Genomic DNA, 57,671 nt, shown 5'->3' with positions numbered 1-57,671 from the left:
TTTTAAAGCGCGTTTTAAATTACCGGTAATAGCGTAGGTAACAAATACACCGCCCGGCTTTAAAAACTTAACAGTATGGGCTATGGCCGCATCTTCCCACATTTCCGGCTGTTTTCCAACAGCAAAAGCATCAAAATAAATAATGTTGTATTTCTGGGCTGATTGAAAATCGTCGAGTTTGCAATGAGCAATTTGTAACCGGCAGTTAGACTCTAAAATAATCTCGCCGGCTAATGCTTGCGGATATAGTTCAATAAATTGTTGCCATACTTCGGGCGATGTGTACTGATTATAACCAGTCTGGCCAATCATTTCATCGCTAAGCGGGTAAGCTTCAATCCCGGTATAATCCAGGCTGATGTTTTTTTCGATGCAGTAATCAGCGGTCAGCAAAAAATTTAATCCAGTACCAAAACCAACTTCCAGAATTGAAACTGGCGACAAGGGATTTTCGCTTGTATCCAGGAAATATTGCAACCCCGAATTCAAAAAAACATGCCTGCTTTCCTGCAATGCCCCATGTGTTGAGTGGTAGTTTTCACCAACCTGCGGGTTATAAATGGTGTTTGAACCATCAGCAGTAGGCACAATTTTTAGTTCATGGTTCATGGTTGATAGTTCATAGTAAAAAGGTTTTTTAGTAAATGAAACGGGCGCCGCTATGAACGATGAACTATCAACTATGCGCCGAAGCTTCTATCCCCATCACCGCTTCGCCTAAATCATATACGGGTACATTGGTCACCTGGCCGCCAACAATGCTCACCGCTGCTGCCGAACGGTATCCTGCGGCACAATGTACCACTATAGGTTTATCTGTCGGTATTTCACTTATCCGTTCACGTAACTCGGGCAACGGAATGGTTATGGCGCTTTTAAATATCAAACCTTCGCTGGTTTCGTTGTTGTTACGTACATCAATTATAGTAAAATCTTCAGTGTGGTGCACAAAGTCGTTTAAATCCAAATCGGGTACTATTTCAAAACCGTTTACAGGTTCTAATAGTGCCGCCTTAATATTTTTCTCGTAGCCTATTTTAGCAGCTTTCGCTATCATTTTATCCAGCTCTGCGTCATCAGCACCAATCAGATAAAACTGCTCATCCGGGCCAATTATCGAGCCAAGCCAGGTTTCAAACTTCTCGCCATCCTGCAGGTTTATGGAGCCTTTTACATGTCCGTTTCTAAAGTCGATTTTGGGGCGGGTATCAACAACCAAAATATCTTGTTCCAATTCCGCATCGTTAGCCACTTTCTGAACAGCGTCGACGCCTGCTTTAAAGCCGGGTGCGCCCTTTTTGTTTAGCATTACGTCTCCGCCAAAGTATTTTGGTACAAAAGGCTGATCAGTGGTAAGTATCTTAACAAACTGCAGTTCGTCCATCAGTTGCAGCGCATAGTTTTCGCGTAATTCGCGGCCAATGGTGCTTTGCAAATCAGGGCTCATGTTTTTCCCGCATAATGAGCCGGGGCCATGCGCAGGGTACACTATTACGCTGTGCGGCAGCTTCATCAGCTTGTCGCGGGTTGAATGGTACATTTGCCGGGCCAACTCTTCTTTTTTTGCGGTGATGTTGCCCACGCTTTCACGCAAATCCGGGCGACCAACATCGCCTACAAAAAGCGTATCTCCCGTAAAAAGTGCGGTTTCTTTTCCGTCCTCATCCTCAATCAAAATACAAATTGAATCGGGGGAGTGGCCGGGTGTATTTATAGCCTGAAGTTTAATGTCATTTAGCTGTATTACGTCGCCATCATCAAATGTCTCATGCGGGTATTCCGCGCCGGTGAGTTTGCTGGTGTAAATTACAGCGCCGGTAGTTTCGTGAATCTCAAGGTGCGAGCTCACAAAATCGGCATGAGGGTGGGTTTCAATAACGCCCACAATGTCGGCGCTGTGCTGTGACGCAAAATCATAATAAGGCTGCGGATCGCGCGCAGGGTCAACCACAATCATTTTGCCGGTCCTGATCAAGGCATAGGAGCCATGCGCAAGCCCCTTATCGTAAAACTGCTGGATTATCATTTGGCTGCAAAGATAATGTTATTTCGGATTTCGGAATTTCCATTTCGGATTTGTGGTAGTATGATGACGGTAGGTTAATTATTTCGAAATTTGTCTAAATCATAATTAACATGGTTAATGGATTCCATACGTGCAATGGGGTTCGGATTAGTAAATCAACGCAGTCATCTAAAATCAACGGCTCAAATTTCTTCTCTTTTCACCAGCAAAAACTCATCGCCATCCAGCGGCAAATATCCGTATTCATAACAAAAGTTATAAGTTTTACCATTTTGAGTATGGTAGCTACGCGTATGGTATTCAAAATCAAACCCTTTCGACAGCAATTTTTTCCGGGTGGTTTTTGTTTTACCGTCGGGGTTAAGTTCCTGTAATATCCGCCGGTTTCGCTTCAGAATATTATTGACGTTGCGCACCAAATTATAGCTACTGCTGTTAAGCTGGTTATTGTAATTATTGCGGCACAGGTCGTTACAGAACTTTTTGTCGGCCCGGCCGTGCAGGGGAGTGCCGCAGTCGAGGCATAGTTTTTCTTCATTCATTGGCCTAAAGATATAAATAATATTATCCGTTTGCAAACGGTTGCAAATGGATACTGTCGACTATAAACGGTTATTAACCGGCTAAAATTTTTAGTAACCCCAACCTTTGTGGTGTCAATTAAAAACAAATTAAAATTTAAAAACATGAATTCATTAAGAAACAGCGTACGCCTGGTAGGTCACCTGGGTACCGACCCCGAAGTAAAAACATTTGACACCAGCAAGCAACTTGCAAAATTTCCGCTCGCAACAAACGAAACTTATAAAAACGACAAAGGCGAGCGAATTACAGAAACCCAATGGCACAACCTCGTGGCATGGGGTAGCCAGGCAAAATTTATTGGCGATCACCTTAAAAAAGGTGATGAAGTTGCCATAGAAGGAAAGCTTACTAACCGCAGCTGGGTTGACAAAGACGGCAACAAACGCTATATGACAGAGATAATAATAAATGATTTTATAAAGCTTAAAGGATAGCCTGAAAAACATAACAATATGAAAAAGTATATTTTGATTGTCCTGATGGCTTCATGCACGTTTGCTGCCAGGGCACAGAAACTCGACAAACTGAGAATTGATAAAATTACAGGTGATACAACGCTGCTAACCAAAGAGCAGGTTTTGGCAAACCCGTTCACCATTCCCGGTCATTACCTGGCCGGGAATATTATGAAAGGGAAAGACTACTGCGTGCTCAGCTTGCATCTTAAGGATGGTATGGACATACAATATTCGGTATTAAGCGGTGATAAAGCTATCGTGAAATTTGCCGACGGTAAGCTGTTGGAACTAAAAGCAATTGGTGACACCTATTCATCCCTTATCTCTTATGCCAACCCTGCTGTTGCCGAAAGCTCTTTGGCGTTCGATTTAACAGACAATGACATTGCAGAGTTAAAAAACCGGAAAATTGCGGTTATCAGAATTAATACCTCACTAGGTCCGTTTGATTATGACATTAAAGATGGCAAAAGCGAGGTAATAAAAAAACAGCTGGAATTGATAATGAAAAGATAGAATTGAAAAGGGGGCCTCCGGGAGCCCCCTTTTAATAATCTTATACACTTAATCAAACCAATCAACTTATTTCAACCCAATCAACTAATCACTATATTTGTTATGTACTTAGAAGCAAAAGAAACAGCCCGGCTTTATAAACTGCTAAGCGATAAATTAGGCAGCGACACAACCGAGGCGATGTTTAAATACATTGATAACAAAACCGAACGTTCTGTGGAAGCAACAATTAAAACATTAGCTACGAAGGAAGACATTGCCAATGTACGTAAGGAGGCCAGTGAAAACAAAGCCGAAACTATTAAGTGGATGTTTATTTTTTGGATGGGCCAGGCCGCCGCAACATTAGCAATAATTGCCTTATACGCAAAGAAATAGCTAGCGCTAATTTCACTTTCACTCCCCCTTTAAATAAACCGTTTTCTCAACAATGGTATGAATTACTTCATCCAGTTCTTTCGCGGTGGCGTCAATATGATTAATAATTTCTTTGTTCATCGGGTTGTCCAATGTATTCCGGTCGAATAAATTTACCAGGCCAAGTATAGTTGCTACCGGCCGTCGTATTTCATGCGAGCTGATTGATGCAATTTCCTGCAGCCGCTTGGTTTGGTCCTTTACATGATCCTGGTTTCGTTTATTTTCAATTAAAACCCTAAGAATGTTGGTGGTACGTTCAATCATGCGAAGTTCGTCGCCTTTTGGCTCGCGTTTTTGGTTGTAATAAACTGCAAATGTGGCCAGCACCTGCGCGCTGTTTGAACTAATGACAGGGGTCGACCAACAGGCCCTTAACTGGTGGGGGAGTGCAAACTGCTTGTAATCGGCCCAAAGCGGGTCAGTCTCAATATCGCTTACGATCACCTGGCTGCGGTGGTAAGCCGCAGTACCGCACGAGCCGGCTCTCGGCCCAATCGCCGACCCATCAATGGCCATACAGTATTCAGCGGGCAGATGGGGGGCGGCTAGATGGTAAACTTTTCCATGCGCCTCGTCAATTTCCAGAACAGAGCAGATCATGTCAGGATATATTTCCTCAATCCCTTTGAGTAATTCCGCAACAGTTTGTGAGAGTGTATACGATGACGAGGCATTTAACTCAAGCACATTTTTTTCGAGGGCCAAAATCAGCCGTTGCGTTTTTATAGCCGTAATATCTCTTATAAATACTGCTATTTCGCCTTTATAAGGATAAATATTTACCCTTAACCACCTCTTCAATTGTTCATTAAAATATTGCAACTGACTTGACATACTGCCGTTAAATGCGGTCTCAAATTCGGCCAGTACCGTATCGGTTAACCCAAGGTTGTTTATCTGACTAAAATTTAAGTCAACCAGTTGTTCTGCTTTTAAATTTGTAATAGCCTGGAAAGCAGGGTTGAACGATATTACCCGCCATTTGCTATCGATAATAAAAAAACCTTCGTTGAAGCTTTGAATAATATGCTGGATATTGCCTGCAACGTCATCATCGCCTGCACTTATAAAATTAGTGGTTAAATTTACGCCGGTAGCGTAAATGAGGTTATCATCTGCATTAAGAAAAATCGACCATCTGATATTGTAGTATCGCCCGTTTTTTGCTTTAATACGGCTTTCGTGCCCGGTAACATTATTCTCAACTGATAGGTTTCGTAGCAAATCGTCCTGTCTCTTTAGGTCGGCAGGATGAAAAAAATCGATCGCTTTGCTGTCTTTTAACTCGTCTTCGGTATAACCCAGGATCCGTCTGAAAGCCACATTTGCTTGTATAAAAGCGCCGTCCCTGTTCAGCAGGCAGAAAAAATCGGTTGATTGCTCAAAAAGAAATATGAGATTTGAACCCATTTCCTATAAGGATAAGGTAAGCATATATGGTAAAATTAACGATATTTTACCGGAAATACCAAATAATACAATGAATAGTGAGTTGGTAATATTTAATATTTACCACCTTTGGGTGATAAGCCATGAAATAGCGGATTTATCCATCGCTACAAATGACTAATGATGGTGCAGCGAAATGGCCAATGAAAAACTATGGAGTTGTCACTGCTACCGGCAATACCTTCCCGTTAAAAAAACGGTGCGCAGTAACGGCAAAATCAGCAACGTATTTACCCATTTCGAACGCCATAACAGGCGATTGGTAGCCAGGAAAGGCCTGCTCCAGCATTTCAGTTTGTGCCGAGCCCAGTGCAAGACAGTTAACCTTAATTTCCTGTTCGGCCAATTCCAGCGCCAGGCACTCGGTTAGCGAATGCAGCGCCGCCTTACTTGCAGAATAGGCAGCCATGCCGGGGAACTTGACGCTACCCTGGAAACCACCCATGCTGCCGATATTAACAATATGCGCGCCTTTGGGCATAAGGCCAAGCAGCTCTTGTATAATACGCACATGGCCTATGAAATTGCTTTGCAACATCTCAACAAAATCAGTCTCCAGCAGTTGGGTAAATGGTTTATTGATAAGTACGCCGGCATTGTTTATCAACACATCAACGCGGTTGTCAAAATTGGAGCTGATAAATTGCTGAAGCCCGGCATAATCGTCGTGCACAATATCAAAAGCCAGTGCAAATATCTCAGCATCGGGGTTAAGGCCGTGGGCAATCTCGAGCAAGCGTTCCAGCTTATCCTGCGAACGGGATAAGGCTATTACTTTATGTTTGCCCGATAATATCAATTCAAGTACGGCCTCGAAGCCTACGCCGCTGCTGGCGCCTGTTACAATAACGTTCATAGATGGATGAGTTGTTGGTAGCAATTTTACAAACAAATTCTTTAAACCACCAACTTTTGCTCAACCGGATGTTTGATCAGGTAAAACCCGTCCTTTATCAGCTTTTTAAATTCAGGTTGAGTATTCGCTTTGTTTTCTAAAAAAGTCCTTATTTCATCGGCAAGATTTAGTTCCACTCCCTCGTGGTCAAGTATTTCCAGTATCTCTAACGCACAAAGCCAGTCGTCCTGGTGGTGCTTTTGCAGCATCATCCATACATTTCCCAAAAAGCCAAAGTCGCCGCCGGTTTGCCTGCGGTTGCGTACCTGCTGGTAAAGTTTGTGCAGTTCTTTTGTGTTTTGGTCGTAAACGGTATGATGGGTAGCTGTATTTGACTTATACGCAATTTCTAAAAACTCCGCTTTATCAGCGGCACCGCAAAAAACAGAGACAATTTTATCGCCGACGGCCATATCATAAACACCCCATTCCGGCTTAAACATTTCTCCACCATCCTTATCCGTAACTGTGCAGTTCTCAAACGCAATAAGCTGCGTTTTTCCGTTCGAGGCGTGTATTTTCATTACATAGCCGGTAAGGGTAATACCGCTTTCAAAGTTTAATTCGGCGATTTTGCCTTTTTCGATACCGAAATAATTAAGCTCTTCAACACCTAAATCTTCCAGTGGGAGGGCATGACCTTTCAGTTTTCCTACCGGCGAGCTGAAACCATCTTTATGATAATCTTTGCCGTGGCCCTTCAACTGTTTATTGTCGACTGCCAAGGCCGATGGCCCCGTAGTTTTTATAAATACCGGTAAACCTTTATGTTGCGTAAACCCGGTAAATGTCCCTGAAACCTGCAGGCCTGAACTGTAAACTGCGGTGCATGTGTTTTTACTGTCGATTGCCTTTTGCAGCCCGTATATTCCACCCCTACGGAACGACATGGTGTTGGCAAAAGTTTCCAGCACATCGATCAGGTTTTGAAACGTTGGGGTAACAAACAACTGCGGTTGCGTTGTGGTAATATCATAGCTGTAATTCACCGCATCAATAGTGTATGGTATCTTTTTGATACCGCAATCCATACAGCTTGAACTTTCGCCGATTGATGAAAGCAACCCCGCGCCGTAAATTTTAGGATTTTCAAGCGTACCGATCAGGCCGTATTCAACCGTCCACCAGTGCAGGCGGCTCAATAATGCCATTTCTGACGGTTCGCCCATGTTTTCCTGGCGATAGGTAAGCAACTCTTCGGCTTTTTTTATTTCAGCAGCATCGGCATCGGGCATTTCTTTCAAAATCGATAAAGCCCTTATCGCTTCGTACAATTCAAAATCCTGTGCCGAAAACATAGCTTTTGCACCTATCGACCCAAAGTAACTAAGGTATTCATGATAGTCCTTGTCAGCAATTATAGGCGCATGCCCCGCAGACTCGTGAATAATATCGGGAGCAGGTGTATACTCAATATGGTTTAACTGGCGTATATCGGCAGCAATAACCAAAACCCGGTAGGCCTGGTATTCCATAAAAGCCGCAGGGGGTATAAAGCCATCAACAGTAACAGCGCCCCAGCCAATTTTACCCAACGCATCGTTCATCTCCTGCAGGCTTGGTATTTTTTCTATCGTTAAGCCTGCTTTTTCAAGCCCGGGGATGTAGGGGTAGTAAGCAACATCTTTAAGGTAGCTATAGTTTTGCCGCATTACGTAACGCCAAACCGCGTGGTCGATAGGGGTGTAGTGCTCGTAGTGCTGGTCAACAATAAATTGCTTTAAATGTGCAGGTAAAGCAGCCACCTGCGGGTTATTGAAATTATTAAAACCGGCCATTATTTGGTATATTTTAGAAAACCCAAAATTAGGAAATTAGTTTAACCGGCAAATTTAATTTGGTGTAGATAAATAATAAAATTACAGAATTATTGAGATGTTCTAGGCTGTGTTTAAAGTCTATTTATTCTATAGAGTAGACAAATTTGCAAATTAAATTCTGCTTAGTGTGGATTATACAATATCGTTTTCTAAGTTATTTTTTGCCGGTAAATCCGCTTGTAAACGGCTGGGTTTAATCATATAATAAAGACCTGAAAGAGCAACAAAAACCGAGATTAGATAAAACGATGTCGCTATCAAAACGCCGATATCTGCATTTATCGGGAAAACCTTAGAAAGTGCGGTAAAAAAGGCCTCACGGGCGCCTGCGCCACCTGCTGTAGGGATCAGAATAGCAAAGCCTGACAGTAAAAACGACAATAGGTAGGGCGGAAACGTGCCTTTGAAACCTGCGTGGTAAAAGTCGGGCTGGCTTAATATTATGCAAAGTACTGTGCCTAGTTGCAGCAATTGCAACACCAGCGCCTTTGCGTGGGCCTGGAAAAAATAACGGGTGTAATCCTTGAAAAATTTATGTATAACAAAGTAATAGATCAGCGATCCGCCTGCAAATATTCCCGCCGCCATCCAGGTGTATGCAGCAAGCTGGGGTATAAAAAATGAAAGGGTAACGGCCAATAATCCAATTATCCAAAGTCCGCTCAGCCTGTCGAACATCACCGCCCAAAATAGCCTTTTAACCGGTACCTTGTAAGTTTTGTTGATGAGGTACATTTTATAGCCGTCGCCGCCAATGCCGCCCGGCAGTAATATGTTATAAAACATGCCCAAAAAGTACAGCCGTAAATTGTATTTCGGGTTTAGATTTAACCCAATCGACCTGAAAAAGCTCAGTAGCCTCCATGCCGAAACTATCATAGAAAGAAAGAAGCAAATAATAGCAATGACGTACATCCACCAATATTGAGGGTGTAACAACCTGTATTTTACCGCGTTAAAATCGACTTTATTAAAAACCCAAATAAGCAATACGGTGGTAATGCCAATTTTTAATAACAGTTTGGCAATGTTCCATATTTTTTGCTTTAGTGTTTTGGGCTTTAATTCTTCGGTAGCTTCTTCTGCCGCGTCTTCAATATTTGTCATGCAGCGCAAAGATAAGTAAAACGTATTAAGGCAGGCGTTTCGGGCATGTTATTTCGGAACAAGTTTAGGTGCGATCCTGGTAAGTACTCCGGGCAGAAACCTGTTTAACCATAGCCCAACCCGTTCGCCGCTTAATTTGCCGATATACGCTTCAAAGGCCCCTTTTTTAATGGCTTTCATAATTTGCCTGGCAGCACGATCGGCTGGCAGGCCATTTTCTATATTTTCGGATGGTTTACCTAAACCATAAGGTTTGTTGGTGACAGCAAATAAGGAAATATTGGTGCGGATGTAGCCCGGCGTAAGTATAGTTACTTTAATATTATCGGCCGCTATTTCGGCCCGCAGGCAATCGAAAAAGCCGTGCAGGGCGTGTTTGGCAGCAGCATAGGCCGACCGCATAGGCGTCCCTATCTTACCCATAACACTACTGGTAACCACAAAGTGCCCGGTTTTTCGTTCCAAAAAATGAGGTAGCAGGGCTTTGGTTAGCACAACATAGCTAAAGTAATCAAGTTCCATTAGCTTACGATGCACTTGGATATCGGTATCAATAACCAATGAGCGTTGGGTAACGCCGCCGTTATGTACCATAATGTCTATCACCCCAAAGCACTTAATCGCCAATAGTACGGCAGCATCTAACGAGTTTGTGTCGGAAAGATCTAACGGAAGTATAAAAACGTTTTCTTGCGAACTGCAGCCCTGTTTTACCCGCTCCAGTTCATTAATTCTTCTGCTTGACAATATTAGTTTTGCGCCACAGCCCGACATGGCATAAGCAAGCGCTTCGCCAATTCCTGACGAAGCGCCTGTAATCCATACAACTTTATTGTTAAAGTGATTGTTCAAAAATACTGTTGCCAGTTATGCTTTCTTATCGTTTTTCTCCAGCAGTTCCAATATCCTGTCAAGCTTATCAACCTCAATCGAATTCAGCTTTTTAAGTAGTTCCTCTATTTCTATTTTAGCCTCGCAATTGGTCCTGTAATCTGCGTCGGCCTGGGCGCGGTCGCGTTCGCTTTGGCGGTTTTGTGCCATCATGATGATCGGGGCTGCATAGGCTGCCTGGGTCGAGAAAACCAGATTAAGCAAAATAAAAGGGTAAACATCCCATTTATAGGCAAAGCCTACAATGTTTAGCACCATCCAGGCCAGTACAATGAGGGTTTGGATAATAATGAATCGCCACGAGCCCATGCCGTTTGCAACCGAGTCGGCCAGGCGCTGGCCAAATTCTAATGAGTCCTGGTGCATTTGGTGCCAGGTTTTGTTGTGTTCCATAAGGGGTTTAAATTAAATTTCTTTTTGATAAATATATGGAATGGAGAGCCAAGAACCAAGAGACAAGAATCAAGAAAAAATAGAACTGCCGGAAAATTACCAATTGGAGCAGCTTCTATTTCAGGTTACTGACTTTCTTCTTCTCTCTTGGCTCTTGATTCTTGGCTCTTGGTTCTGAAAAAAACGTATTTCATTTTTTTGATAAACTTTTATAGTTTAGGTTTGGGGATATTTAACTGCTGCAAAGAAACCTACGCGTTGCCTTTATAGCCCACTTTGTTGTTTTAAAAACGAGATAATTACAGCCCGGTATGCAAGAAGACATGATCCTGGAAACCATATCGGTTACCAAAAACTATTTTGGCGATAAATCTTCAGGAGTTAATAACGTAACCATATTCATCCCCAAAGGAAAAGTTACTGCCATTGTAGGCGAAAGCGGCAGTGGCAAAACTACATTGCTGAACTTACTATATGGTTTGTTGCAGCCAGACAGCGGCGAGGTTTTTTTTAAAGAAGAACGTATTTTAAAACGCGAAGAAAAACTGCAGCCCGCTCATGAGGCCATGCGCCTTGTTACGCAAAATAACCAGGACATGGATCTGGAAGCCACCGTTTGGGAAAGCGTGCGCTCCGGCCTGCGGATTGGCGAAATTGGGCTTGATACCGAGGAAAAGAAAATAACCGACTCGCTTAACATGCTTGATATTTTGCCGCTTAAAGACCAGCCATTCGGTAAACTAAGCGGCGGCGAAAAACAGCGGGTAACCATTGCCAAAGCCCTGATAAGCAAGCCTGAGGTTATTTTGCTTGATGAGCCATTTAACCAGGTTGACGCCACTTACCGCGAAGGCCTGCAGCACGACATCCGCTACATTGTAAAGGAGTGGGGGGTAACCGTTGTACTCGTAAGTCATGACCCTGCCGAAATACTCTCGATGGCTGATGAGCTGATAGTGTTGAAGGATGGTGAAATTGTTGAAAATGGCAGCCCCGAGGAACTTTATAATACACCTAAGTTACTATACACCGCCCAGATACTTGCCAGCAGCAGTCAGCTCACATCCGACGAGGCCAAAAGCTGTGGCATAAAAAGTAAGCGCGGCACAGTGGTTATTTACGCTGAGCACGTAAAAATCACCAAAGGCTTCGGCAGTAAATGGACGGTTAAGCAAATACTGTTCAAAGGATTTTTTGAAGAGTTGATAATTGAGCGGGAAGGCATAGTACTAAGGGCAAACAACTACCACAAAGGTAAGTACAGCATCGGCAGCAAACTCAGCATCAGTATTGAAGACTATTTTGAATTCGGAAAATGGGAAACACCGGCAAGGTCGTTGCCGAAAGATATTTAAGCTTTTGTGTGAGTAAGCTGATTAGGTGAGTGCTTAAGCGTTCCATTTTTCACAGCGGAACACCCGGAACGCTATGGAACGTGTTGTTTATCAATGGTTTGGTATTTTTTAAAAATTGACGTTTAATCTTCTGAATGTCTATGGTCACAAGACCAATAACAGCAGATAACCAACAAGGCCAGCTTCGTATCCCTATTTAGCAATCCGCAACCGCAGCTTCTTTCGGACTTTCGAACTTTCGGACTTCATTCTTTTCTTTCCTGTATTTCGCCAGGTTGATTAGCAAAACACTGCCTAATATTACAAAGAGCCCCACCAATTGCATCAATGATACATTTTCGTGTATAAACACAACACCCAATATTACTGCTATTACCGGATTAACATAGGCGTAAGTGCTTACCTGCGTTGCCGGCCTCACTTGCAACAGCCAAACGTACGCGCTATAGGCAGCTATCGAACCAAAAAATACCAGGTAGGTAACCGCCAGCCAACTGCTGGTATGTATACTGTCAAGATTTAAATTGTTAAACTCACCATGAATAACACTCACAGGCACATACACAAAACCGGCGGCCAGCATTTGCCACGCGGCGCTTACCGAACCCGAGCCCGATGTTGGCCTGTGCTTTGAGAATAACGACCCACCCGACCATGATATCGACCCGAACAGCAGCAACAGCATCCATGGCAGCTTTGATGCGCCGCCACCCGAAAACATAACACCAAGCTGTTCGCTGAACAACAGTATTACCCCAACAAAACCTATAATTAACCCTATTATGGTTGCTTTATTTTTTAGATTGATGCCCCAGTTTGGCTTATCCAGCAATACAAACCATATCGGTGCTGATGATACCATTATGGCCACCATGGCGCTTGGCAGGGTTTGCTCGGCCCATATGACGATGCCGTTGCCAATAAACAGCAGCAAGATACCGGTTATGGCTGCGTTTATAATATCACGTTTTACAAAAATCTTTTCGCCCTTTGCCACGCACCAGCCCATCATTAAAGCCCCGGCAATAATAAAGCGGATGGCACCCAGCATAAACGGTGGGAGGCCACCCTGCTCAGCAATCCTGATAAAAAAGTAGGTGGAGCCCCATACAACGTAAACTATTGCAAAGGCTGTAATTACCAATAGGGGAGAAGCTGATTTTTGTGAGGCTGAAGGCATGATTTATTTATTTTTCGGGTATTACCAATTGTTGTTGTTCTTTAACCGTCTCGAGCACTATGGTGGTGCGGGTACTTAAAAGGTTAGGTATTTTGCCGAACTCGTTACGCATCAGGTGCATCAGCGAGGCGGAATCATAAGTGCGCACTTTTACCAGGTAACAATCGTCGCCAGCAATGTGGTGCACTTCCTGTACTTCGGGTATTTTGGCCAGTTGTTTGGCTGTATCGTTGCAACCGGGCCCATCGGCAGCTTTCATAAAAATAAAAGCCAGCATTTTTTGCTGCAGCGCTTCGGGGTTTATGCGGGCCGTATACTGGCGGATGACATTTTTCTGTTCCAGTTTTTTAACGCGCTCCAATATCCCAGATGGCGCCATGCCCAGCTCTCGTGCCAGGTCGGCGTTGCTGATGCGGGCATTGTCCTGCATTAACCGTAAAATATGCAGGTCTGTTTTATCCAGTATGATTTCTGTTTCGCTAATCATACTGTAATATTACGGTTATTTTGAATTTAATTCATAATAGTATTTTAAAAAATGAATTTAATTCGACAAATGTAGATATTGAGTGTTTGAACTTCTTTTTTACTACCTGTCCGTTGCATTCTTGGCCTTGTGACCATAGGTATTCGGGGGATTAATTTCGAAGTGTAAATCTGTGACAGGATTATAGTACAATTTTGCGTTCCTGTTCACAGTGAAACATAAGGAACAGGGTGGAACAGTAAATTGGCCCAGTGGTTCGCTAAAAAGCCTTTTTTCTGCATCATTAACGCGGTTTTTTATAATTTTACATGTCAAAAAATGAGAAAAGTGCTGACAAATTAGTGTCAGCACCTTTCGTAGAATAAACAATTTTCGTCGTTTTGGGCGTTTGTCATCACAGATGTTCGAAAGGTTCATTTTATCTTAATCACCTTATCCCTCTTCTCCGCAGGCTTATGCTCCTCCGGTTTCGGAATATGCTTCACAATAAACACCAGCGCTCCCGCTAATACTTTCAGCGCTTTAAAAGAAAAATGCACAAATGGCTTCATAACCCGCCAGGTGTCGTGCATTGTGTCCATTGTAGTAACCGGTTTTTCTTTGGGTTGATTGCCTATTCGCTTTGAGTTTTGATTTGCCATAGTACTTTTGTGTAGATAGATATAGGTAATCCTAAACCGTGCCAGTTTTGTCAGTCTTTACTGCCAAAATAAAACCGGGCAAATTCAGTAATTACTAAGATACTCAAGTGCCGCCGCAATCTTGTTTAGCTTTACCCGTTAAGGATGATAACCAAAATCAACTCTAACCTTACAAACAATCAATAAATGAAGCATTACTTTGTTTTTATTATCCTATCAATTAATTGCCTTTATACGTATGGTCAGACCGTTGAAATATACGGGAAGATTCAACATCCGTCGGCAAAATACATTTTCTTTCAAAAGAACGGCCGAAATTACATTACCGGAAAAACAGATGACAAATACACAGCCGAGGTTGACAAATATGGGGTTTTTCATGCTGTCCTGCAGACATCAAGCATCGACGAATGGGCAGTGCGCTACGGCGAAGATATTGCATTAATAGACCTTCAACCCGGAGATAAGATTTCAATTGTTTTTAATCAATTTGATTACTTTTCTGGTTATGAGGTGAAGGGTGGTATTGCAAATGATATCTATTTCGAGCGGGAATTGTCAGGCGACAGCACTTACCACAATAAATACACTTCTAAATTCAATGCCGCGGTCAACCAAATTGAAGACCTGCAAGCTAACCTTAGTGAACGGCTCAAAAAGGGACAGTATAAACTGGCTTTCCTCGAGAATTACAATCTTAAACATCCAATGAGCAATAGTTTTAATAACTGGCTAAAAAAGCAATTCACTTATGAACCCTATGAAAGGCTTTGCGTAGGTACCCTGATGCAAAATAAGATCGCCGCCAGCGATACCCTATTTGATCTGTTGAAGAGTGTAAATATTAATGATGACAATGCTGCTAAATGCTCTGTAAACTACAATGATTTTGTGCAATATTTTTGTATGCTAAAAACTAGTGGCAGTGTAAACAGGTATCGATCAACTGATATTTTTAATTTTGGCGTTAAAAACTTGGAGGGTCCAACACGGGATGTCTTATTGACCCGACAGCTTTTAAACATTATTGGAATTGATTCTATCTACAATAGTTTATATCCGCAGTTTATTGGCGCGGTTAGCTCGCCCCAACTCAGAACGCTGGTGAATAGTAAACGGAGCAGCTATCTGAAATTTGTTGCTGAAAGCCAGCATAGCATTGATAAAATAGAGAACTATACCGATTTAAATAAAATCTTCAAAGCGTATTCGGGTAAGGTGATTTATGTTGATTTTTGGGCGAGCTGGTGTGGACCCTGCAGATCTGAAATGCCAAACTCCAAAGTATTACAGCAACAACTTAAAAATAAAGATGTGGTTTTTTTGTATCTCGGTTTTAATGACGATAAAGCTAATTGGATGGCGGCCCGAAAACAATTAAATATTACCGGCGAAAATTATTTTTTAAACAAAACGCTTGCAGAGGAGGCGGAAAAGGCGTTCAATATATCGGGTATACCGCATTATGCAATAATTGACAAAAAAGGCCAAATAATTGATAAAAATGCGGCAAGACCGGGAGACAAAGAAACGTTAACAGATATTTTGAAATTGTTATAAGTTAATTTTTGCATCGGGGCCATTCGTCAAGCAGCAAAAATTCGCAATCTTTCCCTAGCTTTATCCATATTTAATTTTATGTTACGTATGTGCATCAGAATAGTCGCGGCGCTGCTATTAACCGTAGCGTTTTCTCTATCTAAGACATCAGCCCAAAACACTGCCCCCGTTGTTAAAACCAACCACGGCTATATTAAGGGCCTCACAGAAAATGGCATAGCCGTATTCAAGGGCGTACCCTATGCTGCACCACCCGAAGGAGCCCTCCGCCTTATGCCCCCTGCCGCGCACGCCGATTGGGATGACACCCTCGCCACGCAGCAGTTTGGCGCCATTGCCACGCAGCCCGGCAGTAAAAATGTACAAGGCAGCGAAGATTGTTTATCGCTGAATATCTACACTCCCAAAACAGACAATAAAAAACGCGCTGTGCTGGTGTGGGTTCACGGCGGCAGCATGACAGCCGGTGCCGGTAAAGGCGAAGACGGCCATGCCTTTGCCGATAAAGACGATATTGTTACCGTAACCATTAATTACCGGCTTGGCGCCCTGGGCTTTTTATACCTGGGCGATTTGGATAAACGATATGCACAATCGGGCAATTGCGGTTTGCTGGATTGCATTGCGGCGCTGACTTGGATAAAACACAATATTACGGCCTTTGGCGGCGACCCAAACCGGGTTACCCTTATGGGCGAATCCGCCGGGGCCAAGCTGCTTAGCGCGGTGATGGTGGCACCAAAATCGAAAGGCCTTTTCCAGCAATACATTGCGGAAAGCGGCTCGGTTCAATGTGTAAGGGATATTAATACTGCGAAAAATGAGCGTCTCAAAATCTTACGCCAGTTGGGCCTGGGCAAAAACGACGGCCTTAAATTGCTTGCCCTGCCTGCCGATTCTATAATAAAGGCACAGGCTATAGTTTGCGCTGGTATTGGCGGCAACTCGTTCTTCGGCCCGGTTTATGATGGGGTGACGATTACCACTGATGGTCATAAGTATGCAGGTAGTACGGCCATGCCGCGTATTAAGGGAATAATCGGCACAAATAAATATGAAGCTGCCGCATTTATAAATGGTAATGAAAAGCTGAAAAATCCTGATACTGCAATTCTAAAATCGCTTTTTGGCGATAACTACAAGCTGGTATACAAAAATTATCAGTACGAATCAAAATTTGCCCGGCCGTATGATGCCGCAGTTACGGTGCTAACGCAGTATATGTACCAGATGCACAGTTATCGTTTTGCCCATTGGCTCGCACTAAACGGCAGGCCGGTATGGATGTACCGTTTTGATTATGATAACGGCCAGAAATATGGCGCCAGGCACGGCGAGGAATTGCAATATGTGTGGAGCGACCCTAAACTACAGCAGGCAGCAAAAGAACGGCAGCAACTGGCCGCAAACATGCACGCTGCCTGGGTCGCCTTTATCAAAACCGGCGACCCCAACACACCGTTATTACCAGTCTGGCCAAATTATAACGCCACTACCTACCACGTAATGGTATTTGACAAGGTGACGAAGGTGGTTGACTTAAGATATGTTTATGATGACCGGGATTTTCCGTCGCAAGTGTTTTTGTTGAAGTAAGAATTTTTTAACAAATCATCAAACATTGTCATTGCGAGCGAGGAACGAGCGTGGCAACCGCGAACTTTACAGAGCGGTTTTGCAAAGTTCGCGATTGCTTCGTTCCTCCGCAATAACAAAATAGCTAAGCCTTCTTCAAAGTTAAAACCGTTATCTCCGGCCATATCCCCAACCTGCCCGAAAATGCCAAAAAGCCGAAGCCCCTGTTAACGTATAGATAGCGGTTTTTTTCGTTGGCCAGGCCTGCCCAGTCAAGGTAGCGGTACTGCACAGGGCTCCATCTAAAGCCAGCCGTTTCAACACCAAATTGTGCCCCGTGTGTGTGCCCTGCTAAGGTTAGGTGTACGGTTGTTGGGTGGTTTCTTACTTTCTTTTCCCAATGCGTTGGGTCGTGCGATAGGAGGACTTTAAACGAGTCATTGTTAACCCCTTGCAGTGCTTTATCCAAATCGCCTTTTTGTATAAAACCGAAGCCCCAGTTTTCAACGCCAATGAGTGATATTTTTTGACCATTTTTCTCTATCTCAACATTTTCATTCAGCAATAAACGGTAACCTAAAGCTTTATGATGCTGTTTCAATTTATCAAGATTGGCTGCCTTTTCAGCTTCGCTGCCCCATTCAATATAATCGCCATAGTCATGATTTCCCAATATTGAAAATTGCCCGTAAGGGGCCTTAATTTCGCCGAACCTGCCGAGGTAAGGTTCAATTTCCCAGGCAGCGTTATTTACCAAATCGCCGGTGAAAACAAACAGGTCGCTTTTTTGTGCTTTGGCCAAATCGATTCCGCGTTGTACTGCTGCCGTGTTGTCAAAACTGCCTGAATGGATATCGGATAACTGTGTAATAGTAAAGCCGTCAAAAGCCTCAGGCAAATCATTAAAATAAAGTGTTTGGCGGTGTACTCTGTAATCATATTTACCTTTAACCATACCATACAGCAAGCCCGTAAACGGAAATGCAGCAACAAGTACAGCGGCCTCGCTTATAAACTTCCGCCGCGAAGGGAAGAAAGGTTTGTCTGCCTTACTTTTTGGATTGATAAAGTGGCCTATAATTCCGTAAAATAGACGTCCTATATCACCCAAAAACAATATCAGCACAAAAAAGACTTTGGTTATAAAAGATATAATGAATAGACTTAGTATCCATTCATGAAAAGGCGTCATCCCTTTTGCAGTGGTAAAACTGCCCAAAATAGCTAAAAATGAAATTGATATGCCGATTGATATTACGAGGTATCCAAAAGTAACCAACCTGCGAAATCTTATTGCTTTCCAATCTTTGGTAAGGGTCTGAAGACCGTTAAAAACGTACCAGTCAAGCAATAAGCTTATTGCCGCAATAATTAAAAATATGTCGAAAAAGTTACGCCTGTGCACAATGATTTTTTAAAAGCCGCAAGATATTAAAGTTAAGGTAATTGCGGCGTAAAAGTTTTGCGCCATGGTGGATTTGGGCCGGTGGTAAATTAACTTTTGCTTTAATTTTTTAAAAAGCATATTTTGGCTTTAGGTTTCCATCTTACTATGCTTATTTGTTGGTGTGCGGTTGACGAAATTTATATGGCGAATGGGTTGTTTTAAGCGGCTGACTATAGCTATTTTGTTGATATCGTTTTTTTTGAAGACCGATTTGGCATTTGGACGGCTTCCGGTTATTACGTCCTCTTTTGCCATCACCTCAACCTATGTAAATAATATTAATTCAACAGCACTGGTAAGCTTTAGCGATAGCGCTGCTGCACCTTCAATTACCATCAGCGGCCCGGCTTCGGTTTGCGCAGGCACACTTGCCACTTTCAATGCAACTCCCTTAAACAGCACAGCGCCATCTTACCAATGGCAGGTGAACGGTGTTAATGCCGGTACTGATAATGCAACGTTCAGCACCTCATCGTTAAATAATAACGACGTTGTTACCTGTATACTGACAGATAACAGCGGCACACCGCCGGTTACGTCAAATGCAATTACAGTAAAAATTAACCCACCGCTGGTACCAACGATAAGCATAGCAACAGGCAAGGCAACCCAATGTGCAGGCGCACCGGTAAGCTTTTCGGCAACGGCAGGCAATGCCGGTACTAACCCCAATTACAAGTGGACGGTGAATGACGTTGACGCAGGCTCTAACAGTGCAACCCTAACGCTTGCAAGCATTTTACCGACTGATGTGGTGAAGTGCGTGGTAACAAGCGATAGCCCTTGCCCAGCGAGCACCGAATCAAATACAATTACGAACATCAATACTATTGATAACTTAACCCCCTCGTTAAGCATACAATCTTCTGTTACCAGTCCGGTTTGTAATGGCACACCGATTAAATTTACTGCGTCGCCAGTCAACGAAGGCGCCAATCCAACCTATCAATGGCAGGTAAACGGCGCAAACCAGGGCACAAATACCCCGGATTTTACCATCAGCAATTTTGCCAATGGCGACGTAGTGAGGTGTATGCTTACAAATAATAATTCGCCTTGTTTAACAAGTCCAACGGCCCTTTCAAACGCCATTACAATTAGTGTAATCCCGCCTTCAACGCTTGTTCCGTCTGTCACAATTATTCCTGATTTGTACGAGGAATGTACAGGTGTTTCATTAACTTTCAAGGCAGTTGCAACTGACGCAGGCGATAATCCAACCTATCAGTGGAAAATAAACGGGCAAAACGTGGGTATAAATGCCGGCATATTTAACAGTTCTTCATTTAAAACCGGCGATAAAATTTCGTGCACAGTAACAAGCAGCGCCTTATGTTCGCTGGCTACTGCGACCTCAAATGAAGCGGCAATAACGATACATCCGCTAATAAACAACTCGGTAACCATCAGGTCTTCGGCAGTTAACAATACCAGTTCGCCAAACCAAACGGTTGTGTTTACAGCCCAGGCTTCTTACAATACAAATATTGCTTATCAATGGCAGGTTAACAATATAAACGCAGGTACAAACAGTCCCGAATTTACTGCTGATAACCTGGTTAACGGCGATGTTATTACCTGTTTGGTAACAACTACGGGCCAATGTATAGCAACACAGGTTGTTACATCGAACGCAATTACCATGATCATTGACGTGCCCATAGTTGTTGTTAATACATTTACGCCAAATGGCGACGGCATAAACGACACCTGGGATATCCCCATGTTACGGACCTATCCAAATTGCCGGGTAAGCGTATTTAGCCGTTACGGTAACAGCGTTTATAATTCGGTAGGATATGCAAAACCTTGGGACGGCACATACAAACAAAAACAGGTGCCCACCGGGACCTATTATTACATCATCGACCTTAAAAATGGGAGAGATAAAGTATCAGGTTCGGTAACTGTTATAAGATGATAACGATATACTATCGACTATTAATGAGGATGATTGATATCGGAAAGTAACCGACTTTGATAGCGCGGTCTATTTCCAGTCGACTACATTGTTGATATTTTACGTTAGCAGTTTTGAATTGTAATAAAAATCATATATTCAAAACCTATACTTGTTATCAAATTACCGTAACAAATCACACTTTAATTACATGGCTTTCGGACTTTCCCCTAAATACATAACTGAGCTTCCGGCAGGTGAGCTTTCGGGCAATCATTTCCTGGTGCTTTTATTAGAGGCTGCGAAACAGCTTAATTGGAATATCGGGCACACCAGCGAATATGGATTTGTGGCCTATACAAAATTCTCCATGAGCTCCTGGGCCGAGGAAGTGACAGTAAATATTGAAGGTGACCATGCAGCGCTTAAAAGTGAATGCACCGGGAACCAAATGATGGACTGGGGGAAAAACAAAAGAAATATTGAAAGCCTTGAAGCTGCCTTTGCAGAATTGAGGACCCAATTGACCGACGAATCTCTCGACCAGAAATACGACGAATTAAAACAAAGTCTTGCTTTGGAAGAAGCAGAATCTGCAGGCGCTCCCCCAACCGCTACCAAGGGAAAATTAACCAGTGTGCTTTCTGTTTTTTGGCCCACTCAGGGATATTTTGTAACTCCGATAATTATCAATTTAAATATCGCAGTGTTTGCGCTGATGGTAATATCCGGTGTCAATTTTATGTTGCCTGATACGGAGAGTCTACTGCAGTGGGGTGCAAATCTGCGTTCGTTAACTTTGCAGGGTGAATACTGGCGGCTGCTTACCTGTTGTTTTTTACATATCGGTATTTTGCACTTGTTGTTCAATATGTACGCGCTGGTGTATATAGGTTTGCTGCTGGAGCCCTATCTGGGTAAGTTGCGGTTTGCGGCGGCCTATTTGCTGACCGGCATTGCGGCCAGCACCGTTAGCTTATGGATGCACGAACAAACAGTAAGTGCAGGCGCATCAGGGGCGATATTTGGCATGTACGGCGTTTTCGTGGCATTGCTTACAACCAACATTATCGATAAATCGGTGCGAAAGGCAATGATGTCGAGCATACTTGTTTTCGTTGTATATAACCTTGCAAATGGGGTAAAGGCAGGCATAGATAATGCAGCCCATATAGGTGGCCTGGTAAGCGGTTTTGCAATTGGATATTTATTTTATCCAAGCCTTAAAAACCCAGACAGAACGGATCTAAAGTTCGGCTCTGTGGCGGGGGTAGCGTTGGCCGTACTTGTTGGCAGCTTTATGGTATGCACCAGGGTGCCAAACACCATGGCGAAATACGAAGCTAAAATGAGAGCTTTTGTGTCGATGGAAAATATGGCGCTCGAAGTTTACCATATGCCTAAAACCACGTCAAGAGATTCATTAAAGATGGAAATTAAAGACAGGGGGCTTTATTACTGGAACGAAATGATAAAAATGCTGGATGATCTGGACCGGCAGGAACTTCCGGACGAACTGCATGCCCGTAACAGATCGCTGATATACTATTGTGAACTCCGGATAAAGAGCTATAATTTTATCTACAAAGCGGTTGACGAAGATACCGATAAATACAAGGATAGTATCCAAGCCTATAATGAGAAGATTCAAAACGTAATTAATGGATTAAAAGGGAAGTGACGCGGTTAACCCTTATCGTGTCGCCACCCAAACATTATCCTCCTTATGCGAATCCGGGTCATATATCCCGCCTAAAATCAGCTTACTAACTTTACGTTTTGCTGTAAAGTTTACGAAAAACGTTTTTTCGCCGTTTGCCCAGCATTTTACGCTTTGATGAATGTGTTGCGTTGTGCCGTCGGCGAAATTTATAGTAAGGTCAATCGGGACAGGTTTACTGCCTTTCCTGGTTATTGTTACTGAGTATTGATTTTGGTTGTCGCTTACTTTGGTAATAGCCAAATCGGGTATGCCGCCATCAATAAACCAGCTTTTCCAAAACCAGTTTAGGTTTTGGCCCGCACCGGCATTCATGCTGTTAAAAAAATCAAATGGCATTGGATGTTTGCCGTGCCACAGGCGTATGTAATTATGCAGGGCTTTGGTAAACAACGCGTCGCCAAGCATGTCTTTTACATACAAATAACCCAGGCCCGGTTTTGGGTACGAGCCGGTAAAGCCGCTGATGCCGCTTAGCTGCGTAGTAAGGGAAATAACGGGCTGATCGTTTTCGGTGCCTGCGCTTTGTGCATAAGCCTCAACACCAAAAGTATCGGCCACTTTTGGATCAATTAGAGGGCTTATAGTCCACTCTCCCATGGTTGCCCAACCTTCGTCCATCCAACCGTATTTTGTTTCGTTGGTGCCCATATAAAACGGGAACATCGTATGAAAAATCTCGTGTGTAGTTAGTTCGATGCCGTCTTCGGCTGTTTGCGTTGGGTTATCATTTACCATCATTGGGTATTCCATCTGGTCAAGCCCATCAAACACCGTTTCATGAGGGTAGGGGTATGGCCATTTGGGGAAAGTGTAACTCATGCCCTCAACAGTTTTCCGGGCGTAGTTTATCACCTCAAAATAGTCTTTATGTGCCGGGTTAAACACCGCATCCACCCGCGTACGGCGGCCGGTTTTTGGATCGACAATGAGGCTGCTGGCCTTCCAGATATAATGATTGCTGATGGCAAAGGCCATGTCGGTTACGCTGTCGGCCTCAAACTGCCAGGTATTGGTTGCATTTTTTGTGGTGATCTGCTCGCTAAGTTCGGCTTCGGTGATTACATCGGTTACCTTATCGCTTTTACCGGCATCATCAATGCGCTGTGCAATTTTTGGCACGTAAACGTCGCCCGCATTTTTCAGATTGCCGGTGCTCCAAACTTTATAGTCGCCGGGTACGGTAACCGAAAGGTTAAAATGGCAAAAATCGTTATAAAACTCTTCGCTGCCGCGGTAAGGGTTCAGGTTCCAGCCGTCAATGTCATCATAAACGGCAATCCGCGGGAAAAAGTAAGCAATAAAAAATGCCCCGGAGTCGACCTGCCCGGTACGGATGTGCGATGTTTTGTTGAGCGTGTAGGAATAAGCAATGTCGAGGTGTATTTTGCGCCCGGGAAGTATTGCAGCGGTTTTTAAATTCATGTTGGTGCCCAGTATCCTCCACCTGGACGCGTCCTGATCATTCTTGTCGATAGCAAGTTTTTTGATCTCCACACCATCGGTCAAATCGGCTGCGGAAACCGGCATATTGCGGATAGCATCTTTTTTATAAATGTTGGGGTACAGCTTTAGCGTAAGTTCGTTTAAGGTGTCGGGGCTATTGTTTGTATAATCAACAGATACCGTTCCCTCCAAATTACGATTGGCAGGGTTGAAGTTAACCGCTATGGTATAATCAGCTGTGTTTTGCCAATAATTTTTGCCTGGCGCACCTCCTGTAGTCCGTGTTCCTTTGGCATAGGTCGCCTGTAAATTTACCGGTACGGGCAGTGAGGGTTGGGCAAAGCAGTCAACGCTTCCCAGTAAAATTACCGGGATCAGCAGCTTGTAAAATGAGGCCATCAGTTAAAGCTTATTTATTTTCAATAATTTATCGTCAAAAGTACAAAAGCAAACGATGTTGTTTTATCACCCTTAAGAGGTGATTCGAACACCAATGTGTGCCAGAGGCGTATGCAATACGCCCAACAATTAAAAATAATTCCGTGTTCCGTGCTCAAAAATTCCGAAATCGAAATTCCGAAATCAAAATTACCACCCTCCTTTAAAGCCCTCTTTCAGCGCTGCCTCGTAATTCTCCAAATCAAACGAATACAAATAGGGGGCCTTATGGGCACCGCCTTTACGCGGTTTCTCCGAGCGCTTTAATATCCCAAATCCCAGCATTCGCCGTTGAAAATTCCGGCGGTCCAGTTTTTTATCCAGAATGGTTTCATAAAGCTTCTGCAATTCGGGCATCGTAAATTCCTTTTGCATCAGGTTATAACCTATCGGCTGGTAATTTAACTGCAGCCGCAGGGTATCCAACGCAGTTTTTAATATCAGTGCGTGGTCGAGTTTCAGTTCGGGCAGGTCATTTAAGTCGCACCAACTGCATGTGGCTGCAAATTGGTCGGGCGAGGGGTTAACATCGCAAAAATCAACCAATGCATAGTAGCCGATGGTCAAAAAACGGTTGGTAAACCAGTTGTCTTTAGGCGGCAGCATGTCCTTATACATGTCAAAATGTTGCTTTGAACGCTGTGGGTCACCAAAAACATGAAACTGTTGTAAAAATATTTCATCAAGTCGGGTGCGCTCCTTTAATATACGGTTGGCCGATAATTCTATCGGTTCATCCTTAAGCACAAAGCCGCCCGGCAAGTACCAGCCGCCTTCGTTTTTAACCGTTAGCAGCAAAACCTTCAGCAGCCCTTCGTGAAAACCGAACACCACGCAATCGATTGAAATATGGGGCAGATAGCTCTCCCGTGCGGTTTTACAATATTCTTCAAGTTCTTCTTTGGTCAACATTTTCGCTATTCTACAAAAATACTTTGATTATTTAAATTATAATATTACTCTTGTGTCAAAAATACACTATCGGCGTATAGTGACAAACCAATTATTACTGTTTTAAAATACTGCTTAAGCTTCGGGACTAATCTAAAAATATTTGCCGCGGTTTAAGTAAATCAATAATAACCTTTTATAATCCGCAAAGATGAATAAATATTCTTCGTTTAAAACTGCATGTGCAGCAATTGCGCTTTTTGTTTCGGCTGCGCCAATTAATAAGGCCGTGGCACAAAACAAAGACGGCAATGCCGGCTCTGTAACCATTGGCATGGAGCCCTTTGTTACCAAACTGATGAGCAAGATGACGGTCGACGAGAAAATCGGTCAGCTTAATTTGGTAGTTACTGGTAACGTGGCGACGGGTACAACCATGAGCAAAGGCATTGAAGACAAATTGAAGCGCGGCGAGATTGGCGGAATATTTGGAGTTTGGGGTACCGAAAATATTTTAAAGTACCAGGATGTTGCTGTGAAAAATTCGCGCCTGCACATACCTTTAATATTTGGGCTGGATGTTATACATGGGCACCGCACCATTTTTCCGATACCTTTAGGTGTATCAGCAACCTGGGACATGGGCCTGATAGAGCAATCAGCCCGTACTGCCGCTAAGGAAGCAACGGCCGAGGGATTAAATTGGGTGTTTTCACCAATGGTTGATATTGCCCGCGACCCGCGCTGGGGCCGCATTTCGGAAGGTTCGGGGGAGGATCCGTGGTATGGCTCGCAGGTTGCCAAAGCAATGGTGCGTGGCTACCAGGGTAAAAGCATGACAGATGCTGACGCTGTGATGGCCTGCGTTAAGCACTTTGCATTATATGGCGGCGCAGAAGCCGGCCGCGAATACAATACTGTTGACATGAGCCTTATAAAAATGTACCAGGATTACCTGCCGCCATATAAAGCTGCTGTTGATGCCGGTGCAGGCAGTTTCATGAGTTCGTTTAATACTATAAACGGCATGCCTGCCACCGTTAACAAATGGTTGCTTACCGATTTGCTGCGCAAGCAATGGGGATTTAAAGGCTTTGTGGTGTCGGATTATACTGCGCTTAACGAAGTTACTAACCACGGCCTTGGCGATTTACAAACTGTATCGGCGCTGGCTGTTAAAGCCGGCCTTGATATGGATATGGTGGGCGAGGGCTTTCTAACCACATTGAAAAAATCATTAAAAGAAGGAAAAATAACCCAGCAGGAAATTGATCTGGCCTGCCGCCGCGTATTAGAAGCCAAATACAAACTAGGACTTTTCAGCAACCCACATAAATCAATAAACGCCGACCGCGAAAAACAAGATGTATTTAATGATGATACCCGCATGTTCGCCCGGAAAATAGCTGAGCATTCGTTTGTGTTACTGAAAAACCAGGGCGAAACACTGCCGCTGAAAAAATCGGGCACAATTGCGTTGGTTGGCCCGCTGGCCGATAACCACTCGGAGATGCTGGGCACCTGGGTAATAGCCGGCGATCCCAACAAATCGGTAAGTGTTGCCGAGGGGATAAAGAATTTAGTTGGCGACAACGTAAAAGTGTTATATGCAAAAGGTTCGAATATTACGGATGACTCGCTTTTAAGTATCCGTGCATTTGCATTAACCGGCCCTGAGCAAAAAGACAAACGCACACCGCAGGAAATGATTGATGAGGCCGTTGAAGCTGCAAAAAAAGCCGATGTAGTTGTTGCAGTGGTTGGCGAGTCGGCAAATATGTCGGGCGAATCGTCAAGCCGGGCTGATATTGATATTCCGGAAAGTCAGAAGGATCTGCTAAAGGCATTATCAAAAACCGGCAAGCCATTGGTTATTGTATTATTTAATGGCCGGCCTTTAACCTTAACCTGGGAAGATAAACATGCTGCCGCGATACTTGACGCGTGGGCGCCAGGTACTGAAGCTGGTAACGCAATTGCCGATGTGCTTTTCGGCAACTATAACCCCGGTGGCAAAATTACCGCAACATTTCCGCGCAGCGTAGGGCAAATACCTATTTATTACGCACACAAAAACACAGGCCGGCCGTTTGACGGTACAGGAGGTGCTAAATTTAAATCGGACTACCTTGATATTTCGAACGATCCACTGTATCCATTTGGCTATGGCTTAAGCTATACAACGTTTAGCTACAGTAGCGTGCAGCTTGACAAAACCGACCCGGTTGGGAATACTACCGTTAAAGCTACGGTTACCGTAACCAACACCGGTAAATACGCCGGCGAAGAAGTTGTACAACTTTATATAGCCGATCCGGTGGCCAGTATTAGCCGCTCGGTTAAGGAATTAAAAAATTTTAAAAAGGTGTTTTTACAGCCCGGCGAGAGCAAAGTTGTATCATTCAATATCACCACTGCCGACCTGAAATTTTATAATGAAAAATTAACATATGATTGGGAACCGGGGAAATTTATTGTCCAGATTGGTACCAATTCGGGCAATGTGCAATCGGCCTCGGTAAATTGGTCAAAAAGGTAGAAAAAAGTTAAAATTTCATCAGATTTGAGAAGCGCCCGGCACCAACAGCCGGGCGCTTTTTTTACTTTTATCAGGCTTTTTGTTAACGAATTGTTATCCCGGGGTGAGGAGCAAAAAGGTCAAAAAAACGCTTAAATAACTGTTAAAATGACGGTTTTAACAAAAAATGATGAAATTTTAACATTAATGCGATGTTAAAATAAGGTTATAAATACCGGGGTTTTATTATCAAAAAAAAGGCTTCAATACTGTTTTAAGCGATCGACAGGGCTTAAATTGTATTATATTCAAATAATTGTTCTGTATAACATAAATGTTACATTTTGATTTTATTAATTATAGTGGCATTTTTTTAATGAATTTATAACAAAATGGCTTTTTAATGGTGTTTGTATAGTATTTATAGGGTTAAAAATAATTAATTTATAATTCTTATAATGTCACTTGTGTAAACAGTACACACTATTTACATTAGTGTAATGCCAATGTGATTTTTTGCACCATCAAAGAATTATACGAAACCTGATATTATTATAACATTTATTAAGCAACGATGCAGGCAGTTTTTCGCATGCATCGGGAAAATTGAGTAACAATAAGTTTTCATATTTATTAAGTACGATACATGATAAAATTTTTACATTTTTTTCTTTTCGGCCATATAAATAAAGCCGGCCCCTTCCGTAAGGGCCAAGTCAATTTTGCTTTTATCACTGTTTCCAAACGTGTTTTATCTCACAACACTATATATACCGAACAACAATCTTAAAATCAAATAAATTAATCAACTAAATCTCAATCTCATGTTTAAAAGTTTACTCCTAAAGGGAAGAACATTATGCCTGCTGTTATGCTGCATGATTTCTTCATTGGTAGTTACAGCGCAAACAAAACACTCGGGTAAAGTTATCGGCAGCGATGACAAACTCCCGGTGGTTGGTGCATCCGTAAGGATTAAAGGCACCAACACAGGCGCTGTTACTGATGTTAATGGCGAGTTCACGCTCTCATTAGCGCCAGGTAATGTACTTGTTGTAAGTTACCTTACCTACAAATCAAAAGAAGTTACTGTTCGGGGCGACCAGTATCTTACAATTTCATTAGAGCCTGCAAACACTACCCTTAACGAGGTAATTGTTACAGGTTACCAAAGCCAGCGTAAAAAGGACATCTCGGGTGCGGTTGCATCTGTTGACGTATCCGCGGCCAAGGTTATTCCAACCTCTAACTCAGAATCGTTACTGCAAGGACAAGCAGCAGGTGTTACAGTGGTTCAATCGGGAGCTCCCGGCGCCAGTGGTAACGTGCTGATCCGTGGTATCGGTAACTTTGGCAACACTAACCCGTTGTATGTTATTGACGGAGTGCAAAGGACAGGTATGGGCGACTTAAATCCTAACGATATCGAATCAATTTCGGTGTTAAAGGATGCGGGTTCTGCAGCTATTTACGGCGTTGCCGGTGGTAACGGTGTTGTGGTAATTACTACCAAAAAAGGTAAGCAAGGCAAAACCAGGCTTACTTATGATGCGTTTTACGGTAACCAGATTGCATTAGGCGGTAACCCTTTCAACGTGTTAAGCGCTGATAACTTCGAAGCGTTGTTACGCCAGATTCAGCCAGACAACCTTTTAATTAAGGACAACGGCGGTCATTTTTTCGATTACGGCTACCAGGCAGGTTCAAACGTGCCAAATTCGCCTAAAGGACAGGCAAATGAAGGTAACCCGGCTATTGACCCGGCTAAATATGTATTGGATCCTAACAACCCTAACAATGATTACCTGATACAAAAATTTGTAAAGGGTGCTGGTACTGATTGGTTCCACGCATTATTTAAAAATGCACCCCAACAATCGCACACCGTGTCATTGAGCGGCGCAAACGAAAAAAACAATTATTATTTCTCCTTAGGTTATCTTAACCAACAGGGTACATTAATTGATACCTACTATAAAAGGTACCAGGCCCGTGTTAATACTAACTTCTCAGTAAGCAACAACGTTCGTATAGGCGAAACGATGAGCGTTTATTTTGAAGAAAGTCCACAAGGCGGTGGTGGTATCCCCGGTGGTAACCAAAGTGAAGGTAACGCGATATCTTTCAGCTATCGCATGATGCCTCAGATCCCTGTATATGACATCAAAGGCAACTTTGGTGGTACTTATGATGGTTTAACCCAGTTGGGTAACGCTATCAACCCGGTAGCAAGCCAGGCGCAAAACGGTTTGGATTTAAGCCGCGGCTGGAATATCGTAGGTTCGGCTTATGGCGAAGTGGATTTCCTGAAGCATTTCACAGTTAAAACGCAAATAGGTACAAGTATCTACAACTACTACTACAACAATACAATTGTTAATCCTTACTACGGTGGTGAAAGCCATAACTCGCCAAACGGTTACCAGGCCGGCGCAGGTTACGGCAGCCGTTACAACTGGACTAACACTATTCAGTACAGCCAGGTGTTTGGCAAACACAGTGTTAAGGCATTTGGTGGCTTCGAAGCAAGGGATATTTTTAACCAGGATATAAATGCCAGTGTTAACAATTTATTTTCACTTGACCCTGCTTACGTAAGTATCGGTAACGGTTCTGCATCTACAATCCTTGCAGGTGCTGGCCCTGGTCAGGAAGTATCAGTATTATCTTTATTTGGCCGTTTAGATTATATCTATAACGACAGGTACATATTGGCTGCCACTATCCGTCGCGATGGTGTATCGGTATTTTATCCTGGCAGGCAGTACGGAACCTTCCCATCAATTTCGTTAGCTTGGCGGATTTCGCAGGAAAATTTCATGAAAGGCATTTCATGGATTAATGACTTGAAATTGCGCGGAAGCTATGGTGAACTAGGTACTTACGCAGGTGTAGGTGGTGGTAATGCATATTCATCATTTAGGCCAGGAATTGGCGGAGGATCTTATGCAATTGGCGGTGGCATCAATTCTGCTACCGGCGGTTTCTTTGCATCGCAAATAGGTAACAAGAAAACCACCTGGGAAAATGATGTTATTACCAACGTAGGTGTTGATATGTCGTTATTTAACCATTTGGACGTAACAGTTGAATGGTATAATAAAGTGAGCAAGAATTTATTATTCCAGTTAACATTGCCTGCAACGGTAGGTGGTGCTTCTGCTCCGTTTATAAACGTCGGTCAGGTGTCGAACAAGGGTGTTGAAATTTCGGCTACTTACCATGGCAAAATTGGCAGCGATGTTAGTTTCTACGGCGGTGCTAATATTACAACCTATAAGAGTAATATTGATAAGATATCTAACGATATTAAAAACAACTATTTCGGTGATAACGGACAGCGCCAAACTACCCTTGTTAGAAATCAGGTTGGCCATCCAATCGGCTCGTTCTACGGCTACGTGGTTGACGGGTATTGGAATTCACAAGCTGAAATTGACGCTGCAAATGCTAATGCCGTTGCAAAAACAGGCAAAGCCGGAAGTGTTTACCAAAATGGTAACAGCAGCGGCGGCGGCGAAATTTTGGGGGACTTTAAATACCATGATACTAACGGCGATGGTGTTATTACCGATGCCGACCAGGATTTTATCGGTAACCCGAACCCTAAATTTACTTACGGTATTAACTTAGGAGCAAGCTGGAAAGGTTTCGACCTGTCAACAGTGCTTTACGGTTCGTATGGTGCCAAAATATATAACTACACTAAATACTGGACTGATTTCGGTGATACATTCGCCGGAAACAAGGGCAACGACTTGCTGTTCAATTCATGGACACCAAGCAATCCTAACGCAGCTACACCAAAGGCCCAGGCCGTTGGCGGTTTCGGAACAAGCAGTACCGTTAACTCATGGTATGTTTCTGGTGGTTCGTTCCTGAAAATGCGTTCATTGTCTTTGGGTTATACCTTTAATTCTGCAAAACTTAAAGCGCTTGGGGTTGATAAGCTGCATATTTACGCACAAGGCGTTAACCTGTTCACTGCTACCAAATACAAAGGACTTGATCCTGAGTTGTTAGTTGTGGGCGGCAACGGTTTGGGTACTGATATTGGTGCTTATCCAAACAACGAAAAGAAATTTATTTTTGGTGTTAACTTATCATTTTAACGGCTAAGAAAAAAAAATATAGTTATGAAAAAATTTAACAGTAAACTAATTATCCCGGGTGCCATGGCGGTACTTGCACTGTCTTATTCGTGCAAGGACTACCTTAACAGGACACCAACAGGATCATTGAACACCATCATCCTTGCCAATAAGGCCGGGGTCGATGGTCTATTAATCGGCGCCTATTCATTATTAGATGGAACTTACGGCGGGCAGCCTGGAAATACCTGGATGACAGGTACTGACAACTGGATTTACGGTAGTGTCGCGGCAGATGATGCACACAAAGGCTCTACCCCGGATGACCAAGCCGATGCAGGTAAAATTGAAGCATACATTGCAACTTCAAGTAATAACTACCTGGACCCGAAATGGCGTGTAATGTTTAACGGCGTTCAGCGTGCTAACGACGTTTTGCGCGAGCTGCCGTTAGTTAAAGACGGATCAGTTACCCCAGCTTATGCCAAAGAAGTAATTGCCGAAAGCAGGTTCCTGCGGGCTTTTTACGAATTTGACCTGGCAAAACTTTGGAGAAACGTACCTTATGCAGATGAAACAGTTACTTATGATAATGGTAACTTTAACATTGGTAACCCCGGCCCGATTTGGGATAAAATTGAAGCAGATTTAACTGCTGCAATGGCCGACCTGCCTGCAACGCAAAGTGAAAAAGGCCGCGTGAATAAATACGCTGCCCAGGCATTTCTTGCAAAGGCGTACATGTACGACCATAAATATGCACAAGCGCTTCCGCTTTTAAACGATCTGATAGCCAATGGCGTTACTTCAAGCGGCACTAAGTACGCGCTTGTTCACTATGCTGATAACTTTAACGCTTCAACAAAAAACAACTCTGAAGGTGTTTTTGTCATCCAGGCATCAGTACATGACGGCTCAAATGGCGACAACGGTGCTTCTGGTGGTACACTGAATTTTCCTTCAGCCGGTCCCGCTACCTGCTGCGGTTTCTTCCAGCCATCATTCAGTTTCGCAAACGCATTTAAAGTTGACGCTGCCACTGGTTTACCATTGTTAGATACTTATAATGACAGCGATATCGCCAATGACCAAAACGTTGGTTCTGACAAGCCATTTACACCTTATGCAGGTACACTTGACCCACGTCTGGATTGGTCAGTTGGCCGTCGTGGTATACCTTACCTTGATTGGGGAATTATGCCAGGCGCCTCTTGGGCTCGTGACCAAACAGATGGCGGTCCGTACGTTCCTATCAAAAACACTTACTATAAATCTGCGCAGGCATCAACCAGCGAAGCTTACGAAGGCTGGGCTCCAAACCAGTCGGTTGCTAACGGTTACAATGCTATCCGTTTTGCCGATGTATTGCTTTGGGCAGCTGAAGCTGAGATCGAAATTGGTAGCTTAGATAAAGCACAGGGTTATGTTAACTGGGTTAGGGATCGTGCCGCCGACAAAACCGGCTGGGTACATACCTACAAAGATGACGGCAACTCTACTGGCGGGTTCACAGACATCCCTGCTGCTAATTACAAAGTTGGTTACTATGGCACCTATGCCGGAGTAAACGGCGGAACTAGCAATGCAGCTATGAGCTTTGCAACCCAAGGTAAAGATTTTGCCCGCAAAGCTGTTCAATTTGAACGCAGGCTTGAATTGGGTATGGAAGGCCACCGTTTCTTCGACTTACAGCGTTGGGATGGTATCTTTGGTGGCCCAATGGGATCTGGCTATATGGCTGGTGTGCTGAATGGTTACTTAAACCACGAAGTTCACGTTCCAAACTTCCCTTCTGCATTGTTAAACAGCGCTCATTTTGTTGCAGGAAGAAGTGAATTATTCCCTGTTCCAATTTCACAAATTAACTTAACCAACGGTGCAATCAAACAAAACCCTGGTTACAATTGATTTTTAATATTTTATAAAAAAGAGGTGGAGATAATATCTTCACCTCTTTTTTATTTTATACATTAGCGTATAATTTAAACATGAGATTCTTCCGCTATTTTTTCTTTTGCTGTTTACCCGCTTTATTCTTTTCATGCAAACAGCACAATGTTTTATTCGAAAAAATACCTTCGTCTGTATCGGGAGTAACCTTTGCAAATACCATTGTTGAAAACGATACCATTAACCCTTTAGATAAGCTTAATATATATAACGGTGGCGGCGTTGGCATTGGCGATTTTAATAACGATGGGTTGCAGGATATTTACTTTGTAGGCAATGCGGTATCGAACAAATTGTACCTCAACAAAGGGAACATGAAGTTTGATGATGTTACCGAACAGGCTGGTGTGAAGGGTTCAAATGGCTGGGGCAGAGGCGTAGCTGTAGTTGATATAAACAACGACGGTTTAATGGATATTTATGTTTGTTATACCCTGCTAAATGATTCGTTAAAGCGGCGTAACCTGCTTTACGTAAACCAGGGCATTGATAAAAACGGTGTACCTCATTTTAAAGAGATGGGGAAAGAATACGGACTTGATATAAACGTACACTCAACCATGGCGTCGTTTTTTGATTATGATAATGATGGTGATCTTGATATGTACCTGACCGTTAACGAAGCGGCCCCCAATGAAAATACAAGTAGTTTCAGGCCGATAGCGAAGGATGGTTCACGAAGGAGTACCGGCAGGCTGTACCGTAATGATTGGGATCCTGTTTTAAAACACGGCGTTTATCACGATGTTTCAAAACAGGCCAACATTTTAATAGAAGGGTACGGGCACGCAGCCAGTATTGTTGATATTAACCGCGATGGCTGGAAAGATATTTATGTTACCAATGATTTTTTAAGCAACAACATTTTATACATTAATAACCACGACGGTACGTTTACCGACAAATCAAAACAGTATTTTAAACACACGGCCAACAGCGCAATGGGTCAGGATATTGAGGATATAAATAACGATGGACTAGCCGATGTTTTTGAGCTTGACATGAGCCCAGAAGACAATTACCGGCGCAAAATGTTTATGGGTTCAAACACCTACCAGTTGTATCAAAATTTTGATTATTATGGCTACCAGTTTCAATATAACCGTAATACACTGCAGGTAAACCAGGGGCCGCGGCCAGGACAAAAAGACTCGATAGGCGATCCCGCTTTTAGTGAAACTTCTTTTTTAAGTGGTACCGCCCAAACCGATTGGAGCTGGTGCCCCCTGATTACAGATTTTGATAACGACGGTTTCAGGGATATTGTGATTACAAACGGTTATCCCCGTGATGTAACGGACCACGATTTTACCACGTTCAGGGCTGAGGCGTATCTGATTGCCAGCAAAAAACAAATTCTCGACCAGATTCCGATTGTTAAAATTCCAAACTATGCATTTAAGAATGGCGGCAAGCTCGAGTTCACCGATGTTACAAAGAATTGGGGTTTAACACAACCCTCGTTTTCAAACGGAGCGGTATACGCTGATTTGGATAATGACGGCGACATGGATATGGTAATAAATAATATCGATGACGAAGCGTTCATTTATAAAAATACCTCGCGCGAAAAGGATAAAGCAGACAGCCATTATTTGCAAATAAAGTTTAAAGGCGACCCCCAAAACATAAACGGCATAGGCGCCTGGGCTGATATTTACTACGAACATGGCAAGCACCAGGTATATGAAAATACTCCTTACAGGGGCTATCTTTCTACTATACAAAATATTGCACATTTTGGACTTGGGCGCGATTCTGTTATCGACTCGGTGGTAATAAGGTGGCAAAACAATAAAAAGCAAACAATTACCAATGTTAAGACCGACCAGGTACTGAAAGTTGATATTACCAACGCCCACGATAATTATTCGTTTAATCACCCGGAACAAAACAATGGCTCATTATTCCGTGAAGTAACTAAGTCGGTTGGTGTTAGTTATAAACATGTGGAAGAAGATTTGGCCGATTTTAATATACAAAAACTTATCCCTCATAAACTATCCCAATATACACCCGCCGTGGCTGTTGGCGACGTTGACGGTAATGGTTTTGATGATATGGTCGTCGGTGGCACATCCGAGTTTCCTGCCCAGCTATTACTACAGCAGGCAAATGGAAAATTTATACAGCGGCCGCTTTTTGGAGCCGAACAACAAAAGTCCAACCAGCGATTTAAAGACGAGGGGTTGCTATTGTTTGATGCCAATGGCGATGGCAAGCTTGATTTATACGTGGCCAGCGGGGGCTACGAAAAGACACCAAATTCTGCCTATTACCAGGACCGGATTTATATAAACGATGGGAAAGGTAACTTTACGCTGCAACCAGACGCGCTGCCCCCAAATTTTACCAGTAAGCTTTGTGTGAAGGCTATTGATTATAATAAAGACGGAAAGCTGGATTTGTTTGTATCGGGCCGCGTGGAACCATGGAGTTATCCGAAACCTGTTTCGAGCATAATATTACGTAATGACAGTAAAGACGGGCACCTTAAATTTACAGACGTTACTGCGTCGGTTGCAAAGGATCTTAAAAATATCGGCATGGTTTGCGATGCTACATTTAGTGATTTTGACAACGATGGATGGCCTGATTTGATACTTACAGGCGAATGGATGCCGATAACGTTCCTGAAAAATGACCACGGTGTATTTAAAAATGTTACGGCCAATACAGGTATCGCTGACAAACTAGGCTGGTGGAACTCAATTACAGCCGGTGATTTTAACCACGATGGTAAAGTAGACTATATAGTTGGCAACACAGGCCTAAATACTTTTTACAAGGCAACAGATAATTACCCGGTTTATATTACAGCCAAGGATTTTGATAATAATGGCAGTTATGATGCATTTCCATCGGTTTTTTTGAAAGATCAGGACGGAGAAATGAAAGAATTCCCAGCCCAAACGCGCGATGATGCAGTGAAACAGATGATTAGTATGCGGGTAAAATTCCAAAATTATAAGTCGTTTGCTACCGCCACGTTCGACTCGGTAATTACACCGGAAATGCGTAAAGGCGCCGTACGATTAAAAGCCAATATTTTGCAGTCGTGCTATTTGCAGAACCAGGGCAACGGTAAATTTACCATAACGCCATTACCGATAGAAGCGCAAATATCGCAGCTTAACGGCATGGTGGTTGACGACTTTGACGGTGATGGAAATCTTGATGTGGCCATTAGTGGTAACGATTTTGGCACCGAAGTCTCTACCGGCAGGTATGATGCTTTTAACGGCTTGATACTTAAAGGCGATGGAAAAGGACACTTTAAGCCCCTAACCTTGCAACAAGGCGGTGTTTACATTCCCGGCGACGGCAAAGCGCTCGTAAAATTAAGGGGCGCCAAAGGCAACTACTTACTGGCGGCCACGCAAAACCGCGACGTGATGAAAATATTCGAGTTAAAAAGGCCGGTTAAGACCGTTCAACTCAATCCACTCGACGTGTTTGCTACTATTAAGTATAAAAACGGCCAAACCGGGAAACAGGAATTTTATAATGGTACATCTTTTCTGTCGCAGTCGGGCAGGTTTTTTAGTATTGACAAAACAATGGAAACAGTTACCATAACGGATAGTTATGGCCACGTACGGAATATCCCCCTTAATTAATACCTTTTATGAGACATTTTAAAATATTAGCCGTTTTAATTGGCGTTTTGGTTGCCGCAAGTTGTAAGCAGCAACAAAAAACCGCTATGTTGAGTGATGCCGACGTGCTGCACAACAACGAGGATCAGCTTACCCAAGTAATTATTTACGATGTATTTACCCCGCCGGTAGCTGCGCGTATATATGGCTACACTGCCCTCGCATCGTACGAGGCTATGCGTTATGCCAGCCCGAAATATAACTCAATAATTACGCAACTTAAAGGTTTTGGTAAACCACCCGAGCCGCAAAAAGGCAAGCAATATAACTTTGCCCTTGCTGCAACCAAAGCATTTTTTACAGTAGCGCACAAAATTACCTTTTCGGTTGACACCCTTAAGAAGTACGAAGACAAGGTGTACGCCATGTACAAAGAAAACCTGGATGACTCAACCTATGCTCGATCTGTTGATTTTGGTGAGAAAATAGGAAAGTTGGTATTAAAAAGGTCGGCGGCTGACGGCTATCCGCAAAGCCGGGGCAAACCCAAATACCTGGGCGAAAATAGTCCTGCCAAATGGCGTCCAACTCCTCCGGATTATATGGATGGTGTAGAGTTTTGCTGGGGAACTATCCATTCGTTTGCAATCGATACATCAACCCTGTTTTCGCCGCCGCCACCTCCACCTTACAGCGAAGATAAAAACAGCGCCTTTGTAAAACAATACACTGATGTTTATAATACCAATAAAAACCTTACTAAGGAGCAAATTGAAATAGCAAAGTTTTGGGACGATAACCCGTTTGTTATACAGCACAATGGCCACCTGATGTTTGCCGACAAAAAGATCACGCCGGGGGGGCACTGGATAGGGATAACCACAATTGCCTGTAAAAAAACACATGCCGACGGGGTTAAAACCGCGCTGGCGTATGCGCTTACCTCAATTGCCCTGTATGATGCCTTTATTTGCTGCTGGGAAGTGAAATATAAATACAGTTATGCTCGTCCGGTTACCAATATCAACGAGAAAATAGATCACAACTGGCTGCCTTTACTGCAAACCCCACCGTTCCCTGAGTATACCGCGGGTCACTCAACCATAAGCGCAGCTTCGGCAGTAATGCTTACGCATCTTTTTGGCGACAACTTCGAATTTCAGGATACAAGCGATATCAAATACATAGGTATGCAGCGTCATTTTAAATCATTTTCGTTAGCGGCCGAAGAAACGGCCCTTAGTCGCTACTACGGTGGTATACACTACCTTAATAGCTCTCTGGTGGGTGCACAACAGGGAAAACAGATGGCCGAATTTGTTTGGAATAAATTAAAATTAACCAATTAAAACAGGATACTCTTGATCAATATGAAGCGTAATATATTTCACACGCTCACTTCATCTTTATATTTACTAACAATTGCCTTTACAGGCAGCGTTTTACTTAACGGCTGTAAAAACCAGGGGGGCAGTAATAACAGGTACGCTCTAACCGGCGATACGATTGTTGACGGTAAAAATCTCGTGCAGATAAACTGCACAAAGTGCCACGCGCTGGTACCGGTAAACGCGCTTACTAAAGATGTTTGGAAATATCATACCTTACCTGCAATGGGTAAGTATCTGGGTATGACCGCTTACCTTGGAGGCTATTTTAAAAGGGATACATCGGGTTTAACATTACTTGAATGGCAAAACATAGTTGCGTACTATCAAAAAATGGCGCCCGGTTCGTTGCCAGCCGCCAAGCCGCCCGTTGCAGCTGTGAGCGGCATGGCAGCCTTTAACGTTGTACAGCCTAAAGCGCAACCTAATGTGGCCTATACTATTATGGCGGCCATAAACCCTTACAACCACAAAATTTACACGTCAGATGGCGTTTCGAACCTCTTGCAGGAATGGGATAGCAATTTAAAACTCAGCAAATCGGTTATATTGCCATCGCCGGCGGTACATGCCAGCTTTGTTAAAAATGAGAAGGGGGCTACCAGCGGTCAATTCGCAGCTATTGGTCAGTTGGATCCTGTGGATTTTCCGAACGGAAAAGTAATGAGTGTTAACCTAGACGATGATAAGCTAAAACCCACTGTTTTTGCTTCGGAATTGGCACGACCGGTACAAACCCTGCAAGGCGATTTTAATAAAGACGGGCTGATGGATTGGGTGGTTTGCGGGCAAGGTGGCTCAAAAGGCGGGGTTTATTTATTCAAACAAAACCCCGATCATAGCGTAACCCAGGTAAATATCTCAGATAAAGCCGGCGCAGTTAAGGCTGTTAGCGGCGATTTTAATAAAGATGGATGGCCTGACCTTATGGTGTTATTTGGCCGTGGCGACGAAGGGTTGATAATGTTTCTGAACGATCAGCATGGCGGCTTTACCCAAAAGCGGTTATTGAGCTTTCCGCCGGTATATGGGTCGACCGATTTTGAGCTGGCTGATATTGATCACGATGGGAATCCCGACCTTATTTATAGTTGCGGTTATAATTATAACGATTCGCGGATATTGAAGCCTTATCATGGTTTATACCTGTATAAAAACACCGGCGACTTTAATTTCAAACAGCAATGGTTTTATCCCATTAATGGTTGTACAAAATTTGTTACTGCCGACTTTAATGCAGACGGCAAATTGGATATAGTTACCACCGCTTTTTTTGCTGATCTTAAAGACAATCCGGCAGAGAGTTGCATTTATTTTGAACAGGATAAGTCTTTCAGTTTTAAACCGTATACCTTGCCGGTAAGTAAATACGGCCGCTGGAAAAGCATGGATGTTGGCGATATTAATAATGATGGAAAACCTGATGTTGTACTCGGGAATTTTTCTACCGGGTATAATCTCCAGCCCGGCTTAAAGCAAACCTGGGACAAAAAACTTCCCTTTATAATATTGCAGAATAACTTTAAAAAATAGCTTATCGGGATCACCGGGAGGAAAAAAAGGCGGGACGAAGGTTGAAAACCTGGTCCCGCCTTTTTTGTTAAGATAGCGCAAAAACACGCGGGTTGGAAGGCGGTTACCCCCGGTATAAATTGACGCAAAAAAGCACGTAACATTCGTGATACTTTGTAAAGATTTCGCTATCCTAAAAAAACTATCCAAAAGCTTACTTCGTTATATAGCTGTAGCTACTATATTTAACCGCGGTATACTATCTGCCGATTGGCAGGTATCCCGATAATTAGTTTTTAACTCAATCTTAAAACCTGGTGAGACATTGCCTTATTCATAAAGCTTTTGTGTCACCGGTGTAATCCGGTATTGTTTGCAGGCAACATGCGTAATTTGTTTAGTCCGAAAGTGAAGTATTTGCTATTATTTGTTCCTGCTGTCGCGGTTATTATCATTGTTTTGCTGAGCTTACGCGTAATTGATTTAAGAAGTGTTGAACAAAAGCAGGTCGACAATGGCCGGGAACTATCCCAAATCTATTGCAAAAGCTGCCACGAGTATCCCGAACCATCGTTAATAGATAAGCACACCTGGGTGAGCGGGGTACTGCCTGAAATGGCCAAACAATTTAAGCTGGAATCGTTTTTTGGAAAATACGGCGTTACACGGCTTTCGACGATTGCACCAGCTGATTTTGAAGATATTATAGCTTTTTATAAAAAAGAAGCGCCCGAAAAACTGTTAAGTCCAAAATCGCCTTCAGTTAGCGATTGGGCAATTTTTAGCCTTGAAAAGCCTGGAAAAGTAAGTCGTGCTGAAGGAGACGATGCCAATACCACCCTACTTGCTTATAACCCTGGCGATAAAAAGTTGTACAGCGGCGACATGCGCAATAATCTTTACAGCTGGAACGAAAAGCTTGAAGCATCGCTGGTTGCAAAAATGCCAACGCCGGCAGTTGGCGCTAATTTCTATTCAAATGGTACTGATAAAAATCTTGCTTTAATTACGTGCATAGGTATACTTAACCCCAATGACCTATTAAAAGGAGCAGTCACAGCAATCAACCTGGATAAAAGTGCCGCCAATCCTGTTGTTGTTGCCGATAGTTTACCAAGGCCGGTGCAAACCATATCGGCTGATTTTAATAGAGACGGGCTGCTTGATTACGTAACCTGCGGTTTTGGCCGCAACATTGGTGGTTTATACCTGTTTACACAACAAAAAGATCATCGTTATAAAAAAACCGTTATAAGGACGGCGCCAGGCAGCGAACAAATGGTGACCGGCGATTTTAACAATGATGGTTATCCTGATTTAATGTGCCTTTTTGCCCAGGCCGACGAAGGGATATGGCTATTTTTAAATAATAAAAAAGGCGGGTTTATCACAAAAAACATATTACATTTTCCGCCGATATATGGCTCCAGCAGTTTTCAGCTGGCTGATTTTAACCACGATGGCAAACCCGACATATTATACACGTGCGGCGACAACAGCGATCTGTCACCTGTGTTAAAACCTTACCACGGTGTGTATATTTTCACCAACCTTGGCGACTGGCAGTTTAAGCAAACTTACTTTTATCATATTGACGGTTCGACTAAAGCTATGGCCGCCGACTTTGACCACGACGGTGACCTTGATATAGCCACCATTGCATATTTTCCCGATTTTAAGGACGACCCAAAACAAGGCTTTGTTTACCTCGAACAAACCAGGCCAAATCAATTTAAGGCCCACGAAATCCCGATAAGTGATAGAGGGAGGTGGTTAACCATGGAAGTAGCCGATTTGGACAATGACGGTTACCCGGATGTAATTTTAGGTAACTTTTCAGTCCCCGGCCGCGATCTTATGAACCAAACCGGCGTTACAAAAAGATGGGACAGGTTTACGCCATTAATCGTATTAAAAAACAATACCGCCAAATTGCGCGATAAAAGCGCCCCCATTTCAAAATAATATAATAAAAGGGTAAATTAGTACAATTTACCGCATGGTTAAGTTAGTTAGATTTACCCCTGTAAATTTTACCGGCTTAAACACTTACCTGCCGTTGATTTACCTTTTTTAACCTGTGGGGATAAATTGCCCCGGCATAAAATAACTATGATGAAAAAAATTGTTCGCCTGGTGGCGTTTGCCCTTATTTCGGGTGTTATCCCTTGCTCGTTATCGGCGCAAAGTGTTAAACAGGTTAAACTTGTAAACTTCGATTTGCAGTCGTCATCGCTGGTGAAAGCGGACGGGCCGGAATTGTCGACAACGCAATACAAGTCGCCGGTTTATTGGATGCCTGTTAAGGTACCATCGACAGTGCTTACCGGGCTGGTGGCCAATCATATTTATCCTGATCCATACCAGGGGTTAAATAACATGCTGATCCCCGATGCATCCGACCAGTTTAATAAGGAATACAACCTTGAACAATACAGCCATTTACCAAATGACCCCAATCCATGGAAAAAACCATATTGGTACCGAACCACATTTAAAGTGCCTGCCGGCGACAAGGGCCGTCATTTCCAGTTGATATTTAAGGGAATAAATTACCGTGCGGCGGTTTGGGTTAATGGTAAACAAATTGCCGACAGTGCCCAAATGGCAGGCATGTTTGCTGATTATAACCTGGATGTAACGAATGCAGTAAATGCAGGTGGCGACAATGCGCTGGCAGTTAAGATATATCCGCTGGATTACCCGGGCTATCCCGCAAAAGAACAACTAAAAGCATTAGGGCCATTTTATGAAAATGGTGGCCCTACGGGGGATATCGGAAAAAACGTAACCATGCTTTGCTCCGTAGGCTGGGATTGGATTCCGCCAGTGCGCGACCGTAACATGGGTATATGGCAACCGGTTTATCTGCGCACAACCGGCGCGGTAACTATTGGCCGGCCTAAATTGGTAACCGACCTGGCAAACCTGCCCGATACAAGCGTTGCCAAACTATCATTAAACTTAACACTATCAAACCACAGCGATACGGCGCAAAACGGCAAACTAACCGTAACAATAAAACCCGAGAATTTTACCGGACTGCCTGTTCAGTTTTCGCAAAACGTGAATATTAACGCAAGCGGCTCTGCCGATGTTAGCCTTGACGCAGCTAAAGTAAGCCAGTTGGCCATACAAAAGCCGCACTTATGGTGGCCAAATGGCTACGGTAGGGCAAACCTTTACCGCATACGCCTGCAATATACTACGGCCAATGGCATTGCAGACGACACGTCGTTTGTGTTCGGCATACGGACGGTAAGCTCAAAGGGCACTATGGTTGGCAATTTTTTGCGCCGCGAATTTTTTGTAAATGGAAAACGGGTACACCTTAATGGCGGCGCCTGGGTGCCTGATATGATGGTAAACCGCGATTCGGCCCGTTATGATTATGAAATGCACCTTTGCCGCAACGCAAATGTGAATTTGGTGAGGATTTGGGGAGGGGGAGTTACCCCGCCTGACGCATTTTGGAACGCTGCCGATAAATATGGCGAAATGGTATGGTCGGACTTTTGGGTTACCGGCGATACCCAGGGTGAATTTAAAGGTTCACCGGATTGGCCGCTGGAAGGAAATATATTTGTAAAAAACGTTACCAGTACTATTTACCGCATCCGCAACCACCCGAGCTTATTGGTGTGGACAGGTGGTAATGAAGGCCACGCCCGCAAGGAATTATATGATGCCATGCGCGATGCAATCATTAACCTTGACGGCACCCGCCCTTACATCCCAAGCTCATCGGGCTTTGCCAAACTGCCGGCCGGCTGGAAAGGCTCCTGGCCCGACGATCAGGCATCGGGTGTTTATAGTGGAGGCCCGTACAATTGGCAAGACCCTAAAGTGTACTACAAGAAAGCGGACGTTGGCGGCGATTGGGTATTTAAAGATGAAACCGGCCTGCCATCGCAGCCGCCTTATACTACATTGGCTAAAACTATCCCTAACCTGGTGTGGGACACAAAATTGCCTTTCCCGCTTAACAACACTTGGGGTTACCACGATGCTGCCACCGGAGCCGCGCAATTTGACAATTACATCAGCGAGATGGTGACACGGTATGGACAGCCGGCAACTATGGTAAACTTTTCGGACAAGATGCAATTGATGAATGCCGTTGGTTACCAGGGTATATTCGAAGCAGCCGGCCATAAGTTAACTGAGACCGGAGGCGTAATGCTTTGGAAACTGAATGCAGCCCTGCCAAGCGTGGTCTGGCAGATATACGATTGGTACCTGGAGCCAAATGCAGGCTACTACGCTATGCAAAATGCAGTGGAGCCATTACATATCCAATTCAATCAAAACGACTCCACTGCGGCTGTAATAAACCGGATGCACCATGCGACCGGCGTACTAAGTGCTAAAGCCGAAATTTTTGATATCGACAGCAAAAGACTAAACTCATTCAGCATAAGCCATATTGGTTTTGCCGATGAAGGCACACAGGAGGTCATCAAACTAAAAGAAGCGCTTATTGCTGCAAAAGGCGTAAGCTTTGTAGTGCTTAATTTAACCAACGCGGCAGGTAAAACAGTGTCACATAACGTGTACTGGCTTGCGCCTGGTAACAACCTTACCGAATTAAACAACCTTGCCCCAACCAAAGTTGATGTGAAGGTGTTGGGTGCCGAAAAAGGCGCCGCAGAAAACAAGTGGACAATGCAGCTCACCAATAACACCGGCAAACTGGCATTTTTTGTGCGCCCTCAGCTAATGGCTAATGGCGAAGAAGTTATGCCAAGCTACTGGTCGGCAAATTACTTTACCCTTGCCCCGCACGAAAGTATTACAGTTTCTGTAAGCGCCCCGGTAGCCAAATTAGGTGGCGTACAGCCAAAAGTTTTGGTTGAGGGCTGGAATTTAGAGAAACAGTGGGTGGGACTGGGAACCAAATAATTAATTGAGATAAATAGAAATATAAGGCTGCGATTTATCGTGGCCTTAATATTTTAAAAAAAACTATTCTTTTAGTTAAAAAATAATCTACTTTAGCAGCTCAATTATAATATTAGTCAGACCAGTGCTAAACCATCACAAGTGAAAAAACAGATTTTAACGTTTTGTGTAATTGCCTTTGCATATTTTAGTTGCTCCAAAGAGCACATATCGATCCAAAAATCATCTTATAATATTTCCATCAAAGCCGTCGGCAATGATGCTGCTACAGATTCCTCCTCGTCGTGGGCACAGGTGTTAGGCGGCAACGCGACAATTACTTTCGATGCGAAATACCCAAGCGATACGATGACCGTATCGTCAGTAACCCATACTATTGATTTAGGTAAATTGTCAACCTATCAATGGAAATTGTTTGCAGGTAAATACGATATAACCCTTGCCACAGCTGATGACGCCGTGGTTTCGCCCTATGTTAGGTTTAGCGCCAGTAAAACAGGAGTTGACATCAACACCGATGGTGTTATTGGGATGGACGTAGACGCCAGCGATGGGGTGATAACGATTAAAAGGACTTTGCTGGATACAACAGTTAGCCCGACATTTAAGCCGACCGGTGCAGCGGTTGCTAACCTAAGTAACGCCAATGGTTATGCCTATTTGTATGTAAAGGGAAGCACCAGCGGCCAGTTGGTTTTTACCAGCACTGAAGGAGACGTTTACAAAGCGGATATAACGGTAGTTGCAAAAAGCCAGTTCGACGCTTCCCTTAAAACGAATTCGAAAGGACAAGTAGTTATTCAATCGTATCCCTTCCACCCAAAAACAAACGTTCAGTAAGACTGCTAACCTATCGCACAATGAAAAGATATTTATCATATATACCTGTTTTGCTATTGATATTGAACGGATGCAGCCCATCTGACAAAAAGCCGGACCCGGTTATTCCTGTAACGCCCGAAATAACTATTCAAAATATAACCTACCCTACTTTTACAAACAGTACCTGGACAAATGTAGTGGGCGGGTCAGTTATTATTCAGATTGATAATACCGATGCCGGTGGCACCGTATTGTCAACGATTAAAGACAGCACCGATGTAGCCAGTATTGTGAGCTATAGCAAAGTTGTTAAAAAAGGCACCTACAACATTACCCTCACATCAAAAAACCAGACTGCGGTTGCTGATACATTTATCCGCTTTAATGCAAAGCTGACGGGCTACAGTGTGGAGAATAAACAGGCGGTTTCATTTATTGCTACTACTACTGACGGTTTGATAACCATAAGCCAGGGTTTCATCCAGCCCAATTTAACCCCGGTATTTAAGGCGCAGCCCGATGGGAAAGAGTATAAAATGGGCATAAAAAACGGTTTTTACTACCTCTATGTGAAAGACGGCGCGAAGGGCGACATTATTTTTAAGGAGGCCACCACAGGTCAGTCGGTTGTTAAAAATCTTACTATTGCGGCGTTAAGCCAATACAATGTGGCGGTTACGACACAATCAGGCTCACTGCAGGTTACTTTTGCACCGTTTAACTATGTAAATGTTTCAGCCGAGACAACTACGTTGGTAAATGTTAATGTTAACCCTGACGACTATTATTTTAACCATAGCAGCAGCGCTTATTTTGTAGCTACCGATGAGAACGGCAGCATACTTGGACAAGCTAAATATGTGCTGGGTACAACTAAATTTAAGCTGGTATCGGCAACGCCTTACCTGGGCAGCCGTTTAAATGTATTTGTGATAATCAATCCTCTCGATAACACAAAACCCAATATTACAGGTTATTTGCAGGTAAAAAAGGGGAGTACCTACAATAGCTTTTATTCCGTTTTGCCCCAGCAGACAAAAGTGCCGATAAAGCCGTATATAAAAAATACATCCGGTTTCGACCAGCTTCTAATAAGCACTAATGCGTATGGAGTGATAGCCTCTTCGATTGCTGATTCAGTTAATTTTCAACCGGATGTTTTTATAGATAATGGCGAAAAATTATACGTTCAGCTTTTAAAAAACAACAAGTACACTTACAATTTCTTTGACGTCCCATTGGGAACCGCTGGTATTAATGTTGATGTCAGTAAAGTTACCAAGATACCGGCCGAAAAAACGCTGGCAGGGCCTGTGAGCGATATTGCCCTACAATTGTATGCCAAAAACGACATCGTCCATTTCGATTCTTATTTGCTTGATGTTCAGCAAACACACACAGGTAGTTTAACACTTAGGTATCCTAAAGAGCCTTTTAAGGAATATGAACTATATTCCTACTATTTAAAGTCGGGATTTGAATATGAAGAGGTATCAACAGGGCCTTCTATTCCCGATGCGGTGCCGACCTTTGATGCCACGTTCAATGTTTCGGGGACAAGCTTAAGTAATTTTGTTCCTTCATTTTCCGGAACATTCGACTATTACCATGCTTCATTTGAAAATACAACTGGTACCGATTTAAAGGTGGAGCTTTATTCGCCGTCGGCAGGTAACTATACCAAGGTGAAATTGCCATCGTTCAACAAGTTCCTAGGTGTAACGGGTTTGCGTTTGGCCGATCAGAAGCTGATTAGTTTCGGGCTTGTTCAATACCAGGGCTTTGACGAAAAAGTATTTAATTATAAACCCGCTAATGCCATAAGGAGCGCGCCTGATTTTAATGCCAAGTCTGTTCGTAAAGTTTATTGAGTAAGCCAGAGATTTTACACAGAATTAATAATTGAAGAACTACGTCAATACAAAATAATATTTTCTCATATCGTGCGGTTGAATTGCAGGCAAATTAAAGCGCAGGTGCGGCAAAAAGGTATACATTTGTAATACCGTACCCCTTATTTAGCTATGTATTTTAACTTGTGGTCGATATTATTGATTGCCTTCCTGTCGCAGTGTGTATTTCTTTTGGTATCATTAATTATAAGACCCTCAGCCAATCAAAATGCAAGGCAATTGCTGATGCTGTTATTGGTGGTTATCTTTTGTGTGCAATTCGGCAACTTTTGCGAGGCAACGTATCTCTATCGAAAATGGCATGGCATAACCAACCTTGGCCGGGGCATGCTGCTGCTGCAGGGCCCGGTGCTTTACTTGTACACTTTATCGGTTATATCGGCAGATTTTAAATTCAGGTACACGCACTTGTTGCATTTTTTGCCCTACTTTTTGGCGCTGGCAGTAATTTGGCGACAGGAAAACCCGGTAGATGATCGTATTTTGGTACTAACTATCGATGCTGTAATGGAAGGCAAAAGCCACATGGACTGGAAAACCTCCATGTGGTTTGTTACTTATTTCGTGCACCTCACGGTTTACTTTCTGCTGATAAGGCGCTTTATGCTGCAGTCAGTCAAAAGTCCGGCAGAACAGTTTCAATTCCCGATTGAGCAAAGGTTGCGCTGGCTTAAAAAGCTAACCATTACCTATAGTTTAGTTGCGCTTGTTTTCCTGGGCATAATCTTTTATATCAGCATAACCGGTCTTTACACAGTATACGGCAATTTTATTTATGCCATGGCTTTAGGTGGATTGATTTATACCATAGCTTTCCAGGCATTGCCAGATTGGCACACTTTAAAGCCAGGTTTCGATAAGAAATATAAATCCATCAATATAAAACAGCAAACCGAGGAAGAGCTGCTGAACAGGATATTGTATTTTTTTGAGCAAGAAAAGATATTTATGAACCCCGATTTGCGGATAGATATGCTGGCCAAAAAAACTGATGCGAAGTCCAACGTTGTTTCAAAAATTATCAATAAACGCCTGGACAAAACTTTCAGCGAGGCAGTTAATTACTATAGGATTGAGGAAGTAAAAAAACGGTTGGACGACCCCAAATTCGACCATCATTCTATTTTTGGTATCGCTATGGATGTGGGTTTTACCAGTAAATCGGCCTTTAACGAAACGTTTAAAAAATTGAATGGGATAACGCCATCACAATATGTGAAGTTGGGGCAGTGGGCGAGGTGGTGAGATGTTTTTTGCTAAAACAAAATATCCTTTACCACACTTAATAATAACAATGCAAAACACTCATATCCTCATCGTTGGCGCAGGTGCAACAGGCTTAATGGCTGCCCGCATTTTAGCAAAAGCCGGCAAAAAAGTAACTGTACTTGAGGCCCGCAGCCGTTGTGGTGGCCGCATCCATACCCTTAACCACGAACTGTTTTTTAAAAATACTGAGCTGGGCGCAGAGTTTGTGCACGGCGATTTGCCTGTTACGCTCGACCTATTAAATGAGGCTGATATCCCGTATCATTCAGCAAATGCTGAAATGTGGCATTACAGTAACGGCAAATTCAGCCAGGAAGGTGAATTTAGGGGCTGGGATAAAGTAGTTGAAAAACTGGGCGGGCTAAAGAGTGATATCAGCATAAAAGATTTCCTGGAAAAAGAATTTCCGGGCGATGCAAATGAAGAATTGAGAACAGCGGTAACGGGTTTTGTATCTGGCTATGATACCGCCGACCCGGCAAAAGCCAGTTCGTTCGCTTTGCGGGAAGAGTGGGAAAATGAAGATTTTGAGGCCCAGCACCGGGTTAAAGGCGGTTATGGTGTAATGATAAAATACCTGGAGGACGAGTGCAAAACGCATGGCGCCGAAATATGCCTGAACTCGATAGTAAAAGAAATTCACTGGCAGCCGGGAAAAGTTAAAGTAATAACCAGCGATGAGACCGAATATGAAGCATCACAAATATTGATCGCGTTGCCTTTGGGTGTTTTACAAGCTGATAAAAATGAACAAGGTGCGATAACATTTGTCCCCGAAATCAAAAAGCAGCAAGATGCTATAAACGCTATGGGCTTTGGTTCAATAATAAAAGTATTGCTTGAGTTTGATACACCTTTTTGGGAGGATAAGGCAACTGAAGACCTGGTTGGGGTCAGCTTAAAGGATATGGGTTTTGTGTTATCAAACGAGGCAATACCGACCTGGTGGACACAAGCGCCCCAACTTAGCCCCGTTTTAACCGGTTGGCTGGGTGGTTTGCCTGCTGCCGCAAAGAAAGATGCGTCGGACGAAGAAATATTGCAACTTTCCCTCAAATCTATCGCCAATATTTTTAAACGGGATATTAATGAACTGAATGATAAACTCGTAGCCTTCAATATCGCCAACTGGACTGCTGACCCATTTACCCGCGGTAGCTATGCCTACGATACAGTTGGAACCCCGGATGCCAGGAAAGTATTGAATGAACCCGTTGAAAACACCATTTTTTTTGCCGGAGAATATTTGTACGAAGGCCCGGCGATGGGAACCGTTGAGGCTGCTCTGAAAAGTGGGTTATATGTTGCGGATGGAACGATGGAGCATTAAACCTATTTAATATTCTCTCACCAAAGTTTCTAACGGAATGTTTAATTCATGATAAAGTTTCCTCACCATCCCCAGGTTTAATTTTCTATTCTTTTTAAATATGTCGCTTACGCGGCTTTTGAAACCTAATATTTGGGCAAGGTCTTTATTTGTCAAACCTTGCTGTTCCATCCTGTATTTAATGGCTTCAATTGGGTTCGGTACATCTATAACAAAGTGTCTATCTTCATACTCTTTAATTAAGAGTGCAAGTACATCTGCCTCATCGCTTTCCGCAGACCCATTTTTAGCCTGAAAGATTTCTTCAAATCTTTCTAACGACTTCTCGTAGTCTTTTTTTGTTTTAACTATTTTGAGTTGCATAATCCGTTAATTACTCCTAATTCTTCTTTTTAAGTTTAAATAAATCAATAGTAGTTGGGTCTATTTTGTCGTATTCTGCGTGTGTTCCAATAAATTTGATAAAAATCCATCCCTTTTGATAATTTACTTCAGCAATCAATCGGTAATCATTATAATTGATTCCAAATATCACCCGGTCATTTTTTATTGTCCTTGACGTATTGAAATCTTTAGTAATGTCCCCGGGTTTCCTCCATGATTTTGTTTTAACATCATGGTACCAGTTTTCCAATGTCTCTTTGCAATCAGTGTGTTTTTCGTAAAATGAAACCAATGAACTACGATTGTAAATGTTCATCTCATAATATCGTTTAAACAAATATACACAAAGTAACCAATTTGGTTACTTTTATTTTCTCAAAAACCTATCAGTAGGGCTATGAATAATTAGCTTGAGGCCGCCTAATAATTCCCAGATACAATTATCATATCCATCAGCTTTATGCTGTTGTCGTAATAATCGTAATCCTTAAGTTTAAAAGCTACCAAATAATCCCATACCTTGTTTAGCCAAAGCTGGTTTTTACTATCCACCATAGCCGAAACAGCAAATGGCGCCACGAAGCTTAGTGCCTCAAAATACCGGTGTTTGATATCGTTACCTGCTAACGTATAACCGGCGGACAGATTGTAGGTGTCATTATTAGTTGTACTCCTGATCCATCGGTTTATTTTATCGGCGATGTGTTTGGCGCGTTTGTCGCCGGTTAGGAGGTAGTCGGTACCTATGCGCCATGGGTCGCGGCAGGCGTTGTAGTTGTAAAGGCCATCATAGGGTGATTCTAAAAAGTTTGGCAGGGCGGGTTTTGGTTTTTTATTTAGGTTGACGATGAAATCGGGTATCAACCCGGCATCCGGGCTGTATCTATCCTCCAACGCTGTAAAAAGTTTATAACCAGCATTCACAACTTTGTCCCAGCGCGCATCACCGGTTGCATCTTTAAAAGCCTTAAAGTGCGCAGGCATAAAATCAGACGAGCGGGTTGCAAAATAATCCTTGCTCTCTGCTTCTATACCATCGCTCAACAAAACCGACCAGGTTTGATGATTGATTTCGTACTGCATAATTGCGTTAATCATAGCTTTTGCCTCGGCCAGATAATTTATTTTGCCTTTGCTGCCCCATTGTTTATTTGCCAATAAAAGTGAATAGGCAATATCAATATCGCCGTCGCTTGCAGACGTGTTATCCGTACTTTTGCCACTACTATATTGCGCCCAGGCCATTAAATGTTTGCTTTTACCGGTTGGATGTGCTTTAACATAGTAAAACAAATTATCGTAAGTGATCTTAGCACCGGCATCGTAACCAGCCATCAACGCCACGATAATCATCCCGTAACCTTGCCCTTCGGAAACACATTGCTTTTTGTCTTTATTCTCGAACCAGACAAAATCTTCAGCTTTACCCGGTGTGTGTTTGATGAAGCGGGCTTTCCATTGAGTGTAAAATGTTTTTACCGTATTATCCAATTGGCTTTGGGTGATATGGTTTGGCTTGATTGTGCCACGGAAATATTTTTGATGTAGGGGGAATGGTTTTGCGGGGGATTGGGCGAAGAGGGAAGTGGAATAAAGAAGAAATATTATCGCAAGTTTTTTCATCAATTCAATTCTTAAATATCCTACATCGTCATTGCGAGGAACGAAGCAACCTCTGCACATGCAAATCAGCGGAGCAATAATATTGTGGAGACCTATCAACTGCATTTAGGTTCCCACAAACATTGTGTACTTTGAATGTCCTATATAGTCCGCCAGCTGGCGGATCGTTCCTCGCAATGACGACCTTGATATTTTTGCAACTAACCTCTGATCTCCAATCCCTAATACTGATAATTCCTGATATCCTGTATCCTATTAACCGTCATCGCGTCAATCAAAACTCCGGCATGTTTTTTAATGGCATGCTCGTTTACTATTTGCTTCTTTTCGGTTTCTTCCACGTCCATATCAGCGCCTGAGAAATACAGCTTAAGGCATTCCAGAAAATTCTGAATGGCCGGTGTTTGCTTGCAGGTAGCCGCAAACCAGGCGCGGCGGGCCACGCTGTGGTGCAAAGGCTTCACAACTATATTGCGGCCCGCAAGGTATGGTTCAACAATCCAATCGGCCATAACGGTGATGCCAAGGCCTGCATTAACCATTTCGATGGTTGCATCGGTATAATGGATGCGGTGCAGCGTTTTAGGCTTTACATGCTGGCTCTGTATCAGCGATTCTATTATCGGTGTGTCCTGGTACGACGGATCGTATAGCGGCAATATTAGTTCCTCACCATGAAAATCTGCAATCTCGATGACCTCCTTTTTCGCTAAATGGTGGTCGCCACAAATAACGGCCACCAACCTGTCCTCAAAAATAGGTTCATAACGTATTTTGGTATTCACCATCTGGGTACGGATAATACCGATATCGAGGTCGCCGTTCATCAGGTATTCAAGCGGCCGGCGGGTGGCATCACTTAATATCTGGATGTTGATGTCCGGCCATTGTTTCTTGTAATACTTTATAATGCCGGGCAGCCAATGGTAGGCCGTATAACATTGCATGCTGATGCTCAGGTTGCCGGTTTTTCCGTTTTTATAATTATTAATGTCTTCTTCCAGCGACTTAATTTCGGCCAGAATTTTTTCAGATGTACGCAAAAAACGGTGCCCCTGGTCGGTTAAGTGCAGCCTTTTACCCTGGCGGCTAAATATCTCAACTTCAAGCTCTTTTTCTAATTCCTTTAACTGGTGGCTTAACGCGGACTGTGTTAAATGTAAAGTGTTTGCCGCTTTGGTTAAGGTTCCGTCTTTTGAAATAGTATCTATCAATCGAAAATGGTGAAGAGCTATATTCATTATTAATAATATTAATGATTGTCACAAAATTAATTCATTTTTTTCATATAGATTCGAGTTATACTTTTGTCGTGTCAATTTTACACAGATGTTAAACACCTTGTCAAAATATTTCACCCTTGGTTTTTTGAGTGTTTTCATTTTTTCGGAAGCGCAAGCCCAAAAAGTACTAACCATTAAAGATGCCGAACAACTGGCGCTGGCAAACTATGGTACAATAAAGGCAAAAGCAAACCAGCTTAATGCATCAAAAGCATTCCTTACTGAAACCAAAGCCGAGCAACTGCCCGACGTAAATTTGTCTGCCCAGCGGGATTACGGTACCGTGAACGGCCAAAACGGCCCCTTATATGGTTTCCGTGGTTTTAGCGTGGCGTCATCGGGCCCGGCGTTGCAGCATCAAAACTGGAACGCAGCTTTTGGCGCACTTTACCTAGCCAATGTGAGCTGGGATTTCTTTTCTTTCGGAAAAGCGAAAGAGAAAGTTAAAGTACAGCGTTCAGCAGTGTCGCGTGATGAAAGCGACTTAGTACAGGAACAGTTTCAACACGAAATACGTGTGGCCGGCACCTATTTAAATCTGCTTGCAGCACAACAGCTAAGCAAGGCGCAGCAGGATAACCTTAACCGGGCTATCGAGCTGCAAAAAGTAGTTGTTGCCCGGGTAAAAAATGGATTGAATGCAGGAGTTGATTCATCGCAGGCCAACGCCGAGGTATCAAACGCGCGCATTGCGCTTACCAATACGCAGCAAACCGAGCAGGAGCAAAGTAACCTGCTGGCACAATACCTTGGCGTACCACCACAGGATTTTGTGCTCGACAGCGCCTTCGTTACCAAAGCCCCCGCCAATGCCGACCCACAATCGCAAGTGACTAATGAAAACCACCCGCTGTTACAGTTTTATCAAAACCGCGTTAATGTAAGCAATGAACTGGCTAAATATTATAACACCTTTAGCTACCCAACGTTTAGCTTTTTCGGAACTTACCAGGGACGTGGTTCGGGTTTTAAGTGGGATTATGGAACCAATCAAAGCGACTACACCGGCAGCTATGGCGCAGGGGTGGAGCCTACACGCTCAAACTATTTGGTTGGTGTAGGTATGATCTGGAATATAACCAACCCTTTCCGGGTGCATTACCAGGTCAAATCGCAGCAATATACATCGGCGCAATATAAAGATGAGTACGATTTGGTGAGTAAACAGCTAAGTGCACAATTGGTACTGGCCGAAACCCGTATTAGTAATGCCCTGAAAAATTATCATGAGGTGCCTGAAGAAGTGCGGGCAGCAACTGACGCCTATCACCAGAAATTAACGCTGTATAAAAACGGGCTGTCGAACATAGTCGACTTTACACAGGCGCTTTACGTTTTAAACCGGGCCGAGGTTGATAACTACATAGCCCGCAACAACGTATGGCAGGCTGTATTATACAAAGCCGCCGCAACCGGCGATTTCGGGATCTTTATAAATAACTTTTAATATAAAAGAGTAATAATGGGAATGATAAAAGGCGCGCTGCAAAAACCAATAACTATACTGGTGATAGTGGCCGGGTTGTTTTTCTTTGGTATAAACGCTGTTCGCAATATTAAGATCGATATTTTTCCGGACTTAAACCTGCCGGTAATTTATGTATCGCACCCTTACGGTGGCTTTACACCCAACCAAATGGAGTCGTACTTCGGTAAGCAGTATGTTAACCTGTTGCTGTTTGTGTCGGGTGTGAAAAGCATCGAAACAAAAAATATACAAGGACTTACCCTTATAAAAGTAACTTTTTACGAAGGCACAAACATGGCTCAGGCCGCCGCCGAGGTGACCAGTTATACCAATCGTGCGCAAACTGGCTTTCCGCAAGGCTCGCAACCGCCGTTTATTTTAAGGTTTGATGCGTCTACACTCCCGGTAGGTCAACTGGTATTAAGCAGCCCTACCCGAACTAACAACGAACTGCTTGATTTTGCGGGAGTTTATGTGCGCTCGCAGTTTACCACCGTTCCCGGACTGGTTGCGCCGGCCCCGTTCGGCGGTAACCAGCGTACCATAGTTATAAAAATCGATCCTCAATTACTGCGCTCACACAATTTAACGCCCGACCAGATTGTACAGGCTTTGCGTGACAATAACCAGAATACCCCAGCTGGTAACGTACGTATGGGCGATTTAAACTACCTTACTCCAGCCAACACCACAATTAAAAAAGTTGAAGATTTCGGGAATATTCCGCTATTTAAAAATGGCGTGCAAACAGTTTTTATGCACGATGTGGCGACGGTTGAAGACGGCGCTGATATTACCACAGGCTATGCATTAATAAACGGCAAACGCTCGGTTTATCTACCTATCACCAAAGCTGCATCCGCCTCAACCTGGGACGTGGTACAAAACCTGAAAAAGGCAATTCCGCGTTTTCAATCCCTGCTGCCGCCTGATGTGAAGCTTACCTTTGTATTCGACCAATCGGTATATGTTATAAACGCTGTGAAAAGTTTGGCCGAAGAGGGCGCAATTGGTGCGGTGCTAACCGGTTTAATGGTGCTGCTGTTTTTGGGCGACAGAAGGGGTGCACTGATTGTGATACTAACCATCCCAACCTGTGTTATCTCCAGTATATTCTTTCTTTACCTGTTCCATCAAACCATAAATATCATGACACTGAGCGGGCTTTCGCTTGCCATCGGTATTTTGGTGGATGAGTCGACGGTTACCATAGAGAATATTCACCAGCATTTTGACATGGGCAAGCCAAAGGCCTTGGCCATTTGGGATGCGTGTAAGGAGATTGCCTTCCCAAAATTGCTGATCCTGTTTTGTATCCTGGCCGTTTTTGCGCCTGCGTTTACAATGAGCGGTATACCCGGGGCCTTATTCCTGCCGCTGTCGCTGGCTATCGGCTTTTCAATGATTGTATCATACCTGTTGGCGCAAACATTTGTGCCGATAATGGCCAATTGGGTAATGAAAAATACCCACGAGGATAAAAGCCACGCCGATGGCTTTGCGCTGGAAGACGAGGGTGAACCATGGGAGCAAAAGGAACTGGCGATAAAAAATGCAACTGCAGGCAATGGTCACAAACTCACCCGTTTCGACAAATTCAGGTTACGCTACCTGCGTTTTATGGACAGGATGATGCCTAACCGCAAAATTATTGTTCTCGGTTATGTTGTTGTTGCGTTTGGGCTGGCGTTTTTATTATTTAGTTTGATTGGGCACGATGTGTTGCCTAAAGTTAACTCGGGCACTTTCCAGGTGAGACTGCGAGGCGCCGACGGTACCCGGCTGGAACGTACAGAGGCAAGCACCATTAAAGCGCTGAAGGTTTTACAAAACCTGGTGGGAAAGCAAAATATCGAGATAACATCCACGATGGTGGGTTCGCACCCTTCATCTTTCTCAACAAACCCCATTTACTTGTTTATGGCTGGCCCGCAGGAGGCGGTAATGCAGGTTAGCCTTGTGGAAGATTATAAAGAAAACCTTGACGATTTGAAGGAACGCTTCCGTAAGGCTATGAAAAAGGAGCTGCCGGAAATTAAAATATCGTTTGAGCCTATTGAACTTACCGATAAGATTTTGAGCCAGGGATCGCCTACGCCAATCGAGATTGCGTTGACCGGCAAAAACAAAAAACAAAACGTTGAATATGCCAAAAAGGTAATAACAAAACTTGGCGAAATTGATTATCTGCGCGATGTACAAATAGCTCAATCCTATAAATACCCCTCCATTTCGGTAAACATCGACCGTGTACGTGCTGCCGAATTGGGTGTAAGCTTGAACGAAATATCGCGAACCTTAACGGCCTCAACCTCATCGTCGCGATTTACCGAAAAGAACAACTGGATTGATGAAAAGGCTGGTCTAAGCTATTTGGTGCAGGTACAGATCCCCGAATTTCAAATGGCCAGTATCGACG

General features: G+C 43.4%; 42 protein-coding genes (2 of these 42 running past the window's edge). 23 read left to right on the top strand and 19 right to left on the bottom strand.

What is annotated here, in order from left to right:
* The 3 genes from mnmD to Q0R52_RS02810 all read right to left on the bottom strand — a co-directional run.
* Positions 1-609, bottom strand: partial view of a tRNA (5-methylaminomethyl-2-thiouridine)(34)-methyltransferase MnmD gene (gene mnmD, locus Q0R52_RS02820; protein WP_295791906.1) — the 5' portion only. It extends 75 nt beyond the left edge of the window; only the first 609 of its 684 coding nucleotides appear in the window; the start codon lies at positions 607-609; its stop codon lies off the left edge, out of view.
* Positions 610-676: 67 nt separating this feature from the next.
* A complete protein-coding gene (locus tag Q0R52_RS02815; protein WP_295791904.1) occupies positions 677-2,026 on the bottom strand; it encodes an MBL fold metallo-hydrolase in 1,350 nt (449 codons plus the stop codon).
* A gap of 182 nt (positions 2,027-2,208) precedes the next feature.
* Positions 2,209-2,568, bottom strand: coding sequence for a hypothetical protein (locus Q0R52_RS02810; RefSeq protein WP_295791902.1), 360 nt, complete (start codon positions 2,566-2,568; stop codon positions 2,209-2,211).
* 144 nt (positions 2,569-2,712) lie between these two features.
* On the opposite strand from Q0R52_RS02810, the gene Q0R52_RS02805 reads away from it, so the two are divergent.
* The 3 genes from Q0R52_RS02805 to Q0R52_RS02795 all read left to right on the top strand — a co-directional run bounded on the left by Q0R52_RS02805 (position 2,713) and on the right by Q0R52_RS02795 (position 3,963).
* Complete coding sequence (locus Q0R52_RS02805) at positions 2,713-3,045, top strand: single-stranded DNA-binding protein (protein WP_295791900.1); 333 nt, start codon at positions 2,713-2,715, stop codon at positions 3,043-3,045.
* A gap of 18 nt (positions 3,046-3,063) precedes the next feature.
* On the top strand, positions 3,064-3,585 hold the full coding sequence (locus Q0R52_RS02800) for a hypothetical protein (protein WP_295791898.1): 522 nt from the start codon (positions 3,064-3,066) through the stop codon (positions 3,583-3,585).
* 102 nt (positions 3,586-3,687) lie between these two features.
* The gene (locus tag Q0R52_RS02795; RefSeq protein WP_295791896.1) at positions 3,688-3,963 is read left to right on the top strand and encodes a hypothetical protein; all 276 of its coding nucleotides are present in this window, start codon (positions 3,688-3,690) and stop codon (positions 3,961-3,963) included.
* A gap of 18 nt (positions 3,964-3,981) precedes the next feature.
* On the opposite strand, the gene Q0R52_RS02790 is transcribed toward Q0R52_RS02795, so the two are convergent.
* Positions 3,982-5,415 carry a PAS domain S-box protein gene (locus Q0R52_RS02790; RefSeq protein ID WP_295791895.1) on the bottom strand — a complete coding sequence of 478 codons (1,434 nt, stop codon included), beginning with the start codon at positions 5,413-5,415 and terminating at the stop codon, positions 3,982-3,984.
* Between Q0R52_RS02790 and Q0R52_RS02785 the strand changes: the two genes are divergently transcribed.
* Positions 5,399-5,575 (top strand): hypothetical protein, encoded by a 177-nt coding sequence (locus Q0R52_RS02785; RefSeq protein WP_295791893.1) that lies wholly within the window; start codon positions 5,399-5,401, stop codon positions 5,573-5,575. The two genes, Q0R52_RS02790 and Q0R52_RS02785, sit on opposite strands and share 17 nt — an antisense overlap.
* 30 nt (positions 5,576-5,605) lie before the next feature.
* On the opposite strand, the gene Q0R52_RS02780 is transcribed toward Q0R52_RS02785, so the two are convergent.
* From Q0R52_RS02780 to Q0R52_RS02760, 5 genes are all read right to left on the bottom strand, one after another.
* Positions 5,606-6,310 (bottom strand): SDR family oxidoreductase, encoded by a 705-nt coding sequence (locus Q0R52_RS02780; RefSeq protein ID WP_295791891.1) that lies wholly within the window; start codon positions 6,308-6,310, stop codon positions 5,606-5,608.
* A 41-nt stretch (positions 6,311-6,351) separates the two neighbouring features.
* Positions 6,352-8,127, bottom strand: coding sequence for an aromatic amino acid hydroxylase (locus Q0R52_RS02775; RefSeq protein WP_295791889.1), 1,776 nt, complete (start codon positions 8,125-8,127; stop codon positions 6,352-6,354).
* 174 nt (positions 8,128-8,301) lie between these two features.
* Positions 8,302-9,276, bottom strand: coding sequence for a lysylphosphatidylglycerol synthase transmembrane domain-containing protein (locus tag Q0R52_RS02770; protein ID WP_295791887.1), 975 nt, complete (start codon positions 9,274-9,276; stop codon positions 8,302-8,304).
* A 48-nt stretch (positions 9,277-9,324) separates the two neighbouring features.
* Positions 9,325-10,128 carry an SDR family oxidoreductase gene (locus Q0R52_RS02765; RefSeq protein ID WP_295791885.1) on the bottom strand — a complete coding sequence of 268 codons (804 nt, stop codon included), beginning with the start codon at positions 10,126-10,128 and terminating at the stop codon, positions 9,325-9,327.
* 15 nt (positions 10,129-10,143) lie between these two features.
* Entirely contained in the window at positions 10,144-10,560 is a 417-nt protein-coding gene (locus Q0R52_RS02760; RefSeq protein WP_252793094.1) for a DUF1003 domain-containing protein, read from the bottom strand.
* A gap of 311 nt (positions 10,561-10,871) precedes the next feature.
* Between Q0R52_RS02760 and Q0R52_RS02755 the strand changes: the two genes are divergently transcribed.
* The gene (locus Q0R52_RS02755) at positions 10,872-11,915 is read left to right on the top strand and encodes an ABC transporter ATP-binding protein (RefSeq protein WP_295791882.1); all 1,044 of its coding nucleotides are present in this window, start codon (positions 10,872-10,874) and stop codon (positions 11,913-11,915) included.
* A 196-nt stretch (positions 11,916-12,111) separates the two neighbouring features.
* Here the strand turns inward: Q0R52_RS02755 and Q0R52_RS02750 are convergent, their stop codons facing one another.
* The 3 genes from Q0R52_RS02750 to Q0R52_RS02740 form a co-directional block, all read right to left on the bottom strand.
* Positions 12,112-13,095 carry an EamA family transporter gene (locus Q0R52_RS02750; protein WP_295791880.1) on the bottom strand — a complete coding sequence of 328 codons (984 nt, stop codon included), beginning with the start codon at positions 13,093-13,095 and terminating at the stop codon, positions 12,112-12,114.
* Between the two features lie 7 nt (positions 13,096-13,102).
* Positions 13,103-13,582: an Lrp/AsnC family transcriptional regulator gene (locus Q0R52_RS02745; RefSeq protein ID WP_295791878.1), complete on the bottom strand. Its 480-nt coding sequence runs from the start codon at positions 13,580-13,582 to the stop codon at positions 13,103-13,105.
* 413 nt (positions 13,583-13,995) lie between these two features.
* Positions 13,996-14,223 (bottom strand): hypothetical protein, encoded by a 228-nt coding sequence (locus tag Q0R52_RS02740; protein ID WP_295791876.1) that lies wholly within the window; start codon positions 14,221-14,223, stop codon positions 13,996-13,998.
* A gap of 186 nt (positions 14,224-14,409) precedes the next feature.
* On the opposite strand from Q0R52_RS02740, the gene Q0R52_RS02735 reads away from it, so the two are divergent.
* The gene (locus Q0R52_RS02735) at positions 14,410-15,783 is read left to right on the top strand and encodes a TlpA disulfide reductase family protein (protein WP_295791874.1); all 1,374 of its coding nucleotides are present in this window, start codon (positions 14,410-14,412) and stop codon (positions 15,781-15,783) included.
* Positions 15,784-15,870: 87 nt separating this feature from the next.
* Positions 15,871-17,379: a carboxylesterase family protein gene (locus Q0R52_RS02730; protein WP_295791872.1), complete on the top strand. Its 1,509-nt coding sequence runs from the start codon at positions 15,871-15,873 to the stop codon at positions 17,377-17,379.
* A gap of 124 nt (positions 17,380-17,503) precedes the next feature.
* Here Q0R52_RS02730 and Q0R52_RS02725 read toward each other — a convergent pair whose 3' ends face one another.
* The gene (locus Q0R52_RS02725) at positions 17,504-18,763 is read right to left on the bottom strand and encodes a metallophosphoesterase (protein ID WP_295791870.1); all 1,260 of its coding nucleotides are present in this window, start codon (positions 18,761-18,763) and stop codon (positions 17,504-17,506) included.
* A gap of 241 nt (positions 18,764-19,004) precedes the next feature.
* Between Q0R52_RS02725 and Q0R52_RS02720 the strand changes: the two genes are divergently transcribed.
* Both Q0R52_RS02720 and Q0R52_RS02715 read left to right on the top strand, forming a co-directional pair.
* Entirely contained in the window at positions 19,005-20,726 is a 1,722-nt protein-coding gene (locus Q0R52_RS02720; protein WP_295791868.1) for a gliding motility-associated C-terminal domain-containing protein, read from the top strand.
* Positions 20,727-20,916: 190 nt separating this feature from the next.
* Positions 20,917-22,386, top strand: a complete 1,470-nt coding sequence (locus Q0R52_RS02715) for a rhomboid family intramembrane serine protease (protein ID WP_295791867.1) — start codon at positions 20,917-20,919, stop codon at positions 22,384-22,386.
* Positions 22,387-22,398: 12 nt separating this feature from the next.
* On the opposite strand, the gene Q0R52_RS02710 is transcribed toward Q0R52_RS02715, so the two are convergent.
* Together Q0R52_RS02710 and Q0R52_RS02705 are read right to left on the bottom strand one after the other, a co-directional pair.
* Complete coding sequence (locus tag Q0R52_RS02710; protein ID WP_295791864.1) at positions 22,399-24,270, bottom strand: M1 family metallopeptidase; 1,872 nt, start codon at positions 24,268-24,270, stop codon at positions 22,399-22,401.
* A 189-nt stretch (positions 24,271-24,459) separates the two neighbouring features.
* Complete coding sequence (locus Q0R52_RS02705; RefSeq protein WP_295791863.1) at positions 24,460-25,221, bottom strand: NUDIX domain-containing protein; 762 nt, start codon at positions 25,219-25,221, stop codon at positions 24,460-24,462.
* A 190-nt stretch (positions 25,222-25,411) separates the two neighbouring features.
* Here Q0R52_RS02705 and bglX point away from each other — a divergent pair, with 190 nt between their 5' ends.
* The 12 genes from bglX (at position 25,412) to Q0R52_RS02645 (ending at position 50,494) form a co-directional block, all read left to right on the top strand.
* Complete coding sequence (bglX, locus tag Q0R52_RS02700; RefSeq protein ID WP_295791861.1) at positions 25,412-27,739, top strand: beta-glucosidase BglX; 2,328 nt, start codon at positions 25,412-25,414, stop codon at positions 27,737-27,739.
* Between the two features lie 803 nt (positions 27,740-28,542).
* Positions 28,543-31,830 carry a TonB-dependent receptor gene (locus Q0R52_RS02695; RefSeq protein ID WP_295791859.1) on the top strand — a complete coding sequence of 1,096 codons (3,288 nt, stop codon included), beginning with the start codon at positions 28,543-28,545 and terminating at the stop codon, positions 31,828-31,830.
* A gap of 24 nt (positions 31,831-31,854) precedes the next feature.
* Positions 31,855-33,717 carry a RagB/SusD family nutrient uptake outer membrane protein gene (locus Q0R52_RS02690; protein ID WP_295791857.1) on the top strand — a complete coding sequence of 621 codons (1,863 nt, stop codon included), beginning with the start codon at positions 31,855-31,857 and terminating at the stop codon, positions 33,715-33,717.
* 80 nt (positions 33,718-33,797) lie between these two features.
* The gene (locus tag Q0R52_RS02685; RefSeq protein ID WP_295791856.1) at positions 33,798-37,379 is read left to right on the top strand and encodes a VCBS repeat-containing protein; all 3,582 of its coding nucleotides are present in this window, start codon (positions 33,798-33,800) and stop codon (positions 37,377-37,379) included.
* A gap of 8 nt (positions 37,380-37,387) precedes the next feature.
* The gene (locus Q0R52_RS02680; protein ID WP_295791854.1) at positions 37,388-38,707 is read left to right on the top strand and encodes a vanadium-dependent haloperoxidase; all 1,320 of its coding nucleotides are present in this window, start codon (positions 37,388-37,390) and stop codon (positions 38,705-38,707) included.
* Positions 38,708-38,728: 21 nt separating this feature from the next.
* Positions 38,729-40,279, top strand: a complete 1,551-nt coding sequence (locus tag Q0R52_RS02675; protein ID WP_295791852.1) for a VCBS repeat-containing protein — start codon at positions 38,729-38,731, stop codon at positions 40,277-40,279.
* Between the two features lie 387 nt (positions 40,280-40,666).
* Positions 40,667-42,223, top strand: a complete 1,557-nt coding sequence (locus Q0R52_RS02670) for a VCBS repeat-containing protein (RefSeq protein ID WP_295791850.1) — start codon at positions 40,667-40,669, stop codon at positions 42,221-42,223.
* A 147-nt stretch (positions 42,224-42,370) separates the two neighbouring features.
* Positions 42,371-45,160, top strand: coding sequence for a sugar-binding domain-containing protein (locus Q0R52_RS02665; RefSeq protein WP_295791849.1), 2,790 nt, complete (start codon positions 42,371-42,373; stop codon positions 45,158-45,160).
* A 141-nt stretch (positions 45,161-45,301) separates the two neighbouring features.
* Positions 45,302-46,000 (top strand): hypothetical protein, encoded by a 699-nt coding sequence (locus Q0R52_RS02660; protein WP_295791847.1) that lies wholly within the window; start codon positions 45,302-45,304, stop codon positions 45,998-46,000.
* A 20-nt stretch (positions 46,001-46,020) separates the two neighbouring features.
* Complete coding sequence (locus Q0R52_RS02655) at positions 46,021-47,853, top strand: hypothetical protein (protein ID WP_295791845.1); 1,833 nt, start codon at positions 46,021-46,023, stop codon at positions 47,851-47,853.
* Between the two features lie 153 nt (positions 47,854-48,006).
* Positions 48,007-49,140 (top strand): helix-turn-helix domain-containing protein, encoded by a 1,134-nt coding sequence (locus Q0R52_RS02650; RefSeq protein WP_295791844.1) that lies wholly within the window; start codon positions 48,007-48,009, stop codon positions 49,138-49,140.
* Between the two features lie 49 nt (positions 49,141-49,189).
* Positions 49,190-50,494: an NAD(P)/FAD-dependent oxidoreductase gene (locus Q0R52_RS02645; protein WP_295791842.1), complete on the top strand. Its 1,305-nt coding sequence runs from the start codon at positions 49,190-49,192 to the stop codon at positions 50,492-50,494.
* A 6-nt stretch (positions 50,495-50,500) separates the two neighbouring features.
* Here the strand turns inward: Q0R52_RS02645 and Q0R52_RS02640 are convergent, their stop codons facing one another.
* The 4 genes from Q0R52_RS02640 to Q0R52_RS02625 all read right to left on the bottom strand — a co-directional run bounded on the left by Q0R52_RS02640 (position 50,501) and on the right by Q0R52_RS02625 (position 53,742).
* Positions 50,501-50,857 (bottom strand): helix-turn-helix domain-containing protein, encoded by a 357-nt coding sequence (locus Q0R52_RS02640; RefSeq protein ID WP_295791840.1) that lies wholly within the window; start codon positions 50,855-50,857, stop codon positions 50,501-50,503.
* Positions 50,858-50,873: 16 nt separating this feature from the next.
* Positions 50,874-51,194, bottom strand: a complete 321-nt coding sequence (locus Q0R52_RS02635) for a type II toxin-antitoxin system HigB family toxin (protein ID WP_252793118.1) — start codon at positions 51,192-51,194, stop codon at positions 50,874-50,876.
* 104 nt (positions 51,195-51,298) lie between these two features.
* The gene (locus Q0R52_RS02630; protein ID WP_295791835.1) at positions 51,299-52,501 is read right to left on the bottom strand and encodes a glycosyl hydrolase family 8; all 1,203 of its coding nucleotides are present in this window, start codon (positions 52,499-52,501) and stop codon (positions 51,299-51,301) included.
* A gap of 221 nt (positions 52,502-52,722) precedes the next feature.
* A complete protein-coding gene (locus Q0R52_RS02625; protein ID WP_295791832.1) occupies positions 52,723-53,742 on the bottom strand; it encodes a LysR family transcriptional regulator in 1,020 nt (339 codons plus the stop codon).
* A gap of 88 nt (positions 53,743-53,830) precedes the next feature.
* On the opposite strand from Q0R52_RS02625, the gene Q0R52_RS02620 reads away from it, so the two are divergent.
* Entirely contained in the window at positions 53,831-55,231 is a 1,401-nt protein-coding gene (locus Q0R52_RS02620) for a TolC family protein (RefSeq protein WP_295791830.1), read from the top strand.
* A 15-nt stretch (positions 55,232-55,246) separates the two neighbouring features.
* Positions 55,247-57,671 carry the 5' portion of an efflux RND transporter permease subunit gene (locus Q0R52_RS02615; RefSeq protein WP_295791828.1) on the top strand. The gene runs 833 nt beyond the window's last position, so the window shows 2,425 of its 3,258 coding nt (coding positions 1-2,425); its start codon is at positions 55,247-55,249; the stop codon falls past the right edge of the window.

Origin of the sequence: Mucilaginibacter sp. (genome assembly GCF_025359345.1) — a bacterium.
In the GTDB taxonomy this organism is placed as follows: domain Bacteria; phylum Bacteroidota; class Bacteroidia; order Sphingobacteriales; family Sphingobacteriaceae; genus Mucilaginibacter.
This window is presented reverse-complemented; position numbering and strand designations above follow the sequence as displayed.

Bases quoted from the DNA above. Each gene is read 5' to 3' on its own strand.
- Q0R52_RS02750 (WP_295791880.1), bottom strand. From the start codon at position 13,095: ATGCCTTCAGCCTCACAAAAATCAGCTTCTCCCCTATTGGTAATTACA.
- Q0R52_RS02810 (WP_295791902.1), bottom strand. From the start codon at position 2,568: ATGAATGAAGAAAAACTATGCCTCGACTGCGGCACTCCCCTGCACGGC.
- Q0R52_RS02625 (WP_295791832.1), bottom strand. From the start codon at position 53,742: ATGAATATAGCTCTTCACCATTTTCGATTGATAGATACTATTTCAAAA.
- Q0R52_RS02705 (WP_295791863.1), bottom strand. From the start codon at position 25,221: ATGTTGACCAAAGAAGAACTTGAAGAATATTGTAAAACCGCACGGGAG.
- Q0R52_RS02680 (WP_295791854.1), top strand. From the start codon at position 37,388: ATGAGACATTTTAAAATATTAGCCGTTTTAATTGGCGTTTTGGTTGCC.
- Q0R52_RS02730 (WP_295791872.1), top strand. From the start codon at position 15,871: ATGTGCATCAGAATAGTCGCGGCGCTGCTATTAACCGTAGCGTTTTCT.
- Q0R52_RS02775 (WP_295791889.1), bottom strand. From the start codon at position 8,127: ATGGCCGGTTTTAATAATTTCAATAACCCGCAGGTGGCTGCTTTACCT.
- Q0R52_RS02755 (WP_295791882.1), top strand. From the start codon at position 10,872: ATGCAAGAAGACATGATCCTGGAAACCATATCGGTTACCAAAAACTAT.
- Q0R52_RS02665 (WP_295791849.1), top strand. From the start codon at position 42,371: ATGATGAAAAAAATTGTTCGCCTGGTGGCGTTTGCCCTTATTTCGGGT.
- Q0R52_RS02630 (WP_295791835.1), bottom strand. From the start codon at position 52,501: ATGAAAAAACTTGCGATAATATTTCTTCTTTATTCCACTTCCCTCTTC.
- bglX (WP_295791861.1), top strand. From the start codon at position 25,412: ATGAATAAATATTCTTCGTTTAAAACTGCATGTGCAGCAATTGCGCTT.
- Q0R52_RS02640 (WP_295791840.1), bottom strand. From the start codon at position 50,857: ATGCAACTCAAAATAGTTAAAACAAAAAAAGACTACGAGAAGTCGTTA.
- Q0R52_RS02690 (WP_295791857.1), top strand. From the start codon at position 31,855: ATGAAAAAATTTAACAGTAAACTAATTATCCCGGGTGCCATGGCGGTA.
- Q0R52_RS02760 (WP_252793094.1), bottom strand. From the start codon at position 10,560: ATGGAACACAACAAAACCTGGCACCAAATGCACCAGGACTCATTAGAA.
- Q0R52_RS02645 (WP_295791842.1), top strand. From the start codon at position 49,190: ATGCAAAACACTCATATCCTCATCGTTGGCGCAGGTGCAACAGGCTTA.
- Q0R52_RS02695 (WP_295791859.1), top strand. From the start codon at position 28,543: ATGTTTAAAAGTTTACTCCTAAAGGGAAGAACATTATGCCTGCTGTTA.
- Q0R52_RS02685 (WP_295791856.1), top strand. From the start codon at position 33,798: ATGAGATTCTTCCGCTATTTTTTCTTTTGCTGTTTACCCGCTTTATTC.
- Q0R52_RS02710 (WP_295791864.1), bottom strand. From the start codon at position 24,270: ATGGCCTCATTTTACAAGCTGCTGATCCCGGTAATTTTACTGGGAAGC.
- Q0R52_RS02785 (WP_295791893.1), top strand. From the start codon at position 5,399: ATGAGATTTGAACCCATTTCCTATAAGGATAAGGTAAGCATATATGGT.
- Q0R52_RS02800 (WP_295791898.1), top strand. From the start codon at position 3,064: ATGAAAAAGTATATTTTGATTGTCCTGATGGCTTCATGCACGTTTGCT.
- Q0R52_RS02655 (WP_295791845.1), top strand. From the start codon at position 46,021: ATGAAAAGATATTTATCATATATACCTGTTTTGCTATTGATATTGAAC.
- Q0R52_RS02815 (WP_295791904.1), bottom strand. From the start codon at position 2,026: ATGATAATCCAGCAGTTTTACGATAAGGGGCTTGCGCATGGCTCCTAT.
- Q0R52_RS02770 (WP_295791887.1), bottom strand. From the start codon at position 9,276: ATGACAAATATTGAAGACGCGGCAGAAGAAGCTACCGAAGAATTAAAG.
- Q0R52_RS02745 (WP_295791878.1), bottom strand. From the start codon at position 13,582: ATGATTAGCGAAACAGAAATCATACTGGATAAAACAGACCTGCATATT.
- Q0R52_RS02795 (WP_295791896.1), top strand. From the start codon at position 3,688: ATGTACTTAGAAGCAAAAGAAACAGCCCGGCTTTATAAACTGCTAAGC.
- Q0R52_RS02635 (WP_252793118.1), bottom strand. From the start codon at position 51,194: ATGAACATTTACAATCGTAGTTCATTGGTTTCATTTTACGAAAAACAC.
- Q0R52_RS02735 (WP_295791874.1), top strand. From the start codon at position 14,410: ATGAAGCATTACTTTGTTTTTATTATCCTATCAATTAATTGCCTTTAT.
- Q0R52_RS02715 (WP_295791867.1), top strand. From the start codon at position 20,917: ATGGCTTTCGGACTTTCCCCTAAATACATAACTGAGCTTCCGGCAGGT.
- Q0R52_RS02790 (WP_295791895.1), bottom strand. From the start codon at position 5,415: ATGGGTTCAAATCTCATATTTCTTTTTGAGCAATCAACCGATTTTTTC.
- Q0R52_RS02780 (WP_295791891.1), bottom strand. From the start codon at position 6,310: ATGAACGTTATTGTAACAGGCGCCAGCAGCGGCGTAGGCTTCGAGGCC.
- Q0R52_RS02805 (WP_295791900.1), top strand. From the start codon at position 2,713: ATGAATTCATTAAGAAACAGCGTACGCCTGGTAGGTCACCTGGGTACC.
- Q0R52_RS02620 (WP_295791830.1), top strand. From the start codon at position 53,831: ATGTTAAACACCTTGTCAAAATATTTCACCCTTGGTTTTTTGAGTGTT.
- Q0R52_RS02650 (WP_295791844.1), top strand. From the start codon at position 48,007: ATGTATTTTAACTTGTGGTCGATATTATTGATTGCCTTCCTGTCGCAG.
- Q0R52_RS02740 (WP_295791876.1), bottom strand. From the start codon at position 14,223: ATGGCAAATCAAAACTCAAAGCGAATAGGCAATCAACCCAAAGAAAAA.
- Q0R52_RS02675 (WP_295791852.1), top strand. From the start codon at position 38,729: ATGAAGCGTAATATATTTCACACGCTCACTTCATCTTTATATTTACTA.